This window comes from Glycocaulis albus (assembly GCF_014639075.1).
Lineage (GTDB): Bacteria > Pseudomonadota > Alphaproteobacteria > Caulobacterales > Maricaulaceae > Glycocaulis > Glycocaulis albus.
In genome coordinates this window covers 1-56314 of sequence record NZ_BMFS01000007.1, presented here as the reverse complement: position 1 = coordinate 56314, position 56314 = coordinate 1, and the positions used below count along the sequence as shown (strand labels likewise).

The window sequence follows — 56314 nt, the reverse complement described above, 5'->3', positions numbered from 1 at the left end:
CGCGCGTTCCGGCAAAGGCCACGACGATGATGATTGTCGCCAGCACCAGCGCGGGCGCGGCAATCGTGCCGGTCCATTGCGTGGAGGCTGCGCCCTGAAGCCGGTCAGCCAGGGTGAAGAACAGGACCACGTTCCACACACAGCACACCGCCACCAGCGCCGCCGTCTCGCGCGCTGTCGCTTTCAGGAGCCGGGCGATGCCCAGCGACAGCACCAGAGCCAGCAATATACCCCCTGCAGAGAGGGCGAGGACGGGCAGGGCGCCGGCCTGCGTCAGGTCTGCGCGCGCTATCGTGACGAACAATATGCAGGGCAGAAGGACACGGTAGTTCAGGAGGTTGATGCCACGCCACTGGCCATCGGGAATGATTTGCCAGCGCCGCAATGCGTAACCCAGGGCGACCAGCACGAAGGCAGGAAAGAAGACGGCGAGAATCTGAAAGGTCATAGGGCGGCAATCGCTATCCAGATCGGCATGGTGATGGCGGCCAGCAGGGTGGTGGCTGTGACATGGCCAGCCATCATCTCTGCATCCCCGCCCATTTCGCGCGCCAACACGTAGGCGGCGGCGGCACCGGGCGTCGCGCCAATACCCACCAGTACGGCGAGCGCCACGCCTTCCACGCCTAGCAGAATGCCCAGCGCGTAGAACACCGCTGGCGCGATCAGCAGCTTGGCTGTCACAGACAGGGAGATAATGCCGGGCCGGGCGCGCAGGGAGGTGAAATCCAGCCCCGCCCCGATGGTCAGAAGGATCAGCGGCAGGGAGGCGCGCCCTGCCAGGTCCAGCGTGTCGGCGACCGGCCCGCTCTGGAATACGCCCGCCACATTTGCCGTGAGGCCTGCCAGGCAGCCCAGAATGATCGGGTTGGTGATGATGCGCAGGCCCACGCGTTTCAGATTGGGCGTGTGTTCACTCTTGCCCCACACCGTCATCACAGCCACGCACATCACATTGACCAGCGGTACGGTGGGTGCGAAGGCCAAAGCGGCGAGCGCTGCGCCTTCCTCACCGAACGCCGCAGGCGCCAGCGCCAGCAGCACGAAGCCGTTCCAGCGCACCCCGCCTTGAAACAGGCTGGTGAAGACCGGCCCCGGCATCGGCAGAAGGCGGAAGGCCATCATGATGATGCCCATGGCCAGAAACCCGCCCGCCGCCGCCAGCATGAAGCTGCCCGCAGGCACGGATGCATAGTCGGCCCGGCTGATCGTGATGAACAGAAAGGCCGGCATCAGCGCCTGATAGGAGAGCTTGTTGATCCCGCCCCAGAGCGGCGCAGCCACCAGCCCCGACCGGCGCAAGGCCCAGCCCAGCGCGATCACGCCAAACACCGGAAAGAGCGCTATGACGACCGGGCTCATGCTTCAGGCACGCCTTCGGCAATGCGCAGAAGCGCATCCTCAAGGATCACGGCGGCGGCTTCCGCGTCGATCATCTCCTTGTGGCGGTGGATGGGTATGCCCGCTTCGGAGAGGGTTTCACCTGCCTCGAAAGTCGACAGCCGCTCATCCTGATAGGCAATGGGCAGATCGCGCAGACGCAGGAGATTGGTGGCGAGCGAGCGGGCAGACTGTGCGCGCCGCCCGTCTCCTCCGTCCATGTGCAGGGGCAGGCCGATAACCAGCCCCTTGCAGGCACGCTCGTCATAAAGCTTGAAGATGCGCGCAGCATCCTCGGAGAATTTCGTGCGTTCGATGGTCTCGACCGCGCTGACAAGCGAGCGGTCTGAATTGCAGGCGGCCACGCCAATTGTGCGTGTACCGGGGTCCAGCGCCATGAGCGGTCCTTTTGGCAGTAATGCCGGGTGCAGGAATATCATGACGCTGGGAATGCTCCGGCTGGGTTCAGGCGGTCAGGCCGCCTGCGACATCAATCGTGGTGCCGGTGACGAAGCTGGCCTCATCGCTGGCAAGAAACACCGCAACACTCGCGATTTCATCGGCTTTACCATAGCGGCCCAGCGGCACCATCATGCGTTGCAGGTCGGCGGTCTCGCCGTCCGCCGGGTTCATGTCGGTATCGATGGGGCCGGGCTGGATGACATTGGCGCGCAGCCCCTTGCGGCCGAGCTCGCGCGCGGCAGCCTTGGTCAGCATCTGCACCGCCGCCTTCGAGGCGCAGTAGGAGCCAAGACCGGGTGAAGGCGCGCGGTCGCCCAGGATTGACCCGACCGTAATGATGGAGCCGCCCGGCTCCATGATGTTGGCGGCAAGGCGGATGGCCTCGAACGGCGCGGTGACATTGACCGCCATCACATCGTTCCAGTCCTCATCGGTCATCTTGCGCAAGGTCACTTCCCGGGCGATCCCGGCATTATTGACCAGAATGTCGATACGGCCGTGTTTCTCCGCCGCTTCGCGCATCACCTTGGTGGTTTCACCTGCCTTGCGTGCATCGCAGGACACGGCCTCGGCCTTGCCGCCCTTGGCGTTGATCGCGGCGGCCACTGCCTCGGCCTTGTCTTTCGAGCCGCCATAGGTCAGCACCACGGTCGCGCCCTCGTCGGCAAAGGCCTGACAGATCGCGGCGCCAATGCCGCGCGACCCGCCCGTTACAAATGCGACTTTTCCTGACAGCCTTATGCCCATGACAGATGTCTCCTCCAACTCGTTGCGTTGCCGCTCTATATGAGCGCGGGAGAGAAGCCCGTTCGCCCGCATACCGCAAGCCCCCAGCCGCCCATGGACCGCGTGAATGACTGAAATCAGCGTGCGCATGAGTGAAGGGCTGGCCGGGATCGCCCCAGAGGCCTGGGACGCTATCGCCAATCCGCCCGGCGCGCCCTTCGACCCTTTCCTGAGCTGGGACTTCCTGGAAGCGCTGGAGGCCTCAGGCTGCGTCAGCGAGGAGGCGGGGTGGATACCGCGCCATCTGATCGCCGAGGATAAGGACGGCACAATCGTCGGCGTCCTGCCGCTTTATGTGAAAACCCATTCCTACGGCGAGTACGTCTTCGATCATGCCTGGGCCGATGCGCTGCACCGGGCAGGGGGAGAATACTACCCCAAGCTCGTCACCGCCGTGCCCTTTACGCCCGTCACCGGGCGGCGCCTGCTGGCCGCGGATGCGGGCATACGCCGCGCGCTGGCCGCTGCCGCCAAGTCCGTAATGGAACAATGGGGCATGTCGGGCTGGCACGTCCTGTTCGCCGACGCGGGGCAGCGAACCGAGCTGGCGCAGAACGCGATGAGCGAGAGGCTGGACATCCAGTTCATCTGGCAGAACCGGGACTATGCCTCCTATGACGACTTCCTTGCCGATCTCGCCTCACGCAAGCGCAAGGCTCTGCGGAAAGAGCGCGAGGCCGCACAAGACGGGCTGGAGATCGTCCAGCTGACCGGCGCGGACCTGACCGAAGAGCACTGGGACGTGTTCTTTGCCTGCTATCAGGACACCGGCGCGCGCAAATGGGGCACGCCCTATCTGACACGCGAATTCTTCCGCCTGATCCATCAGCGCATGGCCGAGCATGTCCTGATGGTGATGGCACGCCGGGACGGGCAGTGGATCGCCTCGGCGCTGAACTTCATCGGCTCCGAGGCGCTTTACGGGCGCTATTGGGGTTGCTTGGAGGGCCATGACAGCCTGCATTTCGAGCTCTGCTACCATCAGGCCATCGACTACGCGATTGCCCGCGGCCTCAAACGCGTGGAGGCGGGCGCGCAGGGCCATCACAAGCTGGCGCGCGGCTATCGCCCGGAGGCTGTCGGCTCATCCCACTTCCTCACCCATCAGGGCCTCGCCGCTGCGGTCGGACGCTTCGTGCAGGGCGAACGCCGGGCGGTGACGGGCGAGATCATCGCGCTGGATGCGGAAGGACCGTACCGCAAGGACGGGTGAGGGTGGCCCGGCTCTAGTGCCATTGTTAGAGTGACACCCCGCAACCACCCGGAGACCCGACATGAGCCTTGATGGCCGTTATGACGACCAGAACATTTTTGCCAAAATCCTGCGCGGCGAGGCTCCATCTGTGAAGGTACACGAGGACGCGCATACGCTGGCGATCATGGATGTATTTCCGCAGGCACCGGGCCATGTGCTGGTGATCCCGAAAGAGCCCGCGCGCAATCTGTTCGAGCTGTCCGAGGAAGCGGCAGAAAAATCCATTCTGGCGGTGAAAACCGTGGCCGCCGCCGTGCGCCGCGCTCTGGAGCCGGACGGCGTGTTCGTCGCCCAGTTCAACGGCGCGCCCGCCGGTCAGACTGTCTTCCACATCCATTTCCACATCATTCCACGCCGCGAAGGCGAAGAGATTGCCGGGCATGGCAAGGCCAAAATGGCTGATATGCCGGAGCTGGAAGCCTTGGCGGAGAAAATCCGCGCGGCCATGTAGGTCCGGCCTGCCTTCAAAATGCCGCTTGATTTTTTTTCAATTCGCGCATCATAGGCGCTGGAGCGTCGCACTCTGCACGGGACGGTGAATCGCCCCTTGCCCCTTTACCCGCCCGCGTCGACGCACGGGCGCGTTCTGGCGTTCTTGCACCATGTTACTTATCGACACCTATGTCGGTCCCAGTGCCATTGAAGGCGTTGGGGTTTTTGCGGCTGAACCGATCCGCAAGGGACAGCTCATCTACCGGTTCGAACCGGACTTTGACCGGCTGATCGGTCAGGCGGATCTGGCAGCCATGCCGGAAAGCATCCGCCGCTTCATCGAGCGCTACACCTATCCGCATCCCAAGGATGGCTCGATGCTTGTGCTGGACGCCGATAATGGCCGGCACATGAATCACTCGCTCGAGCCCAATACCGATTTTCGCGACTCGGTCTTCGGCTATGCGATCCGCGACATAGCGGCCGGTGAGGAAATCACCTGCAACTATGCCGAGTTCGAGCCGGGCTTCTACATGCTGCCCTCCATGGTGGCCGCGCATTTGGCCGCGCCAAAGGCGGCGAACGGAAGCGGCGCGCACCTGTAGGGCTCCGGACAGGCAACACGCTTGTTTGTGGCGAGAGGTGATGGCAGACAAATGCCCATGCGCACGATCGTCATCACCTCCGTCACCGGCTTTGATCACCTGACACCGGACGGCCATCCCGAACGCGTGGCGCGGCTTGAGGCCGTTTCCCGTGCCCTAGTGCCGTTATCACCGCGCGAAGCATCGCCCGCGACGCGCGAAGCGCTGGTGCGCGTGCATGATGCGGCCCATATCGACCGCGTTTTCGCCGCCAGCCCGTCTGAGGGCCATGTATCGCTCGATGCCGATACCTGGATGAGCCCCGGCTCATTGAAGGCAGCGCTGCACGCTTGCGGCGCGGTGATTGAAGGCGTTGATGCAGTGCTGGATGGTGAGGCCGAGGCGGTGTTTGCCGGCTGCCGCCCGCCCGGCCACCATGCCGAGCCGGACCGGGCCATGGGCTTTTGTCTGTTCAACCAGATTGCCGTTGGCGCGCTGCACGCGCTGGAGGCGAGGGGGCTTGAGCGCGTGGCCGTCATCGATATCGACGTGCATCACGGCAACGGCACGCAGGCGACGGCCGAGCGCGAGCCGCGCCTGTTCTTCGCCTCCGTTCATCAGGGCTGGATCTATCCCGGCACCGGAGCAGCCCATGAGACGGGCCGTCACGGCAATATCGCCAACCGTCCGCTGCCTGCGGGCGCGACGGGCGACACCTGGCATCCGGCGCTGGAAGAACTCATTGAAGCGGTGCGGGCCTTCGGCCCGGACCTGCTTCTGGTCTCGGCCGGATTTGATGCGCACAAGGATGATCCCCTTGCCGGGCTGGCGCTGGACGATGCCGATTTCGCCCGTGCAGGCAGCGCTCTGGCGCGGCTTGCACAGGAAAGCGCCAACTCCCGGCTTGTCTGCGTGCTTGAGGGCGGATACGACTGCCCCGCGCTTGAACGGTCCGTCGCGGCTTTTATCGGCGCGCTGCAGGCGGCCTGACGGGGACCAGCGCCTGACAGGCATTGTCCGCTTCGATCCCCCGAAATGTCATGACCCAGCCTGTAGCCACACGCCTTCCCGGCTCCATCATCATTGCCCGCCACGGTGAGCCCGATGCGGACCGCCGCATGGTGCTGGACTGGCGCGGCTATGAGAAATGGTGGGCCGATTATGATCTGGCCGGCCTGAAAAACGGCCAGAGCGCGCCCACGGCACTGTGTGAAGCGGCCAGCCGGGCGCATTCGGTCTATGCTTCCACGCTGATCCGCGCGGTCGAGACCGCACAGGCCTGTGTCGGGACGCGCGAGATCACGCAGAACTCGGTTTTTGTCGAGGCACCCCTGCCGCCCCCGCCCATTCCCGGCCGGTTCAAGGCACGCACCTGGGGCGTCTATGCCCGCTGCACCTGGTGGCTGGGCATGTCACGCGGCAGGGAAAGCCGCCCGCAGGCGGAGACTCGCGCCGAGGAAGCCGCCGCCATCCTCATCGAGGCAGCCCAGCACGGCGATGTCGCCCTGTTCGCGCACGGCTGGTTCAACCGCATGCTGCGCCCGGTGCTCAAACGCCACGGCTATGTCTGTGTGCGCGATGGCGGGGATGATTACTGGTCCTGGCGGCGCTATGAGCTCAAAGGGCGTGACTAGCCGTTTCCGGCTCTGGACGCACGGCGCGGCGCTTGTCACTCTGCCCCCATGACCGACTCGACCCCTGCCGATATCGCCAAGCTGAGCTTTGAAGCCGCCCTGAAAGAGCTGGAGGACATCGTCCAGCAGCTCGAACGCGGTGATGTGGAGCTGGAAAAATCCATCGCCATGTATGAGCGCGGCGCCGCGCTGCGTGCCCATTGCGAGGCGCGGCTCAAAGATGCGCAGCTCAAGGTCGACAAGATCGTGCTGGGCGCGGACGGCAAGACGGGGACAGAGCCTGCGGGGCTGGACGGCTGATGCGTAGCCCCGCCGACCCGCCTGCCGCCGAGATCAGCCCGGATGATTTCTTTGCGGCTGATATTCGCCTTGGGACCATTACCCGAGCCGAGCCGTTCCCGGAGGCGAGAAAGCCGGCTTACAAGCTCTGGATCGATTTTGGTGAAGGCGTTGGCGAGAAGCGCTCGTCTGCGCAGATAACCGCGCACTACCGTGTGGAAGACCTGCCCGGACGGCGTGTGCTGGCTGTGGTCAATTTCCCGCCGCGTCAGATCGGGCCGGTGCGTTCCGAAGTGCTGGTGCTCGGCGTGACCGACAGCGCAGGCCATGTGGTGCTTCTGGAGGTGCCGGCGCACGCCGATGTGGCCAACGGCGTTGGGGTCAGCTAGACCGGGCTGCGAAACGACCCCTCGCGCCCGGAGTTTATCTGCCAGCCATGGCCAGTTTTCAGGCCCAGCTTGAAGAATCCGCTGACCGCGTGACCGTGGCGCTAGACGCCTTGCTGGCGCGCGCTGACGGTCCTGAGGCGCGCCTGGCCTCTGCCATGCGCTATGCGGCGCTGGGGCCGGGCAAGCGCATCCGGCCCTTCCTCACCCTCGCGGCCGGGCGCATGCTCGGTGCCGACGAACGCGGGCTCCTTCGCGCGGGCTGCGCGATCGAGTGCATTCACGCCTATTCGCTGATCCATGATGATTTGCCCTCCATGGATGATGACGATGTCCGGCGGGGGCGGCCGACCGTGCACATCGCCTATGACGAGGCGACAGCGATCCTGGCCGGCGATGCGCTGCAATCGGCCGCTTTCGAGATCATGGCGGGCGCGGACACGCATCCCCACCCATCTGTCCGCCTTGCGCTGGTGGAGGGACTGGCAAAGGCGTCCGGCGCCCGTGGCATGGCCGGCGGGCAGATGATCGACATGCTCTCGCCGACACGAAGTGGCGATGATATCGGCGTGCTGACGCGCCTGCACCGCATGAAGACCGGCGCGCTGATCAGCTTTTCAGTGGAAGCAGGCGCGGTGCTGGCCGAAGCCGGCAGCGATGCCCGCCACGCGCTGGAGGGCTATGCGCACGATCTGGGCCTGATCTACCAGATCGTGGATGATCTTCTGGACGCTGAAGGGCTGCCGAGCATTGCCGGCAAGGCCGTCAACAAGGATGCCCGTCAGGGAAAAACCACATTTGTCACGATTCTGGGGGTGGACGGCGCGCGCGAACGGGCGCGTCATCTCGCCGCCCAGGCCAAGGAATACCTCGCACTCTTCGGCAGTTCTGCCAATATCCTCAAGAGTTGCGTGGACTTCGTTCTCGAACGGCGGTCCTGACCGCCACGACCTGAACCGGCTGCAGACGCCGGAATGACGTTGGAGCCATCATGCCCGAGACGCCCAATCTGGACCGCATCGCCTCTCCGAAGGACCTCAAGGGCCTCGACAACGCGCAGCTGTGCGCGATTGCAGACGAGCTGCGCGCCGAAACGATTGACGCGGTATCCGTAACGGGCGGGCATCTGGGCGCAGGTCTTGGCGTCGTCGAACTGACCGTGGCCCTCCACCACGTATTCGACACGCCCAACGACGTGCTGATCTGGGATGTCGGCCACCAGTGCTACCCCCACAAGATACTCACCGGGCGGCGCGACCGCATCCGCACCCTGCGCCAGGGTGGCGGGCTGTCGGGCTTCACCAAGCGCTCCGAGAGCGAGTACGACCCGTTCGGAGCGGCCCATGCCTCCACTTCCATTTCCGCTGCGCTGGGCTTCTCCGTCGCCAGCGACCTGAAGGGTGAAAACCGCCATGTGGTCGCCGTTATCGGCGATGGCTCCATGTCGGCCGGCATGGCCTATGAGGCGATGAACAATGCCGGGGCACTGGACAAGAATCTCATCGTCATCCTGAACGATAATGACATGTCCATCGCCCCGCCCGTGGGCGCAATGAGCCATTACTTTGCGCGCCTTGTGTCGTCGAAGGGCTATCGCTCGCTCAGGAAGATCGGCAAGGGGCTCGCCAAGGTGATCGGCGTGGAAGAAGCCGCGCGCCGGGCGGAAGAATACATGCGCGGCATGGCCGTTGGCGGCACCATGTTCGAGGAAATGGGCTTCCGCTATGTCGGCCCCATTGACGGTCATGACGTGGCACAGCTCGTCGCTGTGCTGAAGAATGTGCGCGACGGGCAGGATGGCCCGGTGCTGATCCATGCCGTGACCCATAAAGGCCATGGCTATGCGCCCGCCGAGGCCGCTGCCGACAAGTATCACGGCGTGGCGAAATTCAACGTTGTCACCGGCGAGCAGGCCAAGTCGAAACCGGCCGCCCCGAGCTATACAGGCGTGTTTGCCGAGGCGCTGATTGCTGAGGCCGAGGCCGATCCGGCAATCGTCGCCATCACGGCGGCCATGCCGGGCGGGACGGGGCTGGACAAGTTCGGCGCGCGCTTCCCCGAGCGCTGCTTTGATGTCGGCATTGCCGAGCAGCACGCGGTCACCTTCGCTGCCGGCCTCGCGGCCGCCGGTATGAAGCCGTTTGCGGCGCTTTATTCCACCTTCCTGCAGCGCGCCTATGACAGCGTGGTCCACGATGTCGCCATCCAGAAACTGCCGGTGCGCTTTGCCATTGACCGGGCAGGGCTGGTGGGCGCGGACGGCTCCACCCACGCGGGCAGTTTCGATATCGGCTATCTGGGCATGCTTCCCGGCATGGTGATCATGGCCGCGTCTGACGAGGCCGAGCTGGTGCGCATGGTGAAGACGGCCACACTCATCGATGACGGCCCCAGCGCCTTCCGCTATCCGCGCGGCGAGGGGACCGGCGTGGAAATCCCCGCCGACCCGCAGCCACTGGAGATCGGCAAGGGCCGCATCGTGCGCGAGGGCAGCGCGGTAGCGATCCTGTCGCTCGGCACGCGGCTGGAAGAATCCCTTAAAGCCGCAGACCAGCTCGCCGCCCATGGCCTGTCGGCAACGGTCGCAGATGCCCGCTTTGCCAAGCCGCTCGATGAGGATCTGATCGTGCGCCTTGCGCGCGAGCATGAGGTGCTCATCACCATTGAGGAGGGTGCGCGCGGCGGATTTGGCGCGTTTGTGCTGCATCTGCTGGCCGAAAAGGGCGTGCTCGATACCGGGCTGAAAATCCGTACCATGACCCTGCCGGACATGTTCCAGGAGCATGATGCACCGGTGAAGCAGTATGACGAGGCGCGCCTGAATGCCCGCCACATCACCGCCACCGTGCTTGATGCGCTGGGACGCTCAGAAGAGGCGGCAAAAGCGCTGGCGTGATAAGTGGGAGGCGGTTCCATTTCGAGGATTCGCCCCCATGCCCTTCGCCAAGCCTTCAAATTCTATCCCTGAAAGTTCCGGCACACGCTATCCGGCCCCGCATGATGAGCTGGTAAAGCGCCGCGCCTGGCGGGCGCTGGGTGATGCGTTCGGCCTGACCCAGTTCGGCATCAATCTGGTCCGGCTGGAGCCAGGCGTCTGGTCTTCCCAGCGCCACTGGCATGCAAAGGAGGATGAATTCGTCTACGTCCTCTCCGGCCATCCCACCCTTGTCACCGATGCGGGCGAGGAGCGCCTGTCGCCCGGCGATTGCGCAGGTTTTCCGGCCGGCGTGAAGGACGGCCACCATCTGAAGAACGACAGTGATGAAATGGCCGAGTTTCTGGTTGTCGGTAGCCGGATCGCGGAAGATCACGGCGAGTATTCCGATATCGACATGGTCTTCCTGCCCGGGCGGGCCGGCTACACGACGAAGGACGGCAAGAAGCTCTGATGCCTCACTCTCCGGCCGCAATTGCCTGCAAGGCGGCGGCGTGCCCGGCGACCGGAGCATCCGGCGGGTAGACGGGCAGGGTGATATCGGGCGGGATGCCGGTTTCCTCGAACACCGCGCCATCGGGTGCAGTGAACACCTCGCTGGAAAGCTCCAGATACCAGCCATTGGGCAGGGGCTTGGCAAGCGGGGTCGAAAAGCTGCCCCGCGTGGCCTGCCCGGCATGGGTCACATTGGGAAGCTGTCGCAAGGAAAGAGTGGCGATCTCTCCGCCGGACACCGTGACATCGCTGGTCAGTACGGTAACCGGGCCGGTAAAGCGCTCGCCGTCAGATGGCGCGATTTCGTAGACATGGTCCGGCTCACCATCGCGGTCGGTGTCCATGGTGTAAGCAGTAAACGTTTCTGCGGCGAAACGCGACGCGATCATGCGTGCGATCTTGTCATAGCCGCCGCGATTATTTGACAGATCGACGATCACCCGGTCCATTCCGGAAAAGGCGCCGAGCGCTTCGTCGAACACAGCGTCAAAGGCGGCGATCTCCTGCGCACCCCACTCGGCACTCCCCGGCGGCACACCGTTATCAACGAAGCCGCCCATGGTGAAGACAAGGATATAGCCTGTACGACGTCCGATCGTGCCCCAGAGGATGCGGTCATTGGCGGTAAAGACCGAACCCGGATCAAGAACGTCATTTTGCAACTGGTCGATCAGGCCAATCAGCCACGGGCTCTCCCCGCTGGTGGCGTGTATACGCGGCAGGGTCTCGCCCTGTCCGTCCTGAATGCGGAAACGCTCACCGTCCGCTGTGCCGATCAGCTTGGTGTGGGAGTCAGACAGACCTTCGAGCATGCTGGCCAGCACGTCGCGCAACGCTGCTTCGCCCATACCGTCCTGAACCTGTGGTCGTGCGTCTGCGACACGGGCGGCCCAGTCAATGCCGCGTACGTCGAAAAAGGCGTAATGCCGCTCCATGACGCTGGCGAAAACCTCGAACACGCCAGTCTCTGACGACAGGTTATTGGCTCCACAACGGGCGGGCAGGGCGTCCAGGCGCTCAAAGGGCGTGGTCTGGTCGCCCGGCAGGTACTGGAACCCGGCATGCGATCGGTCTGCGTAGGGCGCAAACAGCGTGTACTCCACCTGCCCCATCAGCGGCATGTCAGGCCCGGCTGGCGCGGTAGCGTAGCAACCGGCCGGCGTATCCTGCCAGCGCGTGATGCCATCTGACCCGATCTCGATGATCCAGCCCTGGGCGTGCGCCTGCCACACGCCCTCAGCTGCTGCATCAAGCACGCCGTCAGAATAGATCGGACGCGGAGCGGGCGGGTTTTCTGGCGTCCCGGCAACGGCGTGTGTGTGCAGGGCGAGGGCTGCGGCAAGCCCGGTCAGGAAGGTCTGCATGTCTTTCCACCATAAAAGTGACCATGGTCATGTTTATGGTGGAAAGCACAGGGTTTCAACCCCGACCGTCATAAGGAGTGTAGCCGAGCACGTGCAGGTAGTTGTCGAGCGTCCGGGTGAGGTGGGCATTCAGCGAAAGCGGGCGGGACTCCAGGACGATCCACTCCCGCACACAGCCGGTCAGCAGCGTGACGGCGAGAGCGGCCAGTGTCTGCGGATCGCCCTGAGCCTTGATCATGCGGGAGGCGATGGCTTCACGGAACGCCTCTTCATAACGCTGACGCAAGCGCTCATCGCTTTGTGCCTCCAGACGGCGCAGTGAAGGCGTTGATGGCGTTTCGCGTATGGTTGCCGCCCATAGCGCCGGATAGGTCTGGGCAAAACGTACCGCTGCCAGTGCAGGCCGCAGCAGCGCATCGCGCAGGTTGTCCGTCATGGCTCCGGCTGCGTCTTCGCCTTCGGCAAGGCTGGAAGCCTCATGCCAAGCTGACAATATGTCGGCCTTGGAAGCGAAATGGTTGAAGAATGTGCCCTTGGCGATACCGGCACGTGCCGCAATCCGCTCGACACTGACCGCATCGTAGCCGTCTGTCTCGAACAGGCTTATTGCCGCCTCGTAAATGGCGGTGCGGACTCTGGATTTCTTCTGCTCGCGCAAACCGGTCATCGCGACAACGCGATAAAAGGATTGCGCCTTTGTGGCAAAGAAAAACCCCCGTGGCCCGTCGGCCAGGGGGTCTTCCGTCTCAGCGTCCGCGCAGCGAGCCGTGCGGGCGTGATCTCAATCTGTCAATCAGGCCGATTGCAGGTTGGTTGCGGAGAATTTGCCGCTCTTGGCGTCGCGCGCTTCCTCGTAGGAAATGCGCTGGCCTTCGTTGAGGGCGGCCATGCCCGCACGTTCAACAGCCGTAGCATGGACGAATACGTCCTTGCTGCCATCATCCGGTTGGATGAAGCCGTATCCTTTGGTGGTGTTGAACCATTTTACAGTTCCCGTAGCCATGGGAGTATTCCTTGTAACAAGACATAACAAGGCGGCCTGCGTCACAGGCGCGCCAACGGTATCGAAGAGAGGTAGAGGGAAGGGGGCGCCAAAAAACGGAAGCGCAAAACCTGATCGTCGGCCAAAATTCGATAGCGCTTTATATCGCATCGTATTGGGAAGCGCAAAATAATTCTGCTGCTCAATAATTATCGAGTTCCATTCAGTGGAGTTTTCATTGGATAGCACTTTTTCGAAGTCAAATAGAGCAGACACCCGGCTGGTGGAGCTCGGTCACTTCGACACCCGTGCGCGGGCCCAGGCCGCGATCAGGGCGGGGCGGGTGCGCGTGAACGGCGTAGTTCTGGCCAAGCCCTCGCAGTCCATCCTGCCCGGCGCGCTGATAGAGGCAGAGGCTGAACACCCGTTTGTCAGCCGCGCGGCACTGAAGCTGGTAGCCGCACTTGATTCCTTCAATGTCGATCCGCGCGGGCGCATATGCCTTGATGTCGGCAGCTCCACGGGAGGATTCAGCGAGGTGTTGCTGCAAAGGGGCGCACAGCGTGTCTATGCGGTCGATGTCGGCCGTGACCAGCTGCACCCGTCCCTGCGCTCCCATCCCGGCCTGATCAGTCTGGAAGGTACGGATGCGCGCGGGCTTTCCACCGCGCTGATACCAGAATCACCCTCACTCATCGTCTGTGATGCCAGCTTTATCGGCCTGGCAAAACTGATCGGTGTCCCGCTCTCACTGGCGTCATCTGACGCGGATTTGATCGCCCTGTTCAAACCGCAGTTCGAGGTCGGCCGCGCCCATATCGGCAAGGGTGGCATCGTGACCGATGGAGAGGCCGTGCAGGCAGCTCTGGACGCCTTTGTGGACTGGCTGAAGCTTCAGGGGTGGCGAGCCGTGGCGAACACGCAAAGTCCCGTCGCCGGGGGTGATGGCAACCGCGAAATTCTGGTCTGGGCGCGCCGGGCATAAAGCCCCACATGCCGCATGGTTCTTACAATTATTATTGACGCTGCATCGCAGTATTTGCTTAACACCCCTTCCTGCCTTGACCGTCTATCCCCAATTGCCGGAGGCCCGATGTCGCCTGTCTGGTTTGTGATCATAGCGGGCGTGAGCGCGCTTATTGCTGCTCCCGTCACCCGCGCCGCCGGGCGCTTTGCCGGGCCGCTGCTGGCCCTGGTGCCGGCCTTCCTGTTTGTGTCGCTTCTGATGCAATTGCCGGATCTTCCGGTCGGCACCGCGATTTTGCAGTCGATTGAGTGGGTGCCAGCCTATGGCGTATCGCTGGGCTTCCGGCTGGACGGCTTTTCGCTTCTCTTTTCGCTTCTGATCACCGGGATCGGCACGCTGGTGGTGATCTATGCGGGCAGCTATTTCAGCGACGATGCGAAGGACCGCGGCCGCTTTCTGGGGTTCATCCTGCTGTTCATGACCGCGATGCTCGGCACCGTGCTCGCCGATGACCTCATCATGCTCTTCATCTTCTGGGAGATGACCAGCCTGGTCTCTTTCTTCCTGATCGGCTTCAAGCATGAGGATGCGAAGGCCCGAAAGGCCGCGTTGCAATCGCTGGTCGTCACGGCGGGCGGCGGCCTGGCACTGCTGGGCGGCATCATCATTCTGGGGCTGACCGCCGGTACATTCTCCCTGACGGAGATCACCGCGCAGGCGCCGCAGATCGCCACATCGCCTGCCTTCCCGGCGATTATCGTTCTGGTGCTGATCGGCTGCTTCACCAAGTCGGCCCAGTTTCCTTTCCACTTCTGGCTGCCTAACGCCATGGCCGCGCCGACCCCGGCCAGCGCCTATCTTCACTCCGCCACCATGGTGAAGCTCGGCGTCTACCTGCTGGCCCGCTTCGACACGGGCTTTGGCGAGTATCTGATCTTCTATGCGCCGCTGATGATCTTCGGCGGGATCACCATGCTGATCTCGGCCTATGCGGTGATGCGCTCGACCGGCTTCAAGGCGGTGCTTGCGTGGTCGACCGTGTGCTCGCTGGCCACGCTGGTCCTGCTGGTTGGTGTGCCCGGCGAGGCGGGCGTCAAGGCGATGATCGGCTTCCTGGTCGCTCACGCGCTCTACAAGGCGGCACTCTTTTTTGCTGCTGGACAAGTCATTCACTCCACCCATCAGTATGAGCTGGCGCGTCTCGGGGGGCTTCGCTTCAAGCTGCCCATTACCGCGATTGCGAGCCTGCTGGCGGCCATCTCCATGGCGGGCGTGCCTTTCTTCCTTGGTTACAAGGCCAAGGACCTGTTCCTGACGGCCGCCTTTGACGGCGGAAGCTGGGGCATGTGGCTCACAGTCGTGGCGCTGGCGAGTTCGGCCGTGATGACGGCAGTGGCGGGCCTTGCGGCGCTGAAACCCTTTTTCCTGAAGCCGCCTTATGGCGAGGTGAAGCTCTACCACAACGAATATTACGGCATGGCCCTGCCGCCGCTGGCGCTGGGCCTTCTGGGTCTCGCCATCGGCGTCATGCCGGCTCCTGCCTGGAACAGCGTCCTCATTCCGGCGATGAGCGCGCTTTATGGCAGCACCATCGCGCTGGAGGTGCATGCCGCACCCAGCCTGGGGCTGAAATTCCTCATCACGCTGGCCCTTCTGGCCTCCGGGGCGGCGCTGGTCTGGTTCTGGAACCGTCTCTATCGGGACCCGGACAATGTGAAGGCCAATGTGGTCTTCGCAGACCTTGGCTATGGTGCTGTCATGGGCTGGCTGGACCGGGCAGGGCAGGTCACGGCGCGCCTGCTGCAGATGCTGTCCTTGCGGACCTACATCGCGGTCACGCTCGGCGTCTCCACGCTCGCCCTGTTGCTCGCGCTTACCGGCTTCTCGGCCGACATGATAAGCGCCGCCGCGGCCGAGCCGGTCCGCCCCTACATGGCCGTGGTGCTGGTTCTCACGCTGATCGGTGCAGCTGTTGCCGCTTTCGCGCGCTCGGTGCTGATCTCGATCCTGGGCGTGGGCATTGTCGGCTACACCATGGCGGTGGTCTTCCTGCTGAACGGCGCGCCTGACGTGGCGTTTACCCAGTTCACGGTCGAGACGCTGTCCATTGTGATCCTGCTGGCCGTGCTGCTGCGCCTGTCACTGAAGCCTGCGCCCCAGCAATCCCTGCTCAAGCGTCCGCTGGCGCTGGCTGTCTCCGCCGGGTTCGGCATTGCGGTGGGCCTTGGCGTGCTGGCGATGAGTGTCCTGCCTTTCGACCGGCGCCTGTCGGACTTCTTCGGCGAGGCGAGCTATCTCGAGGCACAGGGGCACAACGTCGTCAACGTCATCCTCGTGGACTTCCGTGCACTCGATACGCTTGGCGAGATTGCCGTTGTGGCCTTTGCGACCCTGTGTGTCTGGGCGCTACTGCGCCGCCGCGTGAAGAAGGAGGGCTAGGCCATGCAATCGGTCATTCTCAATGCGCTGGCACGCCTCTTCTTCGTTGCCATGCTGATCTTCTCGGTCTTCATCCTGCTGCGCGGGCATGACTCGCCCGGCGGCGGCTTTATCGGTGGTCTGGCGGCGGCGGCGGCGTACACCGTGATCACGCTGGCCTTCGGGGCTGCCAAGGCGGAGCGCTGGCTCATCCTGCACCCGGTCGTGCTGATGGGTGTGGGCCTGTTCTGCGCCATACTGTCGGGACTGCCGCCCCTGATCGGCGATTTTGGGGGCTTCCTCTACCATCTGTGGTGGGAGGGACAGATCGGCTTTCTCCAGCTGAAGCTCGGCACCACGCTGCTGTTTGATCTGGGTGTGTATTTCGTCGTCGTCGGCGGGGTGTTGTCCATCCTGTTCCGCATGTACGAGACCGGTGCCGAGGAGGCGAACTGATGACGCTTCTCTACGCTCTATCCGTGGCCGCAATAATGGCCGCTGGCGTCTATCTCATGATGGACCGCAACATCATCCGCATCGTGCTGGGAACGGCCCTGATTGCGACGGGCGTCAATCTGGTCATCTTCCTGGCCGGGCGGCTGGGGCCGACGGCGCCTGCGATCATCGAGACCGGCGCCTATACCTTGGGCGAAGATGCCGCCAACCCGCTGCCGCAGGCGCTCGTGCTGACAGCGATCGTCATCGGCTTTGCGCTGCTGGCGCTTGCCGCCATCGTCGCCTACGAGGCCACGCGGGCGCTGGGCACCGTCAATGCCGACGAGATGATTGCCGCGCGCGAGGAAGGCAATCCGTTCGAGCCGGCGTCACGCGAGGGGAGCTCTGCCCGCAAATGAGCACTGATCTTCTGGTCATTCTTCCCATCATCCTGCCCCTGACCATGGCCGGTTTTTGCGCGGTCTTCTGGCTGCGGCCGGGCTGGCAGCGCTGGATCACCGTTACCGGCATGACGCTGATGGCGGCGGCCGCCTTCGCCTTGCTGGCTGGCGTGCTCAGTCAGGGCGTAATGGTGTCCCAGCCCGGCAACTGGGCAGCACCTTTCGGTATCGCCATCGTGGCCGACCCGCTGTCGGCGCTCGCCGTCGCAGCCGCCAGCCTGGTGGCGCTGGCCGCCTCGGTCTATGCCTTCCGCGGCGTCAGCGAGAATGCGTTGCATGGCGGATTTTTCCCGCTTTTCTGTGGCTTGATGGTCGGTGTGAACGGCGCGTTCCTCACTGGCGACATCTTCAACCTCTATGTCTGGTTCGAGGTTTTGCTGGTGTGCGCCATCGGCCTGCTCGTGGTTCATCGCGACGGGGTCAATCTGGACGCTGCGGTGAAATATGCGGCGCTCAACCTGTTCGGCACCACCATGTTCCTCACCGCCGTCGCATTTCTCTATGGCGCGGCCGGCACGCTCAACTTCGCCGACCTGGCGCGGGTTGTGCCGGAGCTTGGCGCCTCGGCGGGCCTGACCTTTGCGCTGGTGCTTTTCCTTTTGTCGCTCGGCGTGAAGGCCGCGGCCTTTCCGCTCTTCTTCTGGCTGCCAATTGCCTACCACACCACGCCGCCGGTCGTGTCGGCCCTGTTCGGGGCGCTTCTGACCAAGGTCGGCATCTATGCGGCTTTTCGCATTTTCATGCTGCTCTTCGAGGGCACAACCGGTCTGGTGGGCGAGATCGTTGTCTGGATGGCCGCGATCACCATGATCACGGGTGCCATTGCCGCGCTGGTGCAGACTGACCTGCGCCGCATGCTCGCCTTCCTGATCGTGTCGGGCATGGGCTATCTGATGATGGGGCTTGCCCTGTCGACGCCCGAAGGGCTGGGGGCAGCCAGCTTCTATCTGATCCACGACATCATCGTGAAAGGGGCGGTGTTCCTGCTGGCCGGCGTGATTGCCGTGGCGGCGGGGTCCTCCGACCTGACGAAAATAGGCGGGCTGATCCGTACGCATCCCGTACTGGCGGTGATCTTCCTTGGGGCGGGCCTGTCGCTTGCCGGCTTGCCGCCATTCTCCGGCTTCTGGGCGAAGGTGCTGGTGGCAGACGCCGCGTTTGACGGAGCCAGGCCGGTCCTGGGCGGCATTGCGCTGGGTACCGGGCTCGTCAGCCTTCTGTGCGTGGTGAAGATCTGGATGGAAGCCTTCTGGAAGACCGGGCCTGAAGGGATGCGCGTTACCGCGCGCCTGCCACTGGTGATGATGGTGCCTGCCACCGCTCTGGTCCTCGTCAGCCTGGCTATTGGCCTCTACGCCGATCCGCTGATGGACATGGCGGCGCGCGCAGGCGCAGGACTGGCTGATCCTTCTGCCTATATTGAAGCCGTGATGGGGGCAGGCGAATGAACCCGTTTCGAGTGATCGTGAAGCTGGGGATTTGGGCGCAGCTCGGTGTGATCTTCCTGATCGAGCTCTTCAAGTCGTCATTCGCTGTGGCCTGGGCGGTCATCAATCCGGCGATACGGGTCAATCCGGCCATTCTCGCGGTGCCGCTGGAACTGAAGACCGATATCCATATCGCCACGCTGGCAAACCTGGTGTCGCTGACCCCGGGAACCACGTCCCTGCATGTGTCAGAGGACCGTAAGACGCTCTACGTGCATGCGCTCGATTGCCCGGATCCCGATGCCGTCATTTCCGGTATCAAGACGACGTTCGAGAGCATTCTACTCAAGGCGGAGGCGTAACGGCCATGATCCCTGACTTCCTCTCCGTCTACCTGCTGATCGGACTGATGTTCGGCCTGTTGCTGACAGGAATCCGGCTGGTCATCGGTCCGGGCCTGGCCGACCGTTTCGTGGCGCTGGACATGATGACGGTGCTGGCCATCGGCATCACGGCGCTCACCACCCTGGTCACCGGACGGCGCGAGTTTCTCGATATCGGGCTCGGGCTGGCGGTGACGGGCTTTGTGGCGACTGTGGCGCTCGCCGTCTTCCTGGAGCGCAAGGAGACAGACGAATGATCCGCGAGATTATTGGCGCCGTCCTGATGCTGGGCGGCATGGCCTTCCTCATCATCGCTGCCATTGGCGTGTTCCGGCTGCCGGACCCGTTCCTGCGCCTGCACGCTTCCACCAAGGCGGGCACGCTGGGTGCAGGCCTTCTGGTGGCGGGCGTCGCGGTATCCTATACCGGCGCCAATCTGGGCATGACCGCTTTTCTGATCATTGTCTTCCTGCTGGCGACCTTGCCCGTGGCCGGACACCTGCTCGGCCGCGCCATGTACGTGTCAGGCGCGGATTTTGTGATGAAGGACGGCAATGACGGGCTGAAGGGCGTGCTTCCGCGTGCGCAAGCCTCGCTGGAAGAGCGCCTGGCCGCGCGCAGCCCCGATGCGGCCCTGCCATCGCCCGAAAAGACGAAGGAAAAGGCCGCAAAGGCCAGGGTCACAACCGGCGAATAGAAAAAGGGCGGCTCATCCGAGCCGCCCTTTTAAGTTTCAGGTCAGGGGAAACCTGTGAAATGAAGCCACCAGCTAGTTAGACGGACGCCACACCCCGTCCGGCCCCTGGCAGACCCACTCATACCGGCCCGTGATCTGCACCTGGCGGCAATTCTGGTTCACCTGCTGGGACGGATATTGCGGCTGCACGCCCTGCGGCTGGTAGCTATAGGGGTCATAGCCCGGCCCACCGGCCAGCTGGCTGTTATCCTGATAGCCATAGCCGCTATTGTCATAATAGGGATCATAGCCCTGCTGGCTGTAGCCTTGCTGGCTATAGCCATATTGCTGCTGGCCATAATGCCCCTGCTGGTAGCCCACCTGCGGGCGCGGACCGCCGGGCAGATGGTCGCAATTGCTGCCGCGTCCGCTGACGGCGCCGCCTGCCAGCGCCCCAAGGCCGGCTCCGGCTATGACCGCACCATCATTGGAGCGGCGCTGATAGGGCTCGACATAGCCGCGCCCGCGATGGCCGCGATAACGGCCATGGCCGCGATGACGATCCCATCCGCGATGACCATAGTGCTGGTTGCGGTAATGGTCATCGCGCCTGTCTGATTCGCGCGCATTGTGGATTTGCGCCCCGACGACCGCGCCGAGAAGGCCGCCAATCACGGCGCCCGCGACCTGCTGGTTGCGCTGCTGGGAGATGCATTCGGCATAGGTCTGCTGGGCCTGCGCGGCAGGGGCCAGGGCCAGCGGGGCCGCAAGCGCTGCGGCAGCGATGGCCGAACTTTTCAGAACATGTTTCATCGCAAGGGGCTCCTTTCGTGCCTGGTCCTTGAGTATGCGGTCACCCTGCCAGATCGCGGATGAGCGCAACATGAACGAAAGCCGCCCCGCAAACATCTTGCAGGGCGGCTCACGCGTCGTCCCTGACGGGGAGGCTACTGGTTGCGGGCGACCTGCCAATAGCCGTAGCGATCCTGGCACATACGCACCCGGTCATAGGCGACCTCGCCATTGGGCAGGAAGATTTCCGCATCCCCCCAGCGGCAGCGCTGATTGCCCCAGTTGTGGAAGTCGCGCGCATAGACCACGCCGCGCACGCCCGAATAGGGGTTGTGCCAGTAATACGGGTTGCCCGTGGAGAAGGCGTAGTGCGTGGCATAGTGGTACTGGCCGCGGTCACAATCGCTGAGCGCCGCGCCCAGCCCGCCGCCGATCAGGCCACCGGCCAGCAGGGCGCCAGCATCGCCGTCCGACACGGCAGCGCCCAGTAGTGCGCCCACAAGTGCACCGGCAGCGACACTGCCGCCGCTCGGACGGCATACGCCATCGGTATAATAGAAGTTAGCGCGGCTGTAGTTGGAGTGATAGCGCGGGCTATACGTCCAGCCGGAATAGTTCACGTGGTGGTGGACAATCCGCACCGGCGGCGTCCAGCGCACATTCCGGCGGCCATACCGGTTCACATAGTAATGGTTGTGATACACTGCGGGTGCCCGCACCGCATTCGAGCGTGAATAGCGCACATTATAGTGGCGGTGGCGGTAGTTCGGCCTGGCGTGATGGTGGGGCCGGTTCTGCCATTGCCCGTGCTGGGGCCTGCCCTGAGGCCGGTGCTGCTGCGGACGGTGCTGCCACTGCCCCTGCGGACGGTGTTGTGCCTGTCTGCGGTCCTGCCAGTCCCGGCGGTCGGGGCGGCCTTGCGGACGCTGCTGCGCCTGCCGGCGATCCTGCCAGTCGCGGCGGTCCGGGCGCCCCTGAGGCCTGCTTTGCGGCGTCTGGCCGCGCTGGGCCTGCTCGCGGCGCTGCTGGTACTGCGCACGGCGGTCACTGTCGCCGCGCCCCTGCCATTGACGGCGCGGCTCGTTCTGTTGTGCGACGGCTTGCTGCGGGGCGATGGCTGGCCGCCCGCCGGGGCGGGTGGGCTGCCCCTGCTGTTGCAGGCGCTGGGTTGCCTCGCGCTGGCTCATCCATTGACGGCGCTGCGGCGCCTGTTGCTGCTGGGGTGCGCTCTGGCGGGAAGGGCGCTGTTGCGGCGCAGACTGCTGTGGGCGCTGGCGGCCTTCCCAGCTACCGTCACGGCCACCGCCGCGCGGGCCGCGGCTTTCGCTGCCGCCACCGCGCCGTCCGCTGCTTTCCTGTCCGCCGCCGCGGCGTCCGCCCCGGCTCTCCTGACCGCCCCTGCGGCCATCGCGTTCCTGCGCGTCCGCTGACAGGTCCAGGGCGACGGCTGCTTCCGCCGACGGAATAAACGGCAGCTCGCCTGGTGCTGCGAACGCAGTCACCAGCGCAATCGCTGCTACCGATACGGTCAGTTTTCCGGTCGCCATCGGGCTTCCTCCTTGGTTCCAAGAGGCCACAATCGGGCAATTAACCAGACGGTAACAATGTCAAGCTGAGCCGAACATGAACGTCATCTTCAGGTTAAGCCATGGCCGGGCGAGGGCGCACCGCGCTTGACGATGCGGCCCGTACGGGGGCAAACGCTCGGGCATGAAGCGCCGTTCCCGTTCATCTTCGCCCAACAGGGCCGTGCCCGAGCGCAAGCTCCGGGCGACAGCGCGTGCCATTGGCGCGCGCGGCGATGGCGTCTGTCCCGATCCGGAAACCGGCGCACCGGTATTTGTGCCCGGCCTCCTGTCCGGGGAGACCGCAGATATCGTGGCGCGGGGCGAACGCGGGAGGATTGGCGAACGCCTGACCACCTCCCATGAACGCATCGCTCCTTTCTGTTCCGTCGCAGAAAAATGCGGAGGCTGTTCGCTTCAGCACTGGCAGGGCGATGCCTACCGCGCGTGGAAGCGTGACCTTGTGGTGGACGCGCTGGCGCGCGAAGGGCTCACCAGCGAGGTTCTGCCGCTTGTCGATGCAGGCGGATCGGGCCGCCGCCGGGTGGCGCTGCATGCCCGCAAGATGGGCACCCGCCTTCTGCTCGGCTTTACCGAGCGGGCAGGGCAGGCGATTGCCGACACCGATGACTGCCCGGTTGCCGAGGCGCGCATCCGCAAGGCCTTCGCGGCCTTGCGCGAACTGGCCATGGCCGTTCTCACACCAAAGTTTGACACCGCGACGATCTCGGTCACCGCCACCGATCCGGGACTTGATGTGCATGTGGCACGCAAGGGCCCGGTCACGCTGGATGACCGGCTGACGGGCGGGGAGTTGCTCGCTAGGGAAGGCTGGGCGCGCCTGACCATCGGCAGTGAACTCATCGCCGAAGGCACACCCCCCGTCGTGCGCTTTGGCATGGCGAAGGTGGCTCCACCGCCTGGTGGCTTCCTGCAGGCGACCGATGCGGGCGAGGCGGCGCTGGCGGGTATCGTCATGGACGCGCTCAAAATGGCCCTGAAACTCGCTCCCAAAGACGCACGAGGCGTAATCGATCTTTATGCGGGTTCTGGCGCGTTCGCGCTGCGCATGGCCTCTCTGGCGCCTGTAAGGGCTGTGGAGGGCGAGGCGGCGCCCCTGGCGGCGCTCGATCACGCTGCGCGCCATACGCCGGGCCTGAAGCCTGTTAGCGTCCTGCAGCGTGATCTGGCGCTGGAGCCGCTCTCGATTCGCGAGCTTTCCGGCGCGGCGATGGCCGTCGTCGATCCGCCGAGGGCGGGGGCGAAGGAACAGATGGAATTGCTTGCCGGGTCCGGCATACCGGTCATTGTCTCCATCAGCTGCAACCCGGCGACCTTTGCGCGCGACGCAGCGATCCTCACGCGCGCCGGATATCGCATGGGGCCTGTCACGCCCGTGGACCAGTTCGTCCACACTGCGCATCTCGAATGCGCGGCCGTGTTCACGAAGGGCGCGTAGCTCCCGCCATCTGGGGTCCCGGCCCCCGAGCCGGGACCCATGGAGCACATATCACGCCTGTTCGCTCGTTTTTTGCGTTTTCCCGGCGTATGCCGGGATCCAGAGAAGCACTGGGCACCGGCTTTCGACGGTGAGACGCCAGTACTGGCTGAGAGGGCAGCAATAGGTCCCGGCCCCCGAGCCGGGACCCCGGTATAGTTATTTTGCCAATCACCCCCCCCACCGCCTAACCCCTGTGGACGTGTGCGGCGGGCGGGGCTATCACGCGGTCCTTAACTCATTGCAGGCCAGTTCCCATGCACGACATACGTTTCATCCGCGAGAATCCGGACGCTTTTGACGCCGCCATGACAAAGCGCGGACGCGGGCCGGAGGCATCACGCCTTCTGGAGCTCGACACGGCCCGCCGCGAAGCGACCGCGCGCCTGCAGGAGCTGGAAACGACACGCAACACGAAGTCCAAGCTGATCGGTCAGGCCAAAGCCAAGGGCGATGACGCGCTGTTCAACCAGCTGCGCGCCGAGGTGGATACGCTCAAAAGCCAGATGGACGAGGCCGCGACAGAGCAGGCTAAAGCCGACGAGGCGCTTCGCACCGAGCTGGCCTCGCTGCCCAACCTGCCGATGGACGATGTGCCTGAAGGCGCAGACGAAAACGATAATGAGGAAGTGCGCGGCTGGGGCGAGCCCAAAGAGTTTGCGTTTGCGCCGAAAGACCATGTGGCCATCGGCGAGGGGCTTGGCGGGCTCGATTTCGAGGCCGCTGCCGCCATGTCCGGCGCGCGCTTTGCGGTGCTCAAGGGTCAGCTTGCCCGGCTGGAGCGCGCGCTCGCCGCCTTCATGCTGGACATGCACACGCTTCAGCATGGCTATTCGGAAACCAGCGTGCCGCTTCTGGTGCGCGATGAGGCGCTGTTCGGCACCGGGCAATTGCCCAAATTCTCCGAGGACCAGTTCCACACCACCGATGGCCGCTGGCTCATCCCCACCGCCGAAGTGCCGCTGACGAACCTCGTGCGCGATGCGATCCATGCCGAGAGCGCCTTCCCGATGCGTCTGACGGCGCACACGCCCTGTTTCCGCTCTGAGGCCGGGGCGGCGGGGCGTGATACGCGCGGGCTGATGCGGATGCACCAGTTCTACAAGGTGGAATTGGTCTCCATCGTGAAGCCCGAAGAGAGCGAAGAGGAATTGGAGCGCATGACGGGCTGCGCCGAAGCCGTGCTGCGCGCTCTGGAGCTGCCCTACCGGGTGATGCTGCTGTGTGCCGGCGATATGGGCTTTGGCGCGCGCAAGACCTACGATCTTGAGGTCTGGCTGCCGAGCCAGAACACCTATCGCGAGATTTCCTCCTGCTCCAATTGTGGGGACTTCCAGGCCCGGCGCATGGAGGCCCGTTTCAAGCGCGAGGGCGAGAAAAAGCCGGAATATCTCCACACGCTCAATGGCTCCGGCGTGGCGGTCGGCCGCGCGCTGCTGGCGGTGTTGGAAAATCACCAGAATGAGGACGGATCGGTGACGATACCGGCGGCCCTGCGTCCCTATATGGGCGGTATCGAGGTGCTGAAACCGTGAGCAAGCTTTTTACCGGCACCAATCCGCGCATCCTGATCACCAATGATGATGGCATCCGCGCGCCGGGGCTGAAGGTTCTGCGCCAGATCGCTGAATCCATTTCCGACGATGTCTGGGTGGTGGCCCCTGCCGAGGAGCAGTCCGGCATGAGCCGGGCGCTCTCGCTGAACTCGCCCTTGCGCGCGCGCCGCGTCGCCGACAAGCGCTATGCCGTGACGGGTACGCCGGCCGACTGCGTGCTGATGGCGATCAATGACATCGTGGAGGGCAAGGAGCCTGATCTGGTGCTGTCGGGCGTCAATCGCGGCCAGAACATCGCCGAGGACGTGACGGTTTCGGGCACGGTGGCCGGCGCCATGCAGGGCCGCCAGATGGGGATTCCTTCCATCGCCTTCTCGCAGGCTTATGGCTTTAGCGGGCGCGACACGATCAAGTGGCAGACGGCCAGCGCGTTCGGCCCGGTTATCCTGAAAAAGCTGCTTGAGGAGCGCTGGTCGGAAAATGTCGTGATGAACGTCAATTTCCCGGACCGCGAGCCGGAAGATGTCCACGAGATCGAGGTGACGGTTCAGGGCATGCGCGACCAGCACAATATCAAGACCGTGCGCCGCGAGGATTTGCGCGGGCAGGCCTATTACTGGATCGGGTTTGAGGGGCGCCCTTCAACTCCGGCGGTCGGCACTGATCTGCGCGCCATCTACGAAGGCCGCATCTCCATCACGCCGCTGCATCTCGATCTGACCCATCATGCCACGCGCGACCGGCTGGCCGATCACTTAAGCGGTCCGGTGGAAGCGCCGGTTGAAAGCTGAAGGCGGCCATGAGCGGGGGCTTTGACACGCGCGTTATCGAGCTGGTCATGGCGCTGCGTAATGCGGGTATTCGTGACAAGGCGGTGCTATCGGCGATCGAGCGCACGCCGCGCGACCTGTTCGTGCCGGAGAATTTCGCTGATCACGCGTTTGAAAACCGCCCTTTGCCGATTGATTGCGGCCAGACCATTTCCCAGCCCCTCATCGTCGCCCTGATGACGCAGGCACTAGAAGTGACCGACCGCTGCAAGGTGCTGGAGGTCGGCACCGGTTCCGGCTACCAGGCCGCGGTGCTGGCGCGCCTGTGCCGCCGGGTCTACACAATCGAGCGCTACAGAACCCTCTCGCAGGAGGCCGTAAAGCGCTTCGAGGCGCTGCGTCTGACCAATATCGTGACCCGCATTGGTGATGGCACCAAGGGCTGGCCTGAGCAGGCGCCGTTTGACCGCATCATCATCACCGCTGCTGCGCCCTCTCGCCCGGATGCGATTCTCGCCCAGCTGCGCGAAGGGGGCATCTGCGTGGCGCCGGTGGATAATGGCCCGGTGCAGACGCTCTATCGTTACCGTGTGGAGAACGGCGAAATCAGTGACGAAGCGCTCATGGATGTGCGCTTTGTGCCACTGGTTGAGGGCGTGGCGCGCACCCTGTGACGCAATAATGTGAACGGACGCTAACTTGACCTTGCTGTGGGAGGGTTCATGCTGCCCTGAGGGACTGGATTGTCTTTCAAAGGGAGATGTCCGCATGAAATCGCGTAATTTTATCACCGGGATGGCCGCTGCGGCAGCGGCGCTCGCCATGGCGTCTGCCGTATCGGCGCAAGAGATGTCCGAAGCGGCGGCGGAACGGCTCGCCCAGTTTGAACGCACCGGCGAAACCCGTACCTGTGTCAATCTCACCCAGGTGCGGTCCATCCAGCCGCTGGACGACCATCATTTCCTGGTCGAGATGCGTAATCGTGACATGTATCTCAATGTGGTCAACGGACGTTGCAGCCGCGCCGCCAGCGCGGGCACCTATCTGCAATACTCCACCACCGGCAGCCAGCTGTGCCGCAACCAGATCGTCGATGTCGTGGACAATGGCGGGCAGGGCATGCTGTCCGGCAGCTGCGGCCTGGGCGATTTCGAGCGCCTGACGCATATCGAGGAAGGTGAAAGCGCCTCGCGCTGACACTTTGCGCGTAGCTAACGCGTGATTAACGCTCCCGCGCCATGATGCCTGTCCGTACCCCTTTGGTGCGGACAGGGTTGGCGGTTGATGATAGCGCAGGCGTTTCGTTGGGCGGCTTTGGCGGTGCTTTGCGCCGCTCTTGGCGCGTGCGCCTCCCGTCCCGAACCCATTCGCGGCCCGTCATCCACCTCGTCAGCCTCGCAGTCCGAGCCGGCGAGCTGCGCCAGCCGCTACACTGTCCGGCGCGGCGACACGCTGAGCGGCATTGCCGACCGGTGCGGCGTACGCTGGCTGGATATGGCTGCCGAGAACAATCTGTCAGCCCCCTACACCCTGCGTGACGGGCAGGTGCTGCTTATGCCGGGCGCCGCGCGCACCTATACGGTCCGGCGCGGTGACAATCTCTACCGCATTGCGGTCAGTCACGGGATGAGCTTGCAGGAACTGGCCTCGATCAACGCCATTCCTGCGCCCTACACGATCTATCCGGGCCAGGAATTGCAGCTTTCGGGCACAGCCCGGCCTGCGCAGACGGCATCTGCCACTCCTCCTGCCCCGAGCCAGCGCCCGGCCCAGACACCGCCTCCGGCCAGCCAGCCCGCGCAGCAACCGGCACAACAGCCTTCGCAGCCGGCTGCCGGTGCGCCCCAGTTCCGCTGGCCGCACAGCGGCGAGGTGATTGCCAATTTCGGGGCCCAGCCCGGCGGGCGGCGCAATGATGGCATCAAGATAGCGGCCAGTGTCGGCGAGCCTGTGCGCGCCGCGGCCGCCGGCGAAGTCGTATATGCGGGCAATGAATTGCAGGGCTATGGCGAGCTGGTGCTGCTGCGTCATGGCGACTGGGTGACGGCCTACGCGCACAACTCTGTCTTGCGCGTCTCGGTGGGCCAGCAGGTGGAGGCAGGCGCCGTGATAGCCGAGGCCGGTTCCACCGGATCGGCCAACCGTGTGCAGGTGCATTTCGAGATCCGGCGCGGCGTGACCCCGGTCAATCCGCTGGAATACCTGCCGCGCCGCTGACAACTGAGCACAACATACCGATCCGAGTTGCGCCTGCGGCGTGCGTGGATATAGTCCCGCGCAAATCCCCCCTTGCATCCAAGGATACAACACCATGCCCGCATTTCTCGACTCTGTGACGCTCGCTGCTGCCGGTGGCGGCGGCGGCATGGGTGCGCTGCTGATCCAGCTCTTCCCGTTCGTGCTGATCTTTGTGGTCTTCTATTTCCTGCTTATCCGCCCGCAACAGCAGCGCGTGAAGAAGCATCGCGAGATGGTCGAGGCGCTCCGCCGTGGTGACGAGGTCGTCACCGCCGGTGGTCTGATCGGCAAGGTGACCCGTGTCGCGGATGGCGAGCTGACCGTCGAGCTGGCGCAAGGTGTGCGGGTGAAAGTGGTGCGTCACACCATTTCCGAAGTGCGTGCCCGCACCGAGCCGTCCCGTTCGCGCCGCAGCGAGGACGATGCCGATGACAGCGATGAGGAACAGCGCAGCTAGCGCTCAGCGCTGCTGCGCCCTATCTGCAATCCGCCATGCTTTATTTTGCCCGCTGGAAGATCGCCCTCATCCTTGGAACCATCCTGATCGGGGTGATGTTCCTCCTGCCCAATTTCGTGTCCGAGAGCACGCGCTACGGTCCTGACGGCCGTCCGCAAGGTGTATGGTCCGTCCTGCCCAGCGACACGCTCAACCTGGGTCTGGATTTGCGTGGCGGCTCTCACCTGGTCTTCCAGGTCGATATGGACGAGGTGCGCTCCGAGCGCCTTGTCCGGCTGGCCGATGATGTGCGCACCGTCTTGCGCAACCAGCCGGCCATTCTGACGGCAGCGCCTGCTGTTGTGGAAGGACGTGTTGTCGTGCGCCTGTCGCGCCCGGACGACATGGAAGCGGCGCTGCGCCGCCTGCGTGGGATCAACGAGCCGGTATCGAACTCCTTCGGTCAGGCGAGCCTCGACCAGACGCTCTCCATCGAGGCAGACCCGGATGGCCGCACGATCCGCGTCGGCATTACGGAGGCGGCTTTTGAAGAAATCCAGCGCCGCACTGTCACCCAGTCGGTGGAAGTCATCCGGCGGCGTATTGACGGCACTGGTACCACTGAACCGACCATCGTGCGTCAGGGCGATGACCGTGTACTGGTCCAGGTGCCGGGCGAGAGCGATCCCCAGCGCATTATCGAGATTGTCGGCACCACGGCGCGTATGACCTTCCACATGGTTGAGGCCAATGTTGACCCCGGCCCGGACGGGCAGGGGCGCACACCGCCCGGCGTCATCATCCTGCCGACCGAAGAGGCGGGCGAGCCCTTCCTCGCCGTCCAGCGCCGTGCGCTGGTGACCGGCGAGCAGCTGGTTCGCGCCAGCCAGGGCTTCAACGAGGCTGGCCAGCCCTCGGTGAACTTTACCTTCAATACGTCGGGCGCGCGCGCTTTCGGCGATGCCACGGCGGCCAATGTCGGGCGCCGCTTCGCCATCGTGCTGGATGACGTCATCATTTCTGCGCCGCGTATCCGCTCACCTATCATGGGTGGCTCGGGCATGATCGATGGCGGTTTTACCGTCCAGTCCGCCAATGACCTGGCCAACATGCTGAACGCGGGCGCGCTGCCCGCGCGCCTCACGCCGGTCGAGCAGCGCTCGGTTAGCGCCGGTCTGGGGCAGGATTCCATTGATCGCGGCCAGACTGCCATCATTATCGGCTTCAGCCTCGTCATCGTGTTCATGCTGCTGGCCTACGGCTTCTTCGGCGTGGCCTCCACACTGGCACTGGTCGTCAATATCTGCCTTCTGATGGGGGGGCTGTCAGGCTTGCAGGCAACGCTCACCCTGCCGGGGATTGCCGGTATCGTTCTGACGATCGGCATGGCGGTGGACGCCAACGTGCTGATCTTCGAACGGATCCGCGAGGAATACCGGTCGGGCCGGACCGTGGCGAACGCCATAGAGAACGGCTACCAGCACGCGCTGTCGGCCATTCTGGACGCCAACGTCACCACCTTCATCGCGGCGGCGGTGCTCTACATGATGGGCGCAGGTCCGGTGCGCGGCTTTGCCGTGACCCTCGGCATCGGCATCATGACGTCCGTCTTTACCGCCTTCGTCTTCTCGCGGCTTCTTCTGGCGGGTTGGCTGCGTTTCGCCAAACCCAAAGCCCTGCCGATGTAGGCGGGAGAAAAAACCATGAATCTTTCCAGTTTTGCTCTCGTTCGCTTCCTGCCGGTTGAAACCGATTTCGGTTTCATCCGCATGCGGGTCGGCGCGTTTGTCCTGTCGCTCTTCATGGTGCTGGGCTCGGTCGCGGCCTTCTTCACCATGGGCCTCAATCTCGGCATCGATTTCCGTGGCGGCACGGCAATCGAAATCAGCACCGAAGGCCCGGCCGACATCGCCCTGATCCGCGAAGTGGTGTCTGCCGCCGTGCCCGGTGATGTGCAGGTGCAGGGCTTCGGCACAGACGAAGACGTGCTCATCCGCGTCGGTGAAATCGATCCTGAAGTCATCAACGCGCTGGAAGGCTTTGAGGCGCTGGATGCCGCCCAGGCCCAGCAGGCCGTGCAACAGCTGGTGCGCGGCGCTCTGGTCGAGGCGATCCCCGATGTCAGCTTCGAGCGGATGGAAGTGATCAGCCCTCAGGTCTCTGACGAGTTGCGGGTGGCTGGCGCGACGGCGGTGCTCGTCTCTCTCTTCCTGATGCTGGTCTATATCTGGCTGCGCTTTGAGTGGCAGTATTCGGTGGGCGCGGTGCTGGCACTGGCACACGACGTGATCATCACGATCGGATTCTTCTCCGTTACCCAGCTCCAGTTCAACCTCCCGACTATCGCGGCCATTCTCACCATTGTCGGTTATTCGATGAACGATACCGTGGTCATCTACGACCGGATCCGGGAGATGTTCCGCAAGTTCAAATCCCTGCCAACGCCCCAGGTGCTGGACCTTGCCATCAACGCGACGCTGTCGCGTACCATCCTGACGTCCGGCACTACGCTGGTGGCGCTAATCGCCATGGCGGTCATGGGCGGTCCGGCCCTGGAAGGCTTTGCGATGGCGCTGATCTGGGGCGTGGCCATCGGTACTTATTCCTCGATCTTTGTGGCCGCGCCTCTGCTCACTGTGACCGGTGTGCGCCGTGACGGAGGGGACAGGGAAGACTGACCCGCTCTGTCCGCAGACGGCATTCGGCCAATGGAAAACCCCGGCGCCAGCGCCGGGGTTTTTGCTTGCCTGTGAGGCAGGGATTTTACTCCGCGATCACCGCCGGCATGAGCTGGCGGAAAATCGCCCGCGCGCCCTGCGGCGGAGTGGTCGCAGACGGCTGCTCCTGCGCCAGTATCAGGGCCACTACGCCAGTCTGCGGGCTGACGAAGAAATCGGTGTCGAAATAGCCGCCCCAGCCGAAATCGGCCGGGTATCCGCTGGCTGACGATCCCCGGCCCTCATAGACGACGCCCAGTGAATAGCCAAAGCCCAGATTGCCCGCATTCATCTGTTCGGGCATGCGGTCGGCGCCAACATGCACTTGCGTCATTGTCTCCACGCTCTCCCCGGAGAGGATGCGCACGCCTTCCAGCTCGCCGCCATTGGCCAGCGCCTGCGCGAACCGGAAATAGTCGTTTGCAGTAGAGAAAAGCCCGGCACCGCCGGCCGCAACATTGGCGCCAAAGGCATAATCGAGGCTCGCGGGGACGGGCTGTATCGCGCTGCTTTCATCGTGCGTGTAAAGTGTGGCGATCTGGCTGCGTTGCTCTTCGCGCGGGAAGAAGGTGGTCTCGTTCATGCCCAGCGGCTGGAATATCCGCGCCTGCATGTAGCTTTCCAGGTTCTGCCCGGAGACCACCTCCACTACGCGGCCAAGAATGTCGTTTGACCAGCTATAGTACCAGCGCTCGCCGGGCTGGAAGTATAGCGGCAGGCCAGCCAGATGGTTGATCCGCTCCTCCAGCGTCATTTCGCGATCTTCATAGACATTGCGGGTGAGGTAGAGCCGGCCCAGATCGGTCTCGTAGTCGAACACATAGCCGATACCGGATGTATGGGTGAGCAGATGTTCGATCGTGACGGGGCGGTCCGCCGCTACGGTTTCGATCTGGCCATCCTCACCGGCCATCACCGATACCGCGACGCGCGCATCGGCAAAGGCAGGGATGATGTCAGCCAGCGGCTGATCCAGCCGCAGCGCCCCATCCTCGACGAGTTGCATGACTGCCACCGCCGTGACGGGCTTGGTCATGGATGCGATGCGCACCAGCGTATCGGCTGTCATCGGGCGTTCGGCCTCGATATCGGCATAGCCGGCTTCGGCGATGTGCTGGACAACGCCGTCGCGCGCGATGAGTGCGACATAGCCCGACCGGGCCTGCACAGCGGCAAACTGGTCAAGCGCGGCGTCCAGCGCTGCAAGCCCTTGTCCATCAAGCTGGCGGGCGGCAGGGACTGCCTCGCTGACAGTGTCGGCATTGGCTTGCGTTTGCGGGCTGCAGGCCGCAAGGCCCAGAGAGCCGGCCAGCGCGGAAGCCAGCACAAGGGTGGTCAGGCGCCAGCGAGCGTCATACATGTCGGGTCTCCGCGAACAGGGGTGGCTTTGTGTGCCGCGAAGCTCACCCCGCGCCTGCATCATTGGCAAGTTAAAACACGCCACTCCCTGCGATTGGCGCGCGAATTTCAGGAAAATGTCACACAGATGAGCGCTGACACACTTGCCGATACGGTCCGCCGCGAGGATCCCGCCCGGTATCTGGCCGGACTGTTTGCGCCCGCGCCGGTGCGCGCCAATCTGTGGGCGCTATACGCCTTCAATGCCGAGATTGCGCGTATCCCGGCGAGTGTCAGCGAGCCGGTGATTGGCGAGATGCGTCTGGCGTGGGCGCGTGAGGCCCTGACAGATATTTATGCCAGTCCGCCGCGTGTGCGCCGCCATCCCGTCTATGAGGCGCTGGCCATCATGTGTGAGCAGCCCGGCGCCCCCGGCGAGGCCCGGCTGGCAGGCCTTGTCGAGGCGAGAAATGCCGATCTGGGGGAGGGGGCATTTCCCGACACGCCAGAGCGTGAAGCCTATGTGGACCGCACGTCAGGCGCGCTGATGCGCGCGGCCGCCCGTCTGTGCGCGCCGGACTGGCAGCCGGGTGATGGCGCGCAGCGCGCCCTGACGGCAGCGGGGCGCCTGTGGGGGTATACCGGCCTGTTGCAGAATTTTGCGCGGTTGTGTGCGCAAGGCCGCCCGCCGGTGACGCAAGGGGAGCTGGAGGCCAGTGGCGCCACGCTTGAAGCCCTGCGCCGGGGATTGCAGCCTGACGCCGCGGCAAGGGCCCGTGAAGGATTGCTGGCGCTGGCTGACCAGGCCGCCAGGGAGCTCAATGCTTCACGCCGGGCACTCCCTGCATCGGTTTTTCCTGCCGTCGGCTATGCGGCGCTGGCGCGCGGTCCGCTCAGGCGGATTGCCCGCACGGCCAGCCCATACAACTACGCCCCCGCGGATAATCCGCTGGGGGCGCAGCTTGCCCTGCTATGGGCTTCGTTCACTGGACGGGTCTAGGGGCGGAGGCCCTAGGGCTGTGCGCCGTTGCCGATGTGCGTATCCAGGAACCTGACGGTTTCAACGAGCGTGCTCATCCGACCGCCAAATGTTGACAGCCAGTGGTCTTCCCCGTCCACAACAATCAGCTCCACCGGCTTGCCCGCTTGGCGCATGGCGCGCTCCATGATCTCGGATTGGCGCAAGGGCACCACCGTATCGTCACGTCCATGGATAAGCAGCAAGTTCGCGGTCACGCGGTCGGCAAACAGCGCAGGCGAGTTTTCACGCATCCGGCCGCGTCCCTCATCATTGGCCATGGCCTGCATCCAGTAGCGGGCCACCGGGTTGTTTGGATCGCGCCGGCCGCCGGCGAACGTGTACATTTCCGACAGGTCGGAGACGGGTGCGATAGCGACGCCGCATTGATAGAGGTCCGGAGTGAATGTCACACCGGCAAGTGTTGCGTAGCCGCCATAGGACGCGCCCACGATGCATACGCGATCAGGGTCAGCCAGACCCTCCTCTATCAGGGCCCGGACGCCATCAGTCAGATCGTGCTGCATAATGCCATTCCCCCACTCACCATCGCCAGCACGCTCCCAGGCGCGGCCATAGCCAGTAGAGCCGCGAAAATCGGGTTGAAGGACCAGGTAGCCTTGTGACGAGATGCCGTGAGCCAGCCAGTCAAACCCGCTGACTTCGTGAGAGGCCGGTCCGCCGTGCGGCAGGATGACCAGCGGCATCGGGCCATCACCGGCAGGGCGGGTCAGAAATGCGGGAATGTCCGTTCCGTCCCTTGCGGTGTAGGTGTAACGCTGACGGTCAGGTAGTTCCACGCCGCGCAATGCAGGGTAACCTGTCGCCAAGAAGTTGAGCGACATGGTTTCGGGATAAAACAGATAATAGTCTGGAGCAGCCGCGCCATCATTGGTTGCTACAAGCATGACCGAGCGGTCCCGGGACCAGTTGAAAATGCCTACCTCATCATCCGGCAGGGCTTCAGCGATCATGTTTTCATATTGCTCCAGCTCTTCGTCGAACCAGTGCGCAGAGTTCTCGTCACGCGTGAAGTAGGCAGACACGATGCGGTTGGTGTAGGGGTCAACCAAAGCGCCGCCAACCTCCGCCTGCGGATCGGATAGGACCGGGTCACTGAACTCGCCTGTTTCCAGGTCCATCCATGCCAGTTCGCGGGTATCGCCCGGAACCAGCACGGCCGCTCTGTTGCCCTCAGGCGCCATGCCGATCGGCGTTATCATCTCGGTTCGACGTGAGGAGCGCCACACTTCGTTCCAGCGATCATCCTGCCGCAATTCAATCCACTGATTGCGTCCGAGGCGGTTTACCGAGACGCGCACCACGGGCTCTCCGCCTTCATCGAATAGCCAGCCGCGCGTTTCACCGCTCCCGCGTTCGACCATGCGCGTTTCTCCCGTAAGGGTGTCAACGGCAAACAGGTAGAGGGGAATGTCGCTGAACCGCATATTGCGTCCCAGCACGCCGTAGGCAGCAGTGTAGATTTCACCTGCTTCCCAGTCCACGGCGAGCACGGAAGACAGCGATGTATTCACACCGACCCGGCTCTCGCCAACGAGTAGTTGCGACACGGGTGCGTTCGGCTCATCCGTCCGCACCAGGAAGGCCGCGCCAAACTCATATGCATTGCTGCGCCGCGAACCGAAATCATTTGTCTGGGTTACGTTGATCAGCAAAACATTGTCCGCCACCCACCGCACGGAGCGCGCCTTTTGCTGTCCAACACTGATCCAGCGCGTTTCGCCGTCTGTCAGCGAGGCAATGCCGACCACGATCAGGTCTTCCTCGGCACGCAGGAAGGCCACTTCGGTGCCGTCCGGCGAAAGCCGCGGGCTGGAAAAAGCCGGCAGCCGGGCAAAATGCGACACATCTAGTGATTGCGCTGCGGCGGATCCCAGCGTCGCCAGACCTACGAGGCTGGCGCACAAAGCGGTGAGAAATCTAATCATTGCAGTCCCCTCGAAATTCTGAGGGGCAAGCATAGAGCCGCTGATTACGAGATTGCAATGATTCACCGCGCCCGCGGCACAATTACTCCGCGGCCAGTTCCGCGTGCCCAAGCCAGTTATCGCAATCGGCCAGCGCGCGCGCCGTCATCAGCCGCTTTTTGGCTTGCGCCTTTGCGGCGCCGCGCAGCCGTTCGCCGTTCGGGCCCTTGGACGGGCCCTGCATGTCGGGGAATAGGCCGAAATTGACATTCATCGGCTGGAAGGCGCCCTTGCGGCCGGGCACATGGCCGGTGGTGATGTGCATCAACAGAGCGCCGAGAGCCGTCGTCGGCGGGGGCGGTGTGACCGGCTGCCCAAGGCGCTCTGCGGCGGCAAACCGGCCCGCTAGAAGCCCCATGGCCGCACTTTCCACATAGCCCTCAACGCCTGTGATCTGGCCGGCAAAGCGCAGCGCAGGCCGCGCCTTCAGGCGCATCACCGGGTCCAGCAGTTTTGGCGAGTTGAGGAAGGTATTCCTGTGAATGCCGCCAAGCCGGGCGAACTGTGCGTTCTCCAGCCCCGGAATCATACGGAAAATGTCTGTCTGCGCGCCGTATTTCAGCTTGGTCTGGAAGCCGACCATGTTGAAGAGCGTGCCGTGTGCATTGTCCTGGCGCAGCTGGACGACCGCATAGGGCTTCTCATCCGGCTTGTGCGCATTGGTCAGGCCGCGCGGCTTCATCGGCCCGTGGCGCAACGTTTCGATCCCGCGCTCGGCCATCACCTCGATGGGAAGGCAGGCTTCGAAATAGGGCGTGTCCTTCTCCCAGTCCCGGAACACCGTCTTGTCACCGGCCAGCAAGGCCTCGACGAAGGCGTGATACTGATCCCGGTCCATCGGGCAGTTGATATAGGCGGCGCGGTCTTCTTCCGTCTCGCCCTTGTCATAGCGCGACTGCTTCCACGCCACGCCCATATCGATGCTGTCGGCAAAGATGATCGGCGCGATGGCATCAAAGAAGGCAAGCTCGCCTTCACCGGTCAGCCCATGCACCGCTTCGGCAAGCGCAGGCGAGGTGAGGGGGCCGGTCGCCACGATCACATTATCCCAGTCTTCGGGCGGAAGCCCGGCGATCTCCTCGCGGCGGATCTCGATATTCGGGTGGGCTTCCAGCTTTGCCGTCACCGCGCGTGAGAAGGCTTCCCGGTCCACGGCCAGCGCGCCGCCGGCAGGCACCTGGTTCACATCGCCCATCGCCATGATGAGCGAGTTCGCCCGGCGCATTTCCTCGTGCAACAGGCCGACCGCGTTGGTCTCATGGTCATCGGAGCGGAAGGAGTTGGAGCAGACGAGCTCTGCGAGGCCATCTGTCTGGTGCGCCTCGGTACGGCGTACCGGGCGCATCTCGTGCAAGGTAACGCGCGCGCCGGCTTCGGCGGCCTGCCAGGCGGCTTCCGAACCGGCCATGCCGCCGCCAATGATGTGTATGGGTGCCATCTGTGTCATGGCCGCTGATATAGCGCTGCAAGGGCGCAGGCTCAAACCGGCAGGGCAGGCGGGTAGGGAGACCATCGCCGTGCGCCAATTTCTTGTTGACCGTCTGAGATTTGCATCCAAGGATTGCGTTCGGGGAAGGCGGGCTGAACGGGGGCAGCAATGCATCGCATCTTGATCGCGGTATTGGCCGTGTTGTGGGTGAGCGCGGCTGGACACGCTATTCCGCCCTCTGTGATGGAGCCGTATCGCGCCTATATGGCCGCGATCGAGAGCGACGATCTGGAGGACGCCGCCACCCATGCCGAAGCGGCGTATCAGGCAGGTGTGGCCGCGCAGATCGATGCCGATACGCTGGCCGCGCTGGCCGAGAACAGGGCGCAGATCTACACCGATACGGGCGATCATCGCCGCGCCGCCGCCGCGTGGAATGACTTGACCGGGATGCTTGAGCGCGCGGGTGCGGACGTCGATGCACGGGCAAGGGTCCATGTGCTAGCCGCGTCTCAGGAACTTGCAGCCGGGCAGCGTAGAAATGCGTTGAACCGTGCCGGCCAAGCACTTGAGCTTTTCCCGGAGGGTTCGGCGTCCAGTATCGTGTTCGAAGCGCTTCTCATCCAGGCCACAGCCGAGTGGCAAAGCCAGCGGGTGCGCAGTGCCGGGCCGCCGGCCGTGCGCGCGCTAGACGTTTTTGGCGCGATAGAAGCTCAGCCAACAACCAGCCTTATTCAGCTCTCGGTATTCGCCGGATCGTACTACGCACTGGTCCGCGAGCCGTCAGAGTCAGCCTTTTACCTCAGTCTCGCGGCGGATTATGCCGAGCTCTTTCTGGGGCGTGGCGACCGCTATGCGATTGAACTGGGAACTTGGGCAAATTATGTGCGCCGCGGTCTTGATGACGCCCAGCGCGAGGCCTTGTTCAACCGCCAGGTCCAAAGCCCGCTATATCTCGCAGATATAGCGCGCCCAGCGCAAGACGAAGTGGAGCCGGAGCCACGTCCGGCTGGCTGGGTGGACGCCTCGCCGTCAAACCGTATCCCGCCAACGTACCCATCAGCAATGCTCCATGCAGATCTGGAAGGTGTCGCGGTTGTACAGTTTTCTGTCCTGGAGAACGGACGGACCGGGAATATCAACGTTCTGTTTTCCGTCCCGCATCAGGAGTTCGGCCGTGCGGCGCGTCGTGCTGTCCAGCAATGGCGGTACACCCCGGCGACGGTAGACGGTGTTCCGGTTGTCCGTGACGGCGTACATACTCAGTTCGAGTTTAACCTGAGGGATTAGGGCAATGATCCCGATAGTGGTGGCAGCCTTGTGGTTGCAGGTCAGCTCCGAATGTGCGCGTGTCAATCCCGGGTCAGCCTGCGTCGAAGCAATCATTGAGGCATGGAACTCAGGCGATGCCGTTACTGCTGGCCACATGGCCGGCGACTATTTGCTCTCAACAGTTGAATCCAAGGGGCAACTGGCACCGGAAGGGGCTGGTCTGGCCTTTATTGCCGCTATCGGCGCGGAGATGGAGAGGAACAGTGACGCAGCGTACTGGTTCTGGGTGGCACGTCAGCATGAGGATGTTTGCGGGCCACTGCCCGATGAATTGCGCCGGGTCGTAGACGAACAACATTACCGTATTGGCTCAAGACGTGGGGGCGACCGGCGGGTGCTTGCAAGTGCATTTTACGAGGCCGGCCAGCAGCCCTGCGGCGTATCGTTAGCGCCAATGCCTGATATTGCCGCCCCGGCGGCAACGGCGGCAACCGCATCAGCGCCCGCACTGATCGTTTTTGGGGATGGCAGCTCCCAGCGAGCGGGCTTGCCGCCCGCTACCAGTTTGCCGCGCAATGCGCCTGTTCAGATTATCTACGAATACCCGCAAGGCGTGACCCTCTCTGAACCAGGACTCGACGAGATCAACAGATTTAGCCGGTTTCGTGCGGCTGTACGCGGCACAATTGTCGTCCTCAATCCCTGCACTCCCGTTTACGGCGTCAGGACGAGGCGGCCTGTAGAACTCTGCCGGGCTGATCAGCCAGCCGCCGGCGGAGATTGACATGAATGAATGCTGGCCGGGATCCGTTTTGGCGTAACCAGCTTCAAACCTGGCGGAATAGGGGGGTGATTGAATGGGGGCTGGTGGCATATGCAAACTGGCGATGATCGTTCTGGCGCCTGTTCTGCCGGCTAGCTGGCAGGCTGACATTGCTTACGCCATTCCGCCATCGGTGATGGAGCCGTATCGCGCCTATATGGCCGCGATCGAGAGTGATGATCCGGCAAACGCCACCACCCACGCCGAAGCGGCATATCAGGCAGGCGTGGCCGCTCGGATTGACGCCGACACACTGGCCGCACTGGCCGAGAACCGGGCACAGATCTACTACGACCTGGAGGATTACGCTGCCGCCGCCCCGGCCTGGGATGATCTTCATGCACTGGCACCGGATACAGATACGCTAGCGCTGGCGGCATCAGCCTATCTGTTGGCAGGGGACCGGGCCAGCGCGGCAGCACGCGCCAGAAGCTTGCAAGTGTCCTCCTCCCGGATATCGGAGGACTTGCGGTTTTTCACCGGATACATCATCGCCGTTCATGAAGGGCCAGATGAGTATCCCGCACGGACGGGCAATCAGATACGCGGCGGTGATGACCAGGCCCCTGCGATCCTCCGCGAAATTCTCGACGAGGGTGACAGGGCTGTCAGGTCTCGACAGCGTGAGCGCGTGATTTTGCTGTCAGGGCTCGCCACTGGCGTGGCACGCGGCACAGGCATGGATGAGGCGGTGACCGGCCACCTTGCCTCTTGGTATCACAGCGCCCTGATTGGACTGAGAAATCGCCAAGCGCTGCAGGAGTTTCTGGAGAATTCGTATCTCGTCAAGCTATTGTTGCGGCAGGGTTATTTTCCCGGTGTCCCGCAGGGAGAAGCCGGAATTTCTGATCAGTCTCTTATCGAGCGCTTTCCGCCGCAGTATCCAGTTAGGGCATTGGAGCGCGGATTGGAGGGTTATACCGTGCTCAGGTTCGACGTGGGAATCGACGGTCAGCCAGAGAATATTGAGTTGGTTTTCTCCACGCCTGACGGGACCACTTTTAGCCGGGAAAGCGTTAGAGCACTTGAGAGATGGCGATATCCACCGCTTGTCGAAGACGGTGAACCAGCCCGTCGTCGAGGCGAAGAGACGGCGTTCAGTTTTTTCTTGGACAATTGGCCCCCTGCGTCACAGTGATCCTTGGCAGGGTGCGCGCATCGGGCTAAGTCCCGCTGCCATGAAACTCATCCATGCCGATGCCCTGCAAGACGGGCTTGCCCTTCTCCTGCGCCATCCGCGCCCCGTTCTGGCCGCCAGCGCTGTTTGCGCGGGCGTTGCCGCCCTTGAGGCTCTGGTCTTCTCGCTCACCGGGGAGACGGGGCCGGGCCTGATTGGTGTGACCCTGCTTTTCATTCTGGGCTTTCATGCCTGGGTGATTGCCGCCGTGCTGGTCACGCGCCCGGCGCTGGGGCTGGCCGGGGGAGACATCCAGGACCGGGCCCGCGATGTCTCGCGCCTCGTGCTGGTGGCGGGTCTGACCCTGATTCTGGTGTTTACGGTGCTGGGCACCGCCTTCGTCATGCTGGCCTTCATGCTGGGCGCGCTGGCAATCCTCGGCGCGGAGCGCACCGGTCTGACCGAGCCGCCCGAAGGCTTTGTGAATATCTTCGCCCTGTTCAATACCGCAGAATGGATCATCGCGGTTGCGCTGATCGCGGTCTTCGCCGGCTTTGGCCTGTGGTTCATCTCCCGCCTGCTGCCCGGTATTCCGGCCACGCTGGCGCGAGGCAAGGTGCAGCTTCTGGCCGCCTGGCCGATATTGCAGGGCAGGGGGCTTGGCGGCTTTCTCACCGGCACGCTGGCCATTTTGCCGGGCGTAATCCTGCTGGTGGCCTTCGCCTTTCTGGTGGAGAGCGTGACCGGATATAACCCCGCGCAGGGCGTGCGGGCAGACGCGTTGAACCCGCTTGGCATTGCGCTTTTGCGCGCGGTTCTGGTGGGTGGCTCGGCCGCGTTCGTGCTGGCGCCGCTGATGGGCGTGCACGCCCGGCTTTACATGAAATTTACGTCACAAACGCCGGATTGATCGTGCCGTGCTCACGAACGCGTGATAGCGTCCCGCCAGATTGTTGCAGGGCAGGGACACTTTCATGACGCCTACCACCGAAGCAAAATACGATTTCACCAGTGCGGCCTTCTGGTTTTTCAAATGCGTGGGCCGCAATCCGGGCGGTGCCTTCTCCATCGCGCTCTGGCAGATCATCGCCTATGCGGTGATCATCGGCGCGCTGCTGGTGTTCGGCTTGCCAGCCATTCAGTCGATTCTTGAGCTGGTGGCGGCCAATGATGATCCGGACCCGGGTGAGGTTTTCGCCGCGGCGGGCACCTTGCTGGCCCTGTCCCCGGTCATCGTCATCGTATCGATTCTGGTGGCCCTGATGGCGCAAGGCGCATGGCTGCGCTTCATGACGCGTAACGAGGTGGCGGGCGGCATTCCCTTCCGCCTTGGCGCGGACGAGGGACGCCTGTTCCTGGTCAATCTGTGCCTCTGGGCGTTCGTGATCGCAGGCTATGTGGCCGCCATCCTGTTTTTCGGGATCGTTGTGGCCGTAACCGTTGGTATCAATTCTGCTGCCGACGGGGCCGTCTGGGCGGCGCTTCTCAACGGCTTGATCTGGTTTGTGGCAGTCGTGGGCTTCACGGTTGCGGCCATTATCATCTGTGTGCGTTTTGCGGCCGGACCGGCGCTGACCGTGCGCCAGAAGGGCTTCCGCCTGTTCCACTCCTTTGCCGCGACGAAGCGCATAGTGGGCTGGCTGGTGCTGACCTATTTCGTCCTGCTTCTGATTGCCCTTGTCGGCTCCATGATCCTCTCCATTGTCCAGCAGATCGCGGTGATGGGCGGCATGATGGGCGCGATGGCGCCCTACTGGGGCGACTTGATGGCCGGCAACGAGCCGGACCCTGAGCAGGTCCGCGAGATGATAACTGGCATCATCACCAGCCCGGCGGCGATTATAGCGCTGTGCGTCATGCTGCTCGCGCAGGTGATTTTCCAGATCGTGTTCGAGGGCCTCTGGCACGGCGTCGGCGCCTACACGGCGGTTCGCCATGATGGCGGTGACGGCCCGGCAGAGACCGATCTTTCCGCACCGGCGGAATCGGTCGGCACCGCGCCCTCTGAAGGATAAATCCATGACCGAGCAAGCTCTCGTGCCGCCGCCCTGGCAGGCGCTCTACGCCCCGTGGGCGCCCGCATCACGGCGGACATTCGGCTGGGCGACGCCGTTTATCCTGATTGCGACCTATTTCGTCTCCGCCATTCCCATGGTGATCCTCACCATAGTGGCGGTGGCCGGTGCGCCGGGCGGTCTGGAGGCGGCGGCCGAAGGCGATACGTCTGCGGCCCTGTCCGGCGATGTGATCCTGCCGGGCATATTGATGCAGTTTGCCCTGTGGGCCGCCCTCATCATCCTCTGGGTTAAGGCATTTGAACGGCGCGAGCTCGCCTCCATGGGCTTCACGTCCACCAGCTGGCTGGGCCGTTATCTGCGCGGGCTTTTTGTGGGCGTCGGCCTTGTCCTGCTGATGGGCGGAGTGATGGCCGCTCTGACCACATTCGCGCCCGGCGCGGTGCCCGAAAGCATGCGCGACATGGCGCCGCCGGAAAACGCCGACTGGGCGGTGCTGGCGGGCGGGGCTTTCATTGGCTTCGCGCTGCTGGCGCTTTTCACCTTCCTCATACAGGGCGGGGCAGAGGAAGTGATCTTCCGCGGTTGGCTGATGAGCACGCTGACGGCGCGCTGGGGTGCGGTGGCGGCCATTATCGCCTCCAGCGTCATTTTCGGCGCCTTCCACCTGCATGTGATGGTATCGGGCGTGGCCTACGGCCTGATGGCCGTGTTCGGCATCACCGCGACGGGGCTGTTCTTTGCGCTTTACGCCTACGCCGAGCGCGGCGTGTGGGGCGCAGCCGCCGCCCATGGCACGTTCAACGCGGCGGCTACGCTGATGCCGCTGGCCATCGGGCAGGCCGGCGAGCCGGACCGCACGCCGTCCGATCTCTTCGCCGAAGTGCTGGAGCGCGCCACCGGTATGGCGGGCGTGGAAGCCACCGAAGTCGGCCCGCACCTTCTGGTCCAGCCGGGCGTGTTCCTCACGCTCAGCCTCATCCTCTTCCTGCGTATGCGGGCGAGGAAAGGGTAGGGCGTCCATTGCGTAGAGCAGGTGGCAACAATACCGGGACCCCGGCCCCCGAGCCGGGGTCCATGACCAGTCCCGAGGTTTAAATTATGGATCCCGGGTCAAGCCCGGGAACCCGGTTGAGAAGCTGCCGGTGAAAGTGTCCGAACTCTGGCGCACTGTAATGCCTCCCCGGCAGGTGCCAGCACCTAACCCGCCTTCTTCAGCGCTTTCTGCCGCGCCATGTCGCGCTCCAGCACGGGCTTGAGATAACGCCCGGTCCAGCTCGCCTCCACGCCTGCCACGTGTTCTGGCGTGCCAGCGGCGACGATTTTGCCGCCGCCATCGCCGCCCTCCGGGCCGAGATCGATGATCCAGTCGGCGGTCTTGATGACATCGAGATTATGCTCGATCACGATCACCGAATTGCCCTGCTCGACCAGCTCGTGAAGCACTTCGAGCAGCTTCTTCACGTCCTCGAAGTGAAGCCCGGTGGTCGGCTCGTCGAGGATGTAGAGCGTGCGGCCCGTGGCGCGCTTTGAAAGCTCCTTGGAGAGCTTCACCCGCTGCGCCTCGCCGCCCGAAAGCTGTGTCGCGGGCTGGCCGACCTTCACATAGCCAAGCCCCACGCGTTTCAAGGTTTCCATCTTGTCGCGCACCGACGGGACGGCCTGGAAGAAATCGGCCGCTTCCTCCACCGTCATGTCCAGCACCTGCGCGATGGATTTGCCCTTGAAGGTCACTTCCAGCGTCTCGCGGTTGAAGCGCGCGCCATGGCACACATCGCAGGTAACATAGACATCGGGCAGGAAGTGCATCTCGATCTTCACTACGCCATCGCCCTGACACGCCTCGCAGCGCCCGCCTTTGACGTTGAAGGAGAAGCGGCCCGGCTTGTAGCCGCGCGTTTTTGATTCCGGCAGGCCGGCAAACCAGTCGCGGATCGGCGTGAAGGCGCCGGTATAGGTCGCGGGGTTGGAGCGCGGCGTGCGGCCAATGGGCGACTGGTCGATATCGATAATCTTGTCGAGCAGCTCCAGCCCCTCCACGGTCTCGTGCGGGGCAGGCACCGCGCTTGCCCCGTTGAGCTTGCGCGCAGCCGCCTTGTAGAGCGTTTCCAGCGTCAGGGTGGACTTGCCGCCGCCCGACACGCCGGTGACGCAGGTAAACACGCCCAGCGGAAACTCCGCCGTCACGTCTTTCAGATTGTTTCCGCTCGCGCCTGTTACTTTCAGCACGCGCTTCCTGTCGATCTTGCGCCGCTTTTCCGGCACCTCGATCATGCGCGTGCCGGAGAGGTATTGACCCGTCAGGCTTTTCGGATTGGCGCGGATGTCCTCCGGCTTGCCCTGCGCGACGACCTCGCCGCCATGCACGCCGGCCGCCGGTCCCAGATCGACAACATAATCGGCCGTCTCGATGGCTTCCTCGTCATGTTCCACCACGATCACGGTATTGCCGAGATCGCGCAGGCCACGCAAAGATTCCAGAAGGCGGGTATTGTCACGCTGGTGCAGGCCGATGGAGGGTTCATCGAGCACGTAGAGCACGCCGGTGAGGCCCGATCCGATCTGGCTGGCCAGGCGGATGCGCTGGCTCTCCCCGCCTGAGAGGGTGCCGGATGCACGGCTCAAGCTGAGATAATCCAGCCCCACATCGACCAGAAAGCGCAGCCGGTCGCGTATCTCTTTGAGGATACGCCGGGCGATCTCCTGTTCCTTGTCGGTCAGGCGCTCCTCGATATTGGAGAACCAGGCCAGCGCATCGCGGATCGAATGCTCACCCGCCTGCGAGATGTCATAGCCGCCGATTTTTACCGCCAACGCTTCCGGCTTCAGCCGCTTGCCATGGCAGGTCTCGCAAGGCTGGTTGGACTGGAAGCGGCCCAGCTCCTCACGCACCCAGGCGGAGTCCGTCTCGCGCCAGCGCCGTTCCAGATTGGGGATCACCCCTTCAAACGACTTGGTGGTGGAGAACTGGCGAAGCCCGTCCTCATAGGTAAACTTGATCTTGTCATTCGTGCCGTAGAGCACGGTCTGCTGGAACTTTTCCGGCAGGGTGCGCCAGGGCTTGTGCATGTTGGCGCCATAATGATCGGCGAGCGCCTGCAAGGTCTGCTGGTAGAGCTTGGACGTGGCCCGGCTCCACGGCGCGACCGCGCCGTCATAAAGGCTCTTTTCCCGGTCGGGGATGATCATCGCCTCGTCAAACTTCAGGCTGACGCCGAGGCCATCACAGGCCGGACACGCCCCGAACGGATTGTTGAACGAGAACAGGCGCGGCTCGATCTCCTCGATGGTGAAGCCGGTTTCCGGGCAGGCGAATTTTTCGGAGAAGATCAGGCGTTCCGGAGCGCCCTTGTCATCGGTCTTGTCGGCGAACTCGGCCATGGCGAGGCCGTCGGCGAGGCGCAGAGCGGTCTCCAGGCTATCGGCAAGGCGCTGTTCCAGTCCCTCGCGGATCGCCACCCGATCCACCACGACATCGATATCGTGCTTGAACTTCTTGTCGAGCTCGGGGGCTTCTTCCAGCGTGTAATAGGTGCCGTCCACCTTCACCCGCTGGAAGCCCTGCTTCACCAGCTCGGCAAATTCCTTGCGGTATTCGCCCTTGCGCCCGCGCACTATTGGAGCGAGCAGGTAGAGCCGCGTGCCGTCCTCCAGCGCCATCAGCCGGTCGACCATCTGGGAGACGGTCTGCGAGGTGATGGGCAGGCCCGTGGCGGGCGAGTAGGGGATGCCGACGCGCGCCCATAACAGGCGCATATAGTCATAGATCTCGGTAACCGTGCCGACCGTGGAGCGCGGGTTTTTCGACGTCGTCTTCTGCTCGATGGAAATCGCGGGAGAGAGACCTTCAATGGAGTCCACGTCCGGCTTGCTCATCAGCTCCAGGAACTGGCGCGCATAGGCCGAAAGGCTCTCCACATAGCGGCGCTGCCCTTCGGCATAGATCGTGTCGAACGCCAGCGAGGACTTGCCCGAACCGGAAAGCCCCGTGAACACGATCAGCTCGTCGCGCGGCAGGTCGACCGACACGTCTTTGAGATTATGCTCGCGCGCACCGCGCACCGATATGTGTTTCAAGGGGTCGGGCATGGGGCGAAAATCCATAAATCTGCGAAGGGCCGGCGGGGCGGTGCTGGCCGGTGGTTAGATAAGCCGCAAGACGGCTGGCCGCCACCTTGCCCGTCTCCTCATTACACCTTGCGGTGCGATTGCGTTCACCGCCCGCATGGACACCCCCGCCCTGATGGAGTGAGATGCCCGCGAAGATTCACTTGGCGACTCGCCCGTTGACGGGCGGAACAATATGTGAACATTTTAGAGAAAAGCGCAAGCACGGGGTTCGGATATGGCAGGCAGTGTCAACAAGGTCATTATTATCGGCAATCTGGGCGCGGACCCGGAAGTGAAGGCCATGCCGTCAGGTGACCGGATGGCGAAATTTCCCGTCGCGACATCGGAAACCTGGCGTGACCGCCAGACCGGCGAGCGCCGCGAGAAGACCGAGTGGCACAACGTGGTCATCTTCAACGAGAACCTGGCCAAGGTCGCCGAGAACTATCTCAAAAAAGGCGCCAAGGTTTACATTGAAGGCTCTCTGCAGACCCGCAAATGGCAGGACCAGAACGGGCAGGATCGCTACTCCACCGAAATCGTGCTGCAGAAATACCGCGGCGAATTGACCATGCTGGACGGCAAGGGCGATGGCGGCGGTTCGGGTGGCGGTGGCAATTATGGCCGCTCCGATGACCGTTCCTCTGGCGGCAATGACCGCCCGCGCGAAAGCTTCGCCTCCGATACGCTGGACGACGATATCCCGTTCTAGGGATAGCCGGGGCGCAGCCCATATCCGCTTTACAGGCCGTCGCGCTGCGCGCCATGGTGTTCCCGGGATTTTTATTGAGCGGGGACCACCATGAATCGCCAAAGCTACACAGCCGAACTCCTGACCATTGTCGGGTCATTGCCCGAGGCCAACCGGCCGGGCTTCATCTCCGCCTTTCAGGCCTCGGAGAAAAACCCGGTCCTGCTCTACGGTTTCAATGTCTGGCTGGGCTTTCTGGGCATTGACCGGTTTCTGGTCGGCGACATCCTCGCCGGCGTGCTCAAGCTCATCACGTTTGGCGGGTTCGGCCTGTGGGTGCTGATCGACTATTTCCTGATCGGCGGCCGGACACGCCAGAAGAATATCGAGTATGCGCGCCAGCTGCGCGATTCCTTCTCGAACCGGAGCAGCGCACCGGCTTCGGCACCGGCGCCCGCATCTTCCGAACCCCCGCCGCCTGCGGCGTCTTAGGAGCCGGTCACGGCCTGAAGACTTCCACCTTCGCGCTGGTATCCACCGCGCCGCGCTGGGCGGCTCCGCCAATGGTGTAGATCGCGCCATCCAGCGCGTGCGCGCCAAGGCCGTGGCGGGGCGTGGGCATGGTGCTGACCGCTTCCCAGGCGTCGGTTTCCGCACGCCACGCCCAGACCTCCTCATAGACGCCGCCGCCATCCTCGAACCATTCCCCGCCAAACACGTAGAGCGTGTCGCCCACGCTCGCCGCTGCCAGCCCGCCAGAGCCGCGCGGACCGCGTGATGGCTGGGGCAGGGGCGCGGCCATGGTCCAGCTATTGCTGGCCGGGTCGTAGACCTCGTGCACGGGCGTGTTGCCGCCAGAGACGGTGCGGCCTGCGACGACATGAATTAGCCCGTTCATCACGGCGGCTGCGGCTGAATTGCGCGCGCTGGGCGAGGGCGCCAGCGCCGTCCAGCTCCCCTCGGCCGGGTCCAGCACCAGGTGCGCCGTCACGTCTGACTGGTGGGTCCATTCCGAATTTTCTGCGCCGGACGGCCTGCGCCCGGTCAGCACGTGGATACGGCCATCCAGCGCCGCCGCGACGTTTTCAGACCACGGGCCGGGCAGGGCCGGGCCTTCGCGCCAGTCGTCATCCTCGCCGGGGCGCAGCGTCCACACGCGCGAGGTGTTGGACCAGGCGCCGCCATTTTCCGCCGTGTAGCCGCCAATCGCGTAAAGCGTGCCATCAAGGCCGACGCATTGCGGATGATGGGTGGGCACGGGCAAGCGCGGCATCTCGCGCCAGCTCCCATCGACGCCGGGGGTGAGCGCCAGCGCGCGGTCTGAAATATCCAGCGGACGCTCCGAGATCCCTGTAGCAAACCCGCCAATCACATAGAGCGTGCCGTCCAGCAGGGCCGGGTAGATTTCCTGCACCGGGAAAGGCAGGTCCGGCGCGTTGCTCCAGCGCGTCTCGTCCCTCCGCGCGAAACTCATACCGCTGGCCAGCGCGCCCGTGCCTGCTGCCAGTCCAAGCGTTGCCGCCCTGCGTGTGAGTTTCATAGCTACAGCCTCCCTTTGCCTTTCAACAGGCTAGCACCGGGGCGATGGCGGTTCCACAAAGACCCGGCGCCGGTCACGCTATCGTTAGGCGGTGTTCCCACCTTGCTCATCGCCTCTCCCTCGTCATTCCGGGGGAGCGCAGCGACACCCGGAACCCAGAGATAAGACTAGCGCTGGGTTCCAGATAGCGGCTGCGCCGCTTCTGGAATGACGACGTGAGGGGAAGCTGGAAAGGCACCCCCCAACAACACCTCATCGTTTGCCCCTGTGGCTGGGGCTTGGTACACCCTTTTCCAGCTTTGCCGGCACGTGATTCCGGCTGTCAGCACCCATTCTTCGCGAGGCGCCCTTGTGCCCGCCAGACTACAGGACAGATACGCTTGAGCGACACACCGAACGAGCCCGGCCCGGACGACATCGATATTGACGAATCCGGCGCTGGCGGGAACGGCATGAATGGCGGCGGAGCGGACGGTCAGGAACCGCCGCGTCCCGAAGGCGGCCCGATGATCGCCATCGAGGAAGAGATGCGCCGCTCCTATCTCGATTACGCGATGAGCGTGATCGTCAGCCGCGCCATCCCCGACGCGCGCGACGGCCTCAAACCCGTCCACCGGCGCATCCTCTGGTCCATGCACGAGCAGGGCTATACCCACGACAAGCAATACCGCAAATCGGCCCGCGTCGTCGGTGACGTGATCGGTAAATACCACCCGCACGGCGACCAGGCCGTCTATGACGCGCTGGCGCGCATGGCGCAGGACTTTTCGATGGGCCTCAAGCTCCTCGACGGCCAGGGCAATTTCGGTTCTGTCGACGGCGATCCGCCCGCCGCCATGCGTTACACCGAAATCCGCATGGACAAGCCGGCCGAGGCGCTGCTGGCCGATATCGACAAGGAAACGGTCGATTACCGCGAGAACTATGACGCCTCGGAAAAAGAGCCGATCGTCCTGCCGGCCCGCTTCCCGAACCTTCTGGTCAACGGGGCAGGCGGTATCGCGGTCGGCATGGCGACCAATATCCCGCCGCACAATCTGGGCGAGGTGGTAGACGCCACCGTGGCCCTGCTGGAAGACCCGGAACTGACCGATCTGGACCTGCTGGAATTCGTGCCCGCGCCGGACTTTCCAACCGGCGGCGAGATCATCGGGCGCACCGGCGCGCGCAACGGGCTTCTGACCGGGCGCGGCTCGGTGCTGGTGCGCGGCAAGACCACGATCGAGGAAATCCGCAAAGACCGTCAGGCGATCCTCATTCACGAGATTCCCTATCAGGTGAACAAGGCCTCGATGATCGAGAAGATCGCCGAGCTGGTGCGTGAGAAGCGCATTGAGGGCATTTCGGACCTGCGCGACGAGTCCGACCGGTCGGGCATGCGCGTCGTGGTGGAGCTGAAACGCGATGCCAATGCTGAAGTGATCCTGAACCAGCTTTACCGCTGGAGCCCGCTGCAGACCTCCTTCGGGGTCAACATGCTCGCCCTGATCGGCGGCAAGCCGCAACTGGCGGGACTGAAGACGTATCTGGAAACCTTCATCGCCTTCCGCAAGGAAGTGACGGCCCGGCGGGCCAAGTTCGATCTGAGAAAAGCGCGCGACCGAGCCCATATCCTGATCGGGCTTGGCATTGCGGTAGCCAATATCGATGAGGTGATCCGCCTGATCCGTGCCGCGCCCGATCCGGCAACGGCCCGCGAACAGCTAAAGGAACGCGCCTGGCCGGCCGCCGATATTGCCTCGCTGGTGGCGCTGGTGGCTGATCCGCGCTCGATCATTCTGGAAAACCAGACCATCCATCTGACCGATGAGCAGGCGCGCGCCATTCTGGAGCTGCGCCTGAACCGTCTGACCGCGCTCGGCCGTGACGAGATTTCGTCAGAGGCGGAGAAGCTCGCCGTCGAGATCGCCGATCTTCTCGATATCCTCAAAAGCCCGGTGCGTATCCGCGAGATCGTCAAGGCAGAGCTCCTGGACGCCAAGGAGCGCTTCGGTGTGCCGCGCCGCTCCGCGCTGGTCGAGGGTGATTTCGAAATCGAGGATGAAGATCTCATCCCCCGTGAGGAGATGGTCGTCACGCTGACCCATGGCGGCTATGTGAAGCGCACCCCGCTCTCGCTCTACCGGGCGCAGAACCGGGGCGGGCGCGGGCGCGCCGGCATGGCGATGAAGGACGAGGATTTCGTCTCCACGCTCTTTGTTGCTTCCACCCACGCGCCGCTATTGTTCTTTACCTCGGACGGCATGGTCTACAAGACCAAGACCTGGCGCCTGCCGCAGGGCGCGCCCAACACCAAGGGCAAATTCCTGACCAACCTGTTGCCGACGCTGAGCGAAGGCGCGCGCGTCACCTCCATCATGGCACTGCCCGAAGATGAGGCCGAATGGAGCCGGTTCGACGTGATGTTCGCCACCACGGCGGGCACCGTCCGGCGCAACAAGCTGTCGGACTTCGTGCAGGTGAACCGTAACGGCAAGATTGCCATGAAGCTGGAGGAGGCGGACGGCCAGATCCTGGATGTGCGCCTGTGCCATGAGGGGCAGGACGTGCTGCTCGCCACCGCCAACGGCAAGGCGATCCGCTTCCCGGTCACCGATGTGCGCGTGTTTGCCAGCCGCAACTCCACCGGCGTGCGGGGCATACGCATGGAGAAGGGCGATACGGCCATCTCCATGGCGATCCTCAATCATGTCGAGATCAGCCGGGCTGAAACCCGCGCCTACCTGAAACGCCGCCGCGCCGAAATGCGCAATGAGGGCGATGAGGACATCGATACGCCCGAGATCGAAGCCGATGAGGGCGACGAGGACGGCGAGGAAATCACCCTGTCTGAAGTGCGCTATATGGAGCTTCGCGCCCACGAGGAGATACTCCTCAACGTGGTGGAGTCCGGCATGGGCAAGCGCGTCATCTCCTATGAGTATTTCCCGCAGAGCCGGGGCGGGCAGGGCGTATGGACCAAGGACAAGCGCTTCCCGGAACCGCTGGCGGCCTGCTTCCTGATCGAGGAAGGCGATACGGTCATGGCTGTCACCGATGGTGGCCAGCTCATCCGCTTCCCGCTGCATTCGGTCCGCATTGCCAGCCGTGCCACCAAGGGCGTGCGCCTGATCCGTCTTGCCAATGACGAAAAGGTGGTGTCCGTTGCGCGCATCGCCAAGAACGAGGAAGCCGGAGACGGCGACGATACCGGCGAAGCCGGTACAGGGCCCGATACCGCGCCGTCTGGAGAAAGCTGATGAAAGAGCGCGTCGCCCTGTATCCTGGCACGTTCGATCCGCTGACGAACGGCCATATCGATATCGTGCGCCGCGCGGTAAAGCTTTACGACAAGCTGGTGATCGGCATTGCCCGCAATGAGGACAAGCGGCCGCTCTTCTCGCTTGATGAGCGCGTGGAAATGGCGCTGGACCTGACGCGTGAATACACTGGCGAGACGGTGATCGAGGTGCGGCCGTTTTCCGGCCTTCTCATGCATTTTGCCGAAGAGGTGGGCGCCGGCTCCATCATACGGGGCCTGCGCGCCGTCTCCGACTTCGAGTACGAGTTCCAGATGGTGGGCATGAACCAGCGCCTCAATCCTGACATCGAGACGGTGTTTCTTATGGCCGATCCGCGCCACCAGGCGATTGCCTCGCGGCTGGTCAAGGAAATCGCGCGGCTGGGCGGGGACATCACCGCCTTCGTGCCGCCTGCAATCAAATCGCGCGTGCTGGAGAGATTTGCCAAATGATCCGTATGACTTCCGCCCTGCTGACGGCGAGTGTCAGCGCTTTTGCGCTTGCTGCCACGGCCTGCGCCGACGCATCAACCGATACCGGCGGCGCGAATGCCGCCAGCACCACGCAGGAGGCCGATGGCGGCCGCTATGCGCGTGATGGCATCCCGGAAGGTCCCGATGCCGCGCGTCAGATCATTGCCAATGCACCCGAGGCGGCCTGGCGCACAGTCGATGCTGACAGGCTTCTGGTCATTGCCACGCGCAATGGCGATATCTGGGTGGAGCTGGCACCGGAATTTGCGCCCAACCATGTCGCGCGTATCCGCGAGCTGGTGGAAGAAGGCTTTTATGATGGCAAGGTCTGGCACCGCGTCATTGAGGGCTTCATGGCGCAGGGCGGCGGGGCGTCTGACAATCCCGGCCTTGCTACCGACAAGCCGCCCTTGCAGGCCGAGTTCCTCATTGGCCGGGGGCTGGATAGCGATATCCGGATCAGCGAGCTTCAGGACCGGGTCATCAACCCGCGCGAAGCCAGCACACGCGCCCGCGCGGGCTTCTGGAACGGTTTTCCTGCATCCACCATGCCGATCGCGCAGGCCGGCATAAGGGCGGACGGTCAGGTGGAATCCTGGCTTCTGCACTGCCGCGGCGCGGTGGCAGCGGCGCGCACCAGCGATCCGAATTCCGCGCGCAGCCAGTTTTACATCACCACCGGCAACCCGGCCCATCTGGAAGCGGTCTACACCGTATGGGGACGTGTCCGGGCCGGGCAGGAGGCCGTCGACGCCATCCGCGTCGGCACGATGGGCGAGACGATGGGCTTCCGCCCGGACTTCATCATGTCCATGCGCATGGCCAGCGAACTGCCCGAGAGCGAGCGTCTGACAATCGAGGTGTTCGATACCGGCACGCCCGATTTTGCTGTCTATCTTGAAGCCCTGCAGGCCGCCAATAATGGCCGCCTGCCTGATGTCTGCGACATCGAAATCCCTGTCCGCATAACGGAGTAAGAGTTTTGGCTGATACCCTGATCTTCACCCTCGACACCGGGGGTGACGTTAAAATCCGTTTCCGCCCCGACCTCGCCCCCAAGCACGTGGCGCGCATCACCGAGCTGGCGCAGAGCGGCTTTTACGATGGCATCACCTTTCACCGGGTGATTGACGGCTTCGTCGCACAAGGCGGGTGCCCCAAAGGCACTGGCACGGGCGGTTCGGGGCAGAAAATCCCGGCGGAGTTCAACTCCGAGCCGCATGTGCGCGGCACCATGTCCATGGCGCGCACCAATGATCCTGATTCCGCTGACAGCCAGTTCTTCATTTGCCTTGATGCCGTGCCCTATCTCGACAACAGCTACACCGTTTGGGGTGAGGTGATCGAGGGCATGGAATATGTCGACGCCCTGCCCAGGGGCGAACCGCCGCGCAACCCTGGCAAGATCGTGAAAGCGACGGTTCAGTAGTTATCTCACGGTGAAACCCCGGAACGTGCGAAGCGCGTATCCGGGGCCTCTGTCCGCTTCTCCTGCACAAGGTCCCGGCTCTGCCATGCAGGCCGGGATTTCACGCATTTGGACAGATCAAACTGACAGCCCTTGTCAGTTGCCGCTTTGGCGTAAGCCACCACACTCCTGATGTGAAATCTGGAGGAGGTGAGCTCATGTTCCGCACCGTGATTGCAGGCGCCGTTATCATGCTGGGCGCGGCCGGGGCTGAGGCGCAGTATTCCGGCGCCATGCTGCAGCCGGGAGAGGTTTTCACTGGCGAGATCAGCCGGCGCAACGCGCCGATGGATGACGGCATCTATGTCGACTGCCTCAATCTCGATACGCAGGCGGGCCAGAACTACACCGTGACGGTTCAGGCCGCCGAATTTGACGTCTTCATCATGTCCGGCGAGGGCGGGTGCGATGCCTCCGCTGGCGGCGCCGATTTCAGCTATGAGCGGCTGACCATCCCCGGCAATGGCGGACGCTGGGCGATCTTCGTGCAGAACGATGTCGCCAACGATTTCGGGCGCTACCAGCTGGCTGTGAGCGGGCCCGGTGGCGGTTCGACGGCGGTTGCGTCAGCCGGGCAGGGCGGGGCGCAAGCCTCCGCCAGCTCGCATGGCCGGGGCAGCCAGACTCATGCCGCCGCCTGGGCGGCGTTTCAGGCCGACAATTACAATGAGGCCCTTCCCCTGATGGAGCTGGCGGCAGGGTCTGGCGATCATGAATCCCAGTATGCCTTGGGTTATATGTACACATTCGGGCTGGGCACGCAGCGCAACTATCTTCAGGCGGCTCACTGGCTGACACGCGCTGCAGAGCAGGGCGACACCAATGCGCAGACCCTGCTGGTGCAGATCGCGCCTAATATTTCACAAGCCCTGTTCATCGATCATATCGACCGCTACGGGCCGGACACGTCCAGCTTTGCCATGTGGGCGGGCGATGTAGCCGAATACTGCACGCTGCGCGGACCCAACTGCACCCAGCTGCGCGCCGATCTGCGCCGGGCTGAACAGGCCAATAATCTGCGCGCGCAATCAGAGAACATGGCCCGTATCTGGAACCTGCATGGCGGCGGGCAGAGTCAGGAGCAGTTCTTCGCCCAGTCGCGCGCCCGCCTTGAATGCCTGCGCCGGGTGCGCCGGTCGATCCAGGCACAGAACTCCGGCCAGCAGGACTGGCGCTATGTGAATACGTGCTAGCAGGCCGGGTGCAGGCGGCCGATGTCCGCGCTCTTGGCGGGACGCGGATTTGCCGCTAGTCCGGCCCCCATGAAACTCTCAGACTTTGACTTCCACCTGCCCGAAGACCGCATTGCACTTCGGCCCGCCCGGCCGAGGGACAGCGCGCGCCTCTTGCATGTGGGCCAGGGCGGGGCGCTGGGCGATCACACCATGCTGGACCTGCCGGCGCTGTTGCAGCCCGGCGATCTTCTGGTGCTGAACAATACCAGCGTCATCCCGGCAGCCCTGACCGGGGAGCGGCCTGCGCGTGAGCAGGGCGGCGGAGGACCGGCCCGCATCGATCTTAACCTGCATACCCGTACCGGCGAGGACAGCTGGCGCGCCTTTGCCCGGCCCGCCAAGCGCCTGCGAGCGGGCGACACGATCCATTTCCCCGAAGGCCTGTCTGCCGTTGTCACGGAAAAGGCTGATGGCGGAGATATTGCCATGCAATTCAATGCGTCAGGGGCAGACCTTGATTTGGCGCTTGAAGCGGCCGGCAATCCGCCCCTGCCGCCCTATATCGCCTCGAAGCGGGCGGCAGACGCCGAGGACCGCGCCGACTACCAGACCCTGTTTTCCGATCCCGCCCGCAAGGGCTCGGTCGCTGCGCCGACGGCGGGCCTTCATTTCACCGAGCGGCTGTTTGCGGCGCTGGCGGCGCGTGGCGTCGCCACCACGCAGCTCACCCTTCATGTCGGCGCGGGCACCTTCCTGCCGGTTAAAACTGAAAACGTATCTGACCATCGCATGCATGCCGAATGGTATGAGATCGGCGGGGAGGCCGCCGCGGCGATCAATGCGGCCAGAGCCGAGCGCCGCCGCATCATCCCGGTGGGCACCACGGCGCTGCGGACGCTGGAGAGTGCGGCGGACAATGAGGGCCGGGTGAGAGCGGGCAGCGCCGAGACGGCCATCTTCATCACGCCGGGCTATCGGTTTCGCGTGACGGACGCGCTGCTGACCAATTTCCACCTGCCCAAGTCCACACTCTTCATGCTGGTCAGCGCGCTGGCGGGGCTGGATGTGATGCAGGGCGCCTATGCGCACGCGATTGCGCTAGGCTACCGCTTCTTCTCCTATGGCGATGCGTGCCTCATCGAGCGGGGGTGAGGGGCTGCTCCCTGCCCCCCCAACCGGGGTCCCGGTCCCCGAGCCGGCAACTGTTTCAGGCGGGTTTGTATGTCGTTTGATCTCTGAGCATGGCGTTGAGCCTGATGAGGA

The 56314-nt window shown here is 63.8% G+C and carries 56 protein-coding genes (1 of these 56 cut by a window edge); 42 read left to right on the top strand and 14 right to left on the bottom strand.

The window, feature by feature from the left end:
- From IEV75_RS08630 to IEV75_RS08615, 4 genes are all read right to left on the bottom strand, one after another.
- Positions 1-448, bottom strand: the beginning of a protein-coding gene (locus IEV75_RS08630; protein WP_188452166.1) for an AEC family transporter. The gene continues 491 nt to the left of window position 1, outside the view; the window shows 448 of its 939 coding nt (coding positions 1-448); it begins with the start codon at positions 446-448; the stop codon falls past the left edge of the window.
- A complete protein-coding gene (locus tag IEV75_RS08625) occupies positions 445-1362 on the bottom strand; it encodes an AEC family transporter (protein WP_188452165.1) in 918 nt (305 codons plus the stop codon). The genes IEV75_RS08630 and IEV75_RS08625 overlap by 4 nt, the downstream gene beginning before the upstream one ends.
- Entirely contained in the window at positions 1359-1778 is a 420-nt protein-coding gene (gene ruvX / locus IEV75_RS08620) for a Holliday junction resolvase RuvX (protein WP_233351810.1), read from the bottom strand. The genes IEV75_RS08625 and ruvX overlap by 4 nt, the downstream gene beginning before the upstream one ends.
- 67 nt (positions 1779-1845) lie before the next feature.
- Positions 1846-2589, bottom strand: a complete 744-nt coding sequence (locus IEV75_RS08615; RefSeq protein WP_188452163.1) for an SDR family NAD(P)-dependent oxidoreductase — start codon at positions 2587-2589, stop codon at positions 1846-1848.
- 106 nt (positions 2590-2695) lie between these two features.
- On the opposite strand from IEV75_RS08615, the gene IEV75_RS08610 reads away from it, so the two are divergent.
- The 10 genes from IEV75_RS08610 (at position 2696) to IEV75_RS08565 (ending at position 10587) form a co-directional block, all read left to right on the top strand.
- A complete protein-coding gene (locus tag IEV75_RS08610) occupies positions 2696-3841 on the top strand; it encodes a GNAT family N-acetyltransferase (RefSeq protein WP_188452162.1) in 1146 nt (381 codons plus the stop codon).
- A 61-nt stretch (positions 3842-3902) separates the two neighbouring features.
- Positions 3903-4334 (top strand): HIT family protein, encoded by a 432-nt coding sequence (locus tag IEV75_RS08605; protein ID WP_188452161.1) that lies wholly within the window; start codon positions 3903-3905, stop codon positions 4332-4334.
- 151 nt (positions 4335-4485) lie between these two features.
- Positions 4486-4920: an SET domain-containing protein gene (locus IEV75_RS08600; protein ID WP_188452160.1), complete on the top strand. Its 435-nt coding sequence runs from the start codon at positions 4486-4488 to the stop codon at positions 4918-4920.
- Between the two features lie 57 nt (positions 4921-4977).
- Positions 4978-5889 carry a histone deacetylase family protein gene (locus IEV75_RS08595; protein ID WP_188452159.1) on the top strand — a complete coding sequence of 304 codons (912 nt, stop codon included), beginning with the start codon at positions 4978-4980 and terminating at the stop codon, positions 5887-5889.
- Between the two features lie 50 nt (positions 5890-5939).
- Positions 5940-6533, top strand: a complete 594-nt coding sequence (locus IEV75_RS08590; protein WP_188452158.1) for a histidine phosphatase family protein — start codon at positions 5940-5942, stop codon at positions 6531-6533.
- Between the two features lie 48 nt (positions 6534-6581).
- Positions 6582-6833: an exodeoxyribonuclease VII small subunit gene (locus tag IEV75_RS08585; protein WP_188452157.1), complete on the top strand. Its 252-nt coding sequence runs from the start codon at positions 6582-6584 to the stop codon at positions 6831-6833.
- The gene (locus tag IEV75_RS08580; protein ID WP_188452156.1) at positions 6833-7201 is read left to right on the top strand and encodes a tRNA-binding protein; all 369 of its coding nucleotides are present in this window, start codon (positions 6833-6835) and stop codon (positions 7199-7201) included. Before IEV75_RS08585 ends, IEV75_RS08580 begins: the two co-directional genes overlap by 1 nt.
- Positions 7202-7248: 47 nt before the next feature.
- The gene (locus tag IEV75_RS08575; RefSeq protein ID WP_188452155.1) at positions 7249-8139 is read left to right on the top strand and encodes a polyprenyl synthetase family protein; all 891 of its coding nucleotides are present in this window, start codon (positions 7249-7251) and stop codon (positions 8137-8139) included.
- A 50-nt stretch (positions 8140-8189) separates the two neighbouring features.
- On the top strand, positions 8190-10094 hold the full coding sequence (gene dxs, locus IEV75_RS08570; RefSeq protein ID WP_188452154.1) for a 1-deoxy-D-xylulose-5-phosphate synthase: 1905 nt from the start codon (positions 8190-8192) through the stop codon (positions 10092-10094).
- A 37-nt stretch (positions 10095-10131) separates the two neighbouring features.
- A complete protein-coding gene (locus IEV75_RS08565; protein ID WP_188452153.1) occupies positions 10132-10587 on the top strand; it encodes a cupin domain-containing protein in 456 nt (151 codons plus the stop codon).
- A 4-nt stretch (positions 10588-10591) separates the two neighbouring features.
- On the opposite strand, the gene IEV75_RS08560 is transcribed toward IEV75_RS08565, so the two are convergent.
- The 3 genes from IEV75_RS08560 to IEV75_RS08550 form a co-directional block, all read right to left on the bottom strand.
- On the bottom strand, positions 10592-11992 hold the full coding sequence (locus tag IEV75_RS08560) for a S41 family peptidase (protein ID WP_188452152.1): 1401 nt from the start codon (positions 11990-11992) through the stop codon (positions 10592-10594).
- A gap of 55 nt (positions 11993-12047) precedes the next feature.
- Positions 12048-12659 carry a TetR/AcrR family transcriptional regulator gene (locus IEV75_RS08555; RefSeq protein ID WP_188452151.1) on the bottom strand — a complete coding sequence of 204 codons (612 nt, stop codon included), beginning with the start codon at positions 12657-12659 and terminating at the stop codon, positions 12048-12050.
- A gap of 126 nt (positions 12660-12785) precedes the next feature.
- Positions 12786-12995 (bottom strand): cold-shock protein, encoded by a 210-nt coding sequence (locus IEV75_RS08550; protein WP_127566583.1) that lies wholly within the window; start codon positions 12993-12995, stop codon positions 12786-12788.
- Between the two features lie 217 nt (positions 12996-13212).
- Between IEV75_RS08550 and IEV75_RS08545 the strand changes: the two genes are divergently transcribed.
- The 8 genes from IEV75_RS08545 to mnhG all read left to right on the top strand — a co-directional run bounded on the left by IEV75_RS08545 (position 13213) and on the right by mnhG (position 19762).
- Positions 13213-13959 (top strand): TlyA family RNA methyltransferase, encoded by a 747-nt coding sequence (locus IEV75_RS08545; protein ID WP_188452150.1) that lies wholly within the window; start codon positions 13213-13215, stop codon positions 13957-13959.
- Between the two features lie 108 nt (positions 13960-14067).
- Positions 14068-16380: a hydrogen gas-evolving membrane-bound hydrogenase subunit E gene (gene mbhE / locus IEV75_RS08540; protein WP_188452149.1), complete on the top strand. Its 2313-nt coding sequence runs from the start codon at positions 14068-14070 to the stop codon at positions 16378-16380.
- 3 nt (positions 16381-16383) lie between these two features.
- Entirely contained in the window at positions 16384-16815 is a 432-nt protein-coding gene (locus IEV75_RS08535) for an MnhB domain-containing protein (RefSeq protein ID WP_188452148.1), read from the top strand.
- Complete coding sequence (locus tag IEV75_RS08530; protein WP_188452147.1) at positions 16815-17213, top strand: NADH-quinone oxidoreductase subunit K; 399 nt, start codon at positions 16815-16817, stop codon at positions 17211-17213. Before IEV75_RS08535 ends, IEV75_RS08530 begins: the two co-directional genes overlap by 1 nt.
- A complete protein-coding gene (locus IEV75_RS08525; protein ID WP_233351809.1) occupies positions 17210-18703 on the top strand; it encodes a proton-conducting transporter transmembrane domain-containing protein in 1494 nt (497 codons plus the stop codon). Before IEV75_RS08530 ends, IEV75_RS08525 begins: the two co-directional genes overlap by 4 nt.
- Positions 18700-19044 carry a Na+/H+ antiporter subunit E gene (locus IEV75_RS08520; protein WP_188452146.1) on the top strand — a complete coding sequence of 115 codons (345 nt, stop codon included), beginning with the start codon at positions 18700-18702 and terminating at the stop codon, positions 19042-19044. Before IEV75_RS08525 ends, IEV75_RS08520 begins: the two co-directional genes overlap by 4 nt.
- Before the next feature lie 5 nt (positions 19045-19049).
- Complete coding sequence (locus tag IEV75_RS08515) at positions 19050-19322, top strand: MrpF/PhaF family protein (RefSeq protein WP_188452145.1); 273 nt, start codon at positions 19050-19052, stop codon at positions 19320-19322.
- On the top strand, positions 19319-19762 hold the full coding sequence (gene mnhG, locus IEV75_RS08510; protein ID WP_217980349.1) for a monovalent cation/H(+) antiporter subunit G: 444 nt from the start codon (positions 19319-19321) through the stop codon (positions 19760-19762). The genes IEV75_RS08515 and mnhG overlap by 4 nt, the downstream gene beginning before the upstream one ends.
- A 72-nt stretch (positions 19763-19834) precedes the next feature.
- Here mnhG and IEV75_RS08505 read toward each other — a convergent pair whose 3' ends face one another.
- Complete coding sequence (locus IEV75_RS08505) at positions 19835-20554, bottom strand: hypothetical protein (RefSeq protein ID WP_188452144.1); 720 nt, start codon at positions 20552-20554, stop codon at positions 19835-19837.
- A gap of 134 nt (positions 20555-20688) precedes the next feature.
- Positions 20689-22080, bottom strand: a complete 1392-nt coding sequence (locus IEV75_RS08500) for a hypothetical protein (RefSeq protein ID WP_188452143.1) — start codon at positions 22078-22080, stop codon at positions 20689-20691.
- A 163-nt stretch (positions 22081-22243) separates the two neighbouring features.
- On the opposite strand from IEV75_RS08500, the gene IEV75_RS08495 reads away from it, so the two are divergent.
- The 9 genes from IEV75_RS08495 (at position 22244) to secF (ending at position 31274) form a co-directional block, all read left to right on the top strand.
- Complete coding sequence (locus tag IEV75_RS08495; RefSeq protein ID WP_188452142.1) at positions 22244-23557, top strand: class I SAM-dependent RNA methyltransferase; 1314 nt, start codon at positions 22244-22246, stop codon at positions 23555-23557.
- A 296-nt stretch (positions 23558-23853) separates the two neighbouring features.
- A complete protein-coding gene (serS, locus tag IEV75_RS08490) occupies positions 23854-25131 on the top strand; it encodes a serine--tRNA ligase (RefSeq protein ID WP_188452141.1) in 1278 nt (425 codons plus the stop codon).
- Complete coding sequence (gene surE / locus IEV75_RS08485) at positions 25128-25943, top strand: 5'/3'-nucleotidase SurE (protein ID WP_188452140.1); 816 nt, start codon at positions 25128-25130, stop codon at positions 25941-25943. The genes serS and surE overlap by 4 nt, the downstream gene beginning before the upstream one ends.
- 8 nt (positions 25944-25951) lie before the next feature.
- Complete coding sequence (locus IEV75_RS08480; RefSeq protein ID WP_188452139.1) at positions 25952-26596, top strand: protein-L-isoaspartate(D-aspartate) O-methyltransferase; 645 nt, start codon at positions 25952-25954, stop codon at positions 26594-26596.
- A 94-nt stretch (positions 26597-26690) separates the two neighbouring features.
- Entirely contained in the window at positions 26691-27119 is a 429-nt protein-coding gene (locus IEV75_RS08475; protein WP_188452138.1) for a DUF6491 family protein, read from the top strand.
- Positions 27120-27206: 87 nt separating this feature from the next.
- Positions 27207-28139 carry a peptidoglycan DD-metalloendopeptidase family protein gene (locus tag IEV75_RS08470; protein WP_188452137.1) on the top strand — a complete coding sequence of 311 codons (933 nt, stop codon included), beginning with the start codon at positions 27207-27209 and terminating at the stop codon, positions 28137-28139.
- A gap of 94 nt (positions 28140-28233) precedes the next feature.
- Complete coding sequence (gene yajC, locus IEV75_RS08465; protein WP_188452136.1) at positions 28234-28617, top strand: preprotein translocase subunit YajC; 384 nt, start codon at positions 28234-28236, stop codon at positions 28615-28617.
- 35 nt (positions 28618-28652) lie between these two features.
- Positions 28653-30284, top strand: a complete 1632-nt coding sequence (secD, locus tag IEV75_RS08460) for a protein translocase subunit SecD (protein WP_188452135.1) — start codon at positions 28653-28655, stop codon at positions 30282-30284.
- Positions 30285-30299: 15 nt separating this feature from the next.
- Positions 30300-31274 carry a protein translocase subunit SecF gene (gene secF / locus IEV75_RS08455; RefSeq protein ID WP_188452134.1) on the top strand — a complete coding sequence of 325 codons (975 nt, stop codon included), beginning with the start codon at positions 30300-30302 and terminating at the stop codon, positions 31272-31274.
- 85 nt (positions 31275-31359) lie between these two features.
- Here secF and IEV75_RS08450 read toward each other — a convergent pair whose 3' ends face one another.
- Positions 31360-32673, bottom strand: a complete 1314-nt coding sequence (locus tag IEV75_RS08450; protein ID WP_188452133.1) for a serine hydrolase domain-containing protein — start codon at positions 32671-32673, stop codon at positions 31360-31362.
- Between the two features lie 126 nt (positions 32674-32799).
- Here IEV75_RS08450 and IEV75_RS08445 point away from each other — a divergent pair, with 126 nt between their 5' ends.
- Positions 32800-33651: a squalene/phytoene synthase family protein gene (locus tag IEV75_RS08445; protein WP_188452132.1), complete on the top strand. Its 852-nt coding sequence runs from the start codon at positions 32800-32802 to the stop codon at positions 33649-33651.
- Positions 33652-33662: 11 nt separating this feature from the next.
- Here IEV75_RS08445 and IEV75_RS08440 read toward each other — a convergent pair whose 3' ends face one another.
- Together IEV75_RS08440 and trmFO are read right to left on the bottom strand one after the other, a co-directional pair.
- Positions 33663-35618 carry an alpha/beta hydrolase family protein gene (locus IEV75_RS08440; protein WP_188452131.1) on the bottom strand — a complete coding sequence of 652 codons (1956 nt, stop codon included), beginning with the start codon at positions 35616-35618 and terminating at the stop codon, positions 33663-33665.
- Positions 35619-35700: 82 nt separating this feature from the next.
- The gene (gene trmFO, locus IEV75_RS08435; RefSeq protein WP_188452130.1) at positions 35701-37104 is read right to left on the bottom strand and encodes a methylenetetrahydrofolate--tRNA-(uracil(54)-C(5))-methyltransferase (FADH(2)-oxidizing) TrmFO; all 1404 of its coding nucleotides are present in this window, start codon (positions 37102-37104) and stop codon (positions 35701-35703) included.
- Between the two features lie 162 nt (positions 37105-37266).
- Between trmFO and IEV75_RS08430 the strand changes: the two genes are divergently transcribed.
- The 6 genes from IEV75_RS08430 (at position 37267) to IEV75_RS08405 (ending at position 43328) form a co-directional block, all read left to right on the top strand.
- Positions 37267-38376 carry an energy transducer TonB gene (locus IEV75_RS08430; RefSeq protein ID WP_188452129.1) on the top strand — a complete coding sequence of 370 codons (1110 nt, stop codon included), beginning with the start codon at positions 37267-37269 and terminating at the stop codon, positions 38374-38376.
- A 4-nt stretch (positions 38377-38380) separates the two neighbouring features.
- A complete protein-coding gene (locus IEV75_RS08425; RefSeq protein ID WP_188452128.1) occupies positions 38381-39142 on the top strand; it encodes a hypothetical protein in 762 nt (253 codons plus the stop codon).
- A gap of 103 nt (positions 39143-39245) precedes the next feature.
- The gene (locus IEV75_RS08420; RefSeq protein ID WP_188452127.1) at positions 39246-40319 is read left to right on the top strand and encodes an energy transducer TonB; all 1074 of its coding nucleotides are present in this window, start codon (positions 39246-39248) and stop codon (positions 40317-40319) included.
- Between the two features lie 40 nt (positions 40320-40359).
- Positions 40360-41208 carry a hypothetical protein gene (locus IEV75_RS08415; protein WP_188452126.1) on the top strand — a complete coding sequence of 283 codons (849 nt, stop codon included), beginning with the start codon at positions 40360-40362 and terminating at the stop codon, positions 41206-41208.
- Between the two features lie 64 nt (positions 41209-41272).
- Positions 41273-42313, top strand: a complete 1041-nt coding sequence (locus IEV75_RS08410; RefSeq protein ID WP_188452125.1) for a hypothetical protein — start codon at positions 41273-41275, stop codon at positions 42311-42313.
- 4 nt (positions 42314-42317) lie between these two features.
- On the top strand, positions 42318-43328 hold the full coding sequence (locus IEV75_RS08405; RefSeq protein WP_188452124.1) for a CPBP family intramembrane glutamic endopeptidase: 1011 nt from the start codon (positions 42318-42320) through the stop codon (positions 43326-43328).
- 185 nt (positions 43329-43513) lie between these two features.
- On the opposite strand, the gene uvrA is transcribed toward IEV75_RS08405, so the two are convergent.
- Entirely contained in the window at positions 43514-46402 is a 2889-nt protein-coding gene (gene uvrA, locus IEV75_RS08400) for an excinuclease ABC subunit UvrA (RefSeq protein ID WP_188452123.1), read from the bottom strand.
- A 256-nt stretch (positions 46403-46658) separates the two neighbouring features.
- Between uvrA and ssb the strand changes: the two genes are divergently transcribed.
- Positions 46659-47135 (top strand): single-stranded DNA-binding protein, encoded by a 477-nt coding sequence (ssb, locus tag IEV75_RS08395; RefSeq protein WP_188452122.1) that lies wholly within the window; start codon positions 46659-46661, stop codon positions 47133-47135.
- Between the two features lie 90 nt (positions 47136-47225).
- Positions 47226-47606: a TM2 domain-containing protein gene (locus tag IEV75_RS08390; RefSeq protein ID WP_188452121.1), complete on the top strand. Its 381-nt coding sequence runs from the start codon at positions 47226-47228 to the stop codon at positions 47604-47606.
- Between the two features lie 7 nt (positions 47607-47613).
- On the opposite strand, the gene IEV75_RS08385 is transcribed toward IEV75_RS08390, so the two are convergent.
- On the bottom strand, positions 47614-48654 hold the full coding sequence (locus IEV75_RS08385) for a Kelch repeat-containing protein (protein WP_188452120.1): 1041 nt from the start codon (positions 48652-48654) through the stop codon (positions 47614-47616).
- A gap of 380 nt (positions 48655-49034) precedes the next feature.
- Between IEV75_RS08385 and gyrA the strand changes: the two genes are divergently transcribed.
- The 6 genes from gyrA (at position 49035) to queA (ending at position 56203) form a co-directional block, all read left to right on the top strand.
- A complete protein-coding gene (gene gyrA / locus IEV75_RS08380) occupies positions 49035-51893 on the top strand; it encodes a DNA gyrase subunit A (protein ID WP_233351808.1) in 2859 nt (952 codons plus the stop codon).
- On the top strand, positions 51893-52387 hold the full coding sequence (gene coaD / locus IEV75_RS08375) for a pantetheine-phosphate adenylyltransferase (RefSeq protein WP_188452119.1): 495 nt from the start codon (positions 51893-51895) through the stop codon (positions 52385-52387). Before gyrA ends, coaD begins: the two co-directional genes overlap by 1 nt.
- The gene (locus tag IEV75_RS08370; RefSeq protein ID WP_188452118.1) at positions 52384-53385 is read left to right on the top strand and encodes a peptidylprolyl isomerase; all 1002 of its coding nucleotides are present in this window, start codon (positions 52384-52386) and stop codon (positions 53383-53385) included. Before coaD ends, IEV75_RS08370 begins: the two co-directional genes overlap by 4 nt.
- Positions 53386-53390: 5 nt before the next feature.
- On the top strand, positions 53391-53837 hold the full coding sequence (locus tag IEV75_RS08365; RefSeq protein ID WP_188452117.1) for a peptidylprolyl isomerase: 447 nt from the start codon (positions 53391-53393) through the stop codon (positions 53835-53837).
- Positions 53838-54034: 197 nt separating this feature from the next.
- Positions 54035-55069 carry a tetratricopeptide repeat protein gene (locus IEV75_RS08360; protein WP_188452116.1) on the top strand — a complete coding sequence of 345 codons (1035 nt, stop codon included), beginning with the start codon at positions 54035-54037 and terminating at the stop codon, positions 55067-55069.
- A 69-nt stretch (positions 55070-55138) separates the two neighbouring features.
- The gene (gene queA / locus IEV75_RS08355) at positions 55139-56203 is read left to right on the top strand and encodes a tRNA preQ1(34) S-adenosylmethionine ribosyltransferase-isomerase QueA (RefSeq protein ID WP_188452288.1); all 1065 of its coding nucleotides are present in this window, start codon (positions 55139-55141) and stop codon (positions 56201-56203) included.
- Positions 56204-56314 lie beyond the last annotated feature (111 nt).

Bases quoted from the DNA above. Each gene is read 5' to 3' on its own strand.
- IEV75_RS08625 (WP_188452165.1), bottom strand. From the start codon at position 1,362: ATGAGCCCGGTCGTCATAGCGCTCTTTCCGGTGTTTGGCGTGATCGCG.
- ruvX (WP_233351810.1), bottom strand. From the start codon at position 1,778: ATGGCGCTGGACCCCGGTACACGCACAATTGGCGTGGCCGCCTGCAAT.
- IEV75_RS08615 (WP_188452163.1), bottom strand. From the start codon at position 2,589: ATGGGCATAAGGCTGTCAGGAAAAGTCGCATTTGTAACGGGCGGGTCG.
- IEV75_RS08610 (WP_188452162.1), top strand. From the start codon at position 2,696: ATGACTGAAATCAGCGTGCGCATGAGTGAAGGGCTGGCCGGGATCGCC.
- IEV75_RS08605 (WP_188452161.1), top strand. From the start codon at position 3,903: ATGAGCCTTGATGGCCGTTATGACGACCAGAACATTTTTGCCAAAATC.
- IEV75_RS08600 (WP_188452160.1), top strand. From the start codon at position 4,486: ATGTTACTTATCGACACCTATGTCGGTCCCAGTGCCATTGAAGGCGTT.
- IEV75_RS08595 (WP_188452159.1), top strand. From the start codon at position 4,978: ATGCGCACGATCGTCATCACCTCCGTCACCGGCTTTGATCACCTGACA.
- IEV75_RS08590 (WP_188452158.1), top strand. From the start codon at position 5,940: ATGACCCAGCCTGTAGCCACACGCCTTCCCGGCTCCATCATCATTGCC.
- IEV75_RS08585 (WP_188452157.1), top strand. From the start codon at position 6,582: ATGACCGACTCGACCCCTGCCGATATCGCCAAGCTGAGCTTTGAAGCC.
- IEV75_RS08580 (WP_188452156.1), top strand. From the start codon at position 6,833: ATGCGTAGCCCCGCCGACCCGCCTGCCGCCGAGATCAGCCCGGATGAT.
- IEV75_RS08575 (WP_188452155.1), top strand. From the start codon at position 7,249: ATGGCCAGTTTTCAGGCCCAGCTTGAAGAATCCGCTGACCGCGTGACC.
- dxs (WP_188452154.1), top strand. From the start codon at position 8,190: ATGCCCGAGACGCCCAATCTGGACCGCATCGCCTCTCCGAAGGACCTC.
- IEV75_RS08565 (WP_188452153.1), top strand. From the start codon at position 10,132: ATGCCCTTCGCCAAGCCTTCAAATTCTATCCCTGAAAGTTCCGGCACA.
- IEV75_RS08560 (WP_188452152.1), bottom strand. From the start codon at position 11,992: ATGCAGACCTTCCTGACCGGGCTTGCCGCAGCCCTCGCCCTGCACACA.
- IEV75_RS08555 (WP_188452151.1), bottom strand. From the start codon at position 12,659: ATGACCGGTTTGCGCGAGCAGAAGAAATCCAGAGTCCGCACCGCCATT.
- IEV75_RS08550 (WP_127566583.1), bottom strand. From the start codon at position 12,995: ATGGCTACGGGAACTGTAAAATGGTTCAACACCACCAAAGGATACGGC.
- mbhE (WP_188452149.1), top strand. From the start codon at position 14,068: ATGTCGCCTGTCTGGTTTGTGATCATAGCGGGCGTGAGCGCGCTTATT.
- IEV75_RS08535 (WP_188452148.1), top strand. From the start codon at position 16,384: ATGCAATCGGTCATTCTCAATGCGCTGGCACGCCTCTTCTTCGTTGCC.
- IEV75_RS08530 (WP_188452147.1), top strand. From the start codon at position 16,815: ATGACGCTTCTCTACGCTCTATCCGTGGCCGCAATAATGGCCGCTGGC.
- IEV75_RS08525 (WP_233351809.1), top strand. From the start codon at position 17,210: ATGAGCACTGATCTTCTGGTCATTCTTCCCATCATCCTGCCCCTGACC.
- IEV75_RS08520 (WP_188452146.1), top strand. From the start codon at position 18,700: ATGAACCCGTTTCGAGTGATCGTGAAGCTGGGGATTTGGGCGCAGCTC.
- IEV75_RS08515 (WP_188452145.1), top strand. From the start codon at position 19,050: ATGATCCCTGACTTCCTCTCCGTCTACCTGCTGATCGGACTGATGTTC.
- mnhG (WP_217980349.1), top strand. From the start codon at position 19,319: ATGATCCGCGAGATTATTGGCGCCGTCCTGATGCTGGGCGGCATGGCC.
- IEV75_RS08505 (WP_188452144.1), bottom strand. From the start codon at position 20,554: ATGAAACATGTTCTGAAAAGTTCGGCCATCGCTGCCGCAGCGCTTGCG.
- IEV75_RS08500 (WP_188452143.1), bottom strand. From the start codon at position 22,080: ATGGCGACCGGAAAACTGACCGTATCGGTAGCAGCGATTGCGCTGGTG.
- IEV75_RS08495 (WP_188452142.1), top strand. From the start codon at position 22,244: ATGAAGCGCCGTTCCCGTTCATCTTCGCCCAACAGGGCCGTGCCCGAG.
- serS (WP_188452141.1), top strand. From the start codon at position 23,854: ATGCACGACATACGTTTCATCCGCGAGAATCCGGACGCTTTTGACGCC.
- IEV75_RS08480 (WP_188452139.1), top strand. From the start codon at position 25,952: ATGAGCGGGGGCTTTGACACGCGCGTTATCGAGCTGGTCATGGCGCTG.
- IEV75_RS08475 (WP_188452138.1), top strand. From the start codon at position 26,691: ATGAAATCGCGTAATTTTATCACCGGGATGGCCGCTGCGGCAGCGGCG.
- IEV75_RS08470 (WP_188452137.1), top strand. From the start codon at position 27,207: ATGATAGCGCAGGCGTTTCGTTGGGCGGCTTTGGCGGTGCTTTGCGCC.
- yajC (WP_188452136.1), top strand. From the start codon at position 28,234: ATGCCCGCATTTCTCGACTCTGTGACGCTCGCTGCTGCCGGTGGCGGC.
- secD (WP_188452135.1), top strand. From the start codon at position 28,653: ATGCTTTATTTTGCCCGCTGGAAGATCGCCCTCATCCTTGGAACCATC.
- secF (WP_188452134.1), top strand. From the start codon at position 30,300: ATGAATCTTTCCAGTTTTGCTCTCGTTCGCTTCCTGCCGGTTGAAACC.
- IEV75_RS08450 (WP_188452133.1), bottom strand. From the start codon at position 32,673: ATGTATGACGCTCGCTGGCGCCTGACCACCCTTGTGCTGGCTTCCGCG.
- IEV75_RS08445 (WP_188452132.1), top strand. From the start codon at position 32,800: ATGAGCGCTGACACACTTGCCGATACGGTCCGCCGCGAGGATCCCGCC.
- IEV75_RS08440 (WP_188452131.1), bottom strand. From the start codon at position 35,618: ATGATTAGATTTCTCACCGCTTTGTGCGCCAGCCTCGTAGGTCTGGCG.
- trmFO (WP_188452130.1), bottom strand. From the start codon at position 37,104: ATGACACAGATGGCACCCATACACATCATTGGCGGCGGCATGGCCGGT.
- IEV75_RS08425 (WP_188452128.1), top strand. From the start codon at position 38,381: ATGATCCCGATAGTGGTGGCAGCCTTGTGGTTGCAGGTCAGCTCCGAA.
- IEV75_RS08420 (WP_188452127.1), top strand. From the start codon at position 39,246: ATGATCGTTCTGGCGCCTGTTCTGCCGGCTAGCTGGCAGGCTGACATT.
- IEV75_RS08415 (WP_188452126.1), top strand. From the start codon at position 40,360: ATGAAACTCATCCATGCCGATGCCCTGCAAGACGGGCTTGCCCTTCTC.
- IEV75_RS08410 (WP_188452125.1), top strand. From the start codon at position 41,273: ATGACGCCTACCACCGAAGCAAAATACGATTTCACCAGTGCGGCCTTC.
- IEV75_RS08405 (WP_188452124.1), top strand. From the start codon at position 42,318: ATGACCGAGCAAGCTCTCGTGCCGCCGCCCTGGCAGGCGCTCTACGCC.
- uvrA (WP_188452123.1), bottom strand. From the start codon at position 46,402: ATGCCCGACCCCTTGAAACACATATCGGTGCGCGGTGCGCGCGAGCAT.
- ssb (WP_188452122.1), top strand. From the start codon at position 46,659: ATGGCAGGCAGTGTCAACAAGGTCATTATTATCGGCAATCTGGGCGCG.
- IEV75_RS08390 (WP_188452121.1), top strand. From the start codon at position 47,226: ATGAATCGCCAAAGCTACACAGCCGAACTCCTGACCATTGTCGGGTCA.
- IEV75_RS08385 (WP_188452120.1), bottom strand. From the start codon at position 48,654: ATGAAACTCACACGCAGGGCGGCAACGCTTGGACTGGCAGCAGGCACG.
- coaD (WP_188452119.1), top strand. From the start codon at position 51,893: ATGAAAGAGCGCGTCGCCCTGTATCCTGGCACGTTCGATCCGCTGACG.
- IEV75_RS08370 (WP_188452118.1), top strand. From the start codon at position 52,384: ATGATCCGTATGACTTCCGCCCTGCTGACGGCGAGTGTCAGCGCTTTT.
- IEV75_RS08360 (WP_188452116.1), top strand. From the start codon at position 54,035: ATGTTCCGCACCGTGATTGCAGGCGCCGTTATCATGCTGGGCGCGGCC.
- queA (WP_188452288.1), top strand. From the start codon at position 55,139: ATGAAACTCTCAGACTTTGACTTCCACCTGCCCGAAGACCGCATTGCA.